Source organism: Halocatena pleomorpha (genome assembly GCF_003862495.1).
In the GTDB taxonomy this organism is placed as follows: domain Archaea; phylum Halobacteriota; class Halobacteria; order Halobacteriales; family Haloarculaceae; genus Halocatena; species Halocatena pleomorpha.
In genome coordinates, this window is record NZ_RRCH01000038.1 from 1 (window position 1) to 42949 (window position 42949).

General features: G+C 58.3%; 36 protein-coding genes, 2 tRNA genes and 2 pseudogenes. 25 read left to right on the forward strand and 15 right to left on the reverse strand.

All coding sequences use genetic code 11. The features are described 5' to 3' along the window. From EIK79_RS15860 to pstB, 3 genes and pseudogenes are all read left to right on the forward strand, one after another. Nucleotides 1-531, forward strand: a 531-nt coding sequence (locus EIK79_RS15860) for a PstC family ABC transporter permease (RefSeq protein WP_124956440.1), incomplete at its 5' end; no start/stop codon positions are given. Then, nucleotides 531-2276, forward strand: coding sequence for a phosphate ABC transporter permease PstA (gene pstA / locus EIK79_RS15865; protein WP_124956443.1), 1746 nt, complete (start codon nt 531-533; stop codon nt 2274-2276). The genes EIK79_RS15860 and pstA, both read left to right, overlap by 1 nt. A gap of 191 nt (nt 2277-2467) precedes the next feature. Continuing rightward, nucleotides 2468-3211 (forward strand): annotated as a pseudogene (gene pstB / locus EIK79_RS15870) (phosphate ABC transporter ATP-binding protein PstB); the annotation flags it as partial. Between the two features lie 14 nt (nt 3212-3225). Here the strand turns inward: pstB and EIK79_RS15875 are convergent. Together EIK79_RS15875 and EIK79_RS15880 are read right to left on the reverse strand one after the other, a co-directional pair. Beyond that, a complete protein-coding gene (locus EIK79_RS15875; RefSeq protein WP_124956447.1) occupies nt 3226-3546 on the reverse strand; it encodes a cupin domain-containing protein in 321 nt (106 codons plus the stop codon). Nucleotides 3547-3845: 299 nt separating this feature from the next. Further along, complete coding sequence (locus tag EIK79_RS15880) at nt 3846-4415, reverse strand: IMP cyclohydrolase (RefSeq protein WP_124956449.1); 570 nt, start codon at nt 4413-4415, stop codon at nt 3846-3848. A gap of 110 nt (nt 4416-4525) precedes the next feature. On the opposite strand from EIK79_RS15880, the gene EIK79_RS15885 reads away from it, so the two are divergent. From EIK79_RS15885 to thsB, 6 genes are all read left to right on the forward strand, one after another. Beyond that, a tRNA-Gln gene (locus EIK79_RS15885) sits at nt 4526-4598 on the forward strand. Between the two features lie 109 nt (nt 4599-4707). Beyond that, on the forward strand, nt 4708-6216 hold the full coding sequence (locus tag EIK79_RS15890; RefSeq protein ID WP_124956451.1) for a hypothetical protein: 1509 nt from the start codon (nt 4708-4710) through the stop codon (nt 6214-6216). 156 nt (nt 6217-6372) lie between these two features. Continuing rightward, on the forward strand, nt 6373-6975 hold the full coding sequence (locus EIK79_RS15895; protein ID WP_124956453.1) for a hypothetical protein: 603 nt from the start codon (nt 6373-6375) through the stop codon (nt 6973-6975). A gap of 133 nt (nt 6976-7108) precedes the next feature. Then, the gene (locus tag EIK79_RS15900; RefSeq protein ID WP_449405148.1) at nt 7109-7921 is read left to right on the forward strand and encodes a helix-turn-helix transcriptional regulator; all 813 of its coding nucleotides are present in this window, start codon (nt 7109-7111) and stop codon (nt 7919-7921) included. 62 nt (nt 7922-7983) lie between these two features. After that, nucleotides 7984-8064: transfer RNA gene (locus EIK79_RS15905), tRNA-Ser, on the forward strand. A 237-nt stretch (nt 8065-8301) separates the two neighbouring features. Beyond that, nucleotides 8302-9972 carry a thermosome subunit beta gene (gene thsB / locus EIK79_RS15910; protein ID WP_368276935.1) on the forward strand — a complete coding sequence of 557 codons (1671 nt, stop codon included), beginning with the start codon at nt 8302-8304 and terminating at the stop codon, nt 9970-9972. A gap of 25 nt (nt 9973-9997) precedes the next feature. Here the strand turns inward: thsB and EIK79_RS15915 are convergent, their stop codons facing one another. Continuing rightward, nucleotides 9998-10825, reverse strand: a complete 828-nt coding sequence (locus EIK79_RS15915) for a hypothetical protein (RefSeq protein ID WP_124956457.1) — start codon at nt 10823-10825, stop codon at nt 9998-10000. A gap of 99 nt (nt 10826-10924) precedes the next feature. On the opposite strand from EIK79_RS15915, the gene EIK79_RS15920 reads away from it, so the two are divergent. Beyond that, nucleotides 10925-11920: an ornithine cyclodeaminase family protein gene (locus EIK79_RS15920; RefSeq protein WP_124956459.1), complete on the forward strand. Its 996-nt coding sequence runs from the start codon at nt 10925-10927 to the stop codon at nt 11918-11920. Between the two features lie 15 nt (nt 11921-11935). Here the strand turns inward: EIK79_RS15920 and EIK79_RS15925 are convergent, their stop codons facing one another. The 4 genes from EIK79_RS15925 to pheA form a co-directional block, all read right to left on the reverse strand. Beyond that, nucleotides 11936-12139: a DUF7535 family protein gene (locus EIK79_RS15925; RefSeq protein WP_124956461.1), complete on the reverse strand. Its 204-nt coding sequence runs from the start codon at nt 12137-12139 to the stop codon at nt 11936-11938. An 88-nt stretch (nt 12140-12227) separates the two neighbouring features. Further along, nucleotides 12228-15068 carry a leucine--tRNA ligase gene (gene leuS / locus EIK79_RS15930; protein ID WP_124956463.1) on the reverse strand — a complete coding sequence of 947 codons (2841 nt, stop codon included), beginning with the start codon at nt 15066-15068 and terminating at the stop codon, nt 12228-12230. A gap of 78 nt (nt 15069-15146) precedes the next feature. After that, on the reverse strand, nt 15147-15557 hold the full coding sequence (locus EIK79_RS15935; RefSeq protein WP_124956465.1) for an Hsp20/alpha crystallin family protein: 411 nt from the start codon (nt 15555-15557) through the stop codon (nt 15147-15149). A gap of 74 nt (nt 15558-15631) precedes the next feature. After that, nucleotides 15632-16438 carry a prephenate dehydratase gene (gene pheA / locus EIK79_RS15940; RefSeq protein WP_124956467.1) on the reverse strand — a complete coding sequence of 269 codons (807 nt, stop codon included), beginning with the start codon at nt 16436-16438 and terminating at the stop codon, nt 15632-15634. A 128-nt stretch (nt 16439-16566) separates the two neighbouring features. On the opposite strand from pheA, the gene EIK79_RS15945 reads away from it, so the two are divergent. Both EIK79_RS15945 and EIK79_RS15950 read left to right on the forward strand, forming a co-directional pair. Further along, a complete protein-coding gene (locus EIK79_RS15945) occupies nt 16567-16803 on the forward strand; it encodes an antitoxin VapB family protein (protein ID WP_124956470.1) in 237 nt (78 codons plus the stop codon). Further along, on the forward strand, nt 16800-17192 hold the full coding sequence (locus tag EIK79_RS15950) for a PIN domain-containing protein (protein ID WP_124956472.1): 393 nt from the start codon (nt 16800-16802) through the stop codon (nt 17190-17192). The genes EIK79_RS15945 and EIK79_RS15950 overlap by 4 nt, the downstream gene beginning before the upstream one ends. Nucleotides 17193-17223: 31 nt before the next feature. Here the strand turns inward: EIK79_RS15950 and lpdA are convergent. The 4 genes and pseudogenes from lpdA to pdhA form a co-directional block, all read right to left on the reverse strand. Beyond that, nucleotides 17224-18646 (reverse strand): annotated as a pseudogene (lpdA, locus tag EIK79_RS15955) (dihydrolipoyl dehydrogenase). A gap of 4 nt (nt 18647-18650) precedes the next feature. Next, on the reverse strand, nt 18651-20096 hold the full coding sequence (locus tag EIK79_RS15960; RefSeq protein ID WP_124956474.1) for a dihydrolipoamide acetyltransferase family protein: 1446 nt from the start codon (nt 20094-20096) through the stop codon (nt 18651-18653). 16 nt (nt 20097-20112) lie between these two features. Beyond that, the gene (locus EIK79_RS15965) at nt 20113-21114 is read right to left on the reverse strand and encodes an alpha-ketoacid dehydrogenase subunit beta (protein ID WP_124956476.1); all 1002 of its coding nucleotides are present in this window, start codon (nt 21112-21114) and stop codon (nt 20113-20115) included. After that, a complete protein-coding gene (pdhA, locus tag EIK79_RS15970; RefSeq protein WP_124956478.1) occupies nt 21111-22214 on the reverse strand; it encodes a pyruvate dehydrogenase (acetyl-transferring) E1 component subunit alpha in 1104 nt (367 codons plus the stop codon). Before pdhA ends, EIK79_RS15965 begins: the two co-directional genes overlap by 4 nt. Before the next feature lie 190 nt (nt 22215-22404). Here pdhA and EIK79_RS15975 point away from each other — a divergent pair, with 190 nt between their 5' ends. After that, nucleotides 22405-24006, forward strand: a complete 1602-nt coding sequence (locus tag EIK79_RS15975; RefSeq protein WP_124956480.1) for an O-antigen ligase family protein — start codon at nt 22405-22407, stop codon at nt 24004-24006. An 83-nt stretch (nt 24007-24089) separates the two neighbouring features. Next, the gene (locus tag EIK79_RS15980; protein WP_124956482.1) at nt 24090-25199 is read left to right on the forward strand and encodes a glycosyltransferase family 4 protein; all 1110 of its coding nucleotides are present in this window, start codon (nt 24090-24092) and stop codon (nt 25197-25199) included. Nucleotides 25200-25250: 51 nt separating this feature from the next. Here EIK79_RS15980 and EIK79_RS15985 read toward each other — a convergent pair whose 3' ends face one another. Further along, nucleotides 25251-26447 carry a CDP-glycerol glycerophosphotransferase family protein gene (locus EIK79_RS15985; protein ID WP_124956484.1) on the reverse strand — a complete coding sequence of 399 codons (1197 nt, stop codon included), beginning with the start codon at nt 26445-26447 and terminating at the stop codon, nt 25251-25253. A 12-nt stretch (nt 26448-26459) separates the two neighbouring features. Beyond that, the gene (locus EIK79_RS15990) at nt 26460-27212 is read right to left on the reverse strand and encodes a phosphocholine cytidylyltransferase family protein (RefSeq protein WP_185715677.1); all 753 of its coding nucleotides are present in this window, start codon (nt 27210-27212) and stop codon (nt 26460-26462) included. A gap of 227 nt (nt 27213-27439) precedes the next feature. On the opposite strand from EIK79_RS15990, the gene EIK79_RS15995 reads away from it, so the two are divergent. After that, a complete protein-coding gene (locus EIK79_RS15995) occupies nt 27440-28390 on the forward strand; it encodes an alkaline phosphatase family protein (protein WP_233738227.1) in 951 nt (316 codons plus the stop codon). A gap of 126 nt (nt 28391-28516) precedes the next feature. Beyond that, nucleotides 28517-29983: a flippase gene (locus tag EIK79_RS16000; protein WP_233738229.1), complete on the forward strand. Its 1467-nt coding sequence runs from the start codon at nt 28517-28519 to the stop codon at nt 29981-29983. 3 nt (nt 29984-29986) lie between these two features. On the opposite strand, the gene lipA is transcribed toward EIK79_RS16000, so the two are convergent. Next, a complete protein-coding gene (lipA, locus tag EIK79_RS16005) occupies nt 29987-30919 on the reverse strand; it encodes a lipoyl synthase (RefSeq protein ID WP_124956488.1) in 933 nt (310 codons plus the stop codon). A gap of 101 nt (nt 30920-31020) precedes the next feature. Here lipA and EIK79_RS16010 point away from each other — a divergent pair, with 101 nt between their 5' ends. The 3 genes from EIK79_RS16010 to EIK79_RS16020 all read left to right on the forward strand — a co-directional run bounded on the left by EIK79_RS16010 (nt 31021) and on the right by EIK79_RS16020 (nt 35773). Continuing rightward, nucleotides 31021-32496, forward strand: a complete 1476-nt coding sequence (locus tag EIK79_RS16010) for an MATE family efflux transporter (protein WP_124956490.1) — start codon at nt 31021-31023, stop codon at nt 32494-32496. 130 nt (nt 32497-32626) lie between these two features. Next, nucleotides 32627-33379 carry a hypothetical protein gene (locus EIK79_RS16015; RefSeq protein WP_124956492.1) on the forward strand — a complete coding sequence of 251 codons (753 nt, stop codon included), beginning with the start codon at nt 32627-32629 and terminating at the stop codon, nt 33377-33379. Nucleotides 33380-33439: 60 nt separating this feature from the next. Beyond that, nucleotides 33440-35773 (forward strand): DEAD/DEAH box helicase, encoded by a 2334-nt coding sequence (locus tag EIK79_RS16020; protein ID WP_124956494.1) that lies wholly within the window; start codon nt 33440-33442, stop codon nt 35771-35773. Between the two features lie 23 nt (nt 35774-35796). Here EIK79_RS16020 and EIK79_RS16025 read toward each other — a convergent pair whose 3' ends face one another. Next, complete coding sequence (locus EIK79_RS16025; RefSeq protein WP_185715678.1) at nt 35797-37374, reverse strand: right-handed parallel beta-helix repeat-containing protein; 1578 nt, start codon at nt 37372-37374, stop codon at nt 35797-35799. 114 nt (nt 37375-37488) lie between these two features. Here EIK79_RS16025 and EIK79_RS16030 point away from each other — a divergent pair, with 114 nt between their 5' ends. The 6 genes from EIK79_RS16030 to EIK79_RS16055 all read left to right on the forward strand — a co-directional run bounded on the left by EIK79_RS16030 (nt 37489) and on the right by EIK79_RS16055 (nt 42782). Then, nucleotides 37489-37998 carry an endonuclease NucS domain-containing protein gene (locus EIK79_RS16030; RefSeq protein WP_124956498.1) on the forward strand — a complete coding sequence of 170 codons (510 nt, stop codon included), beginning with the start codon at nt 37489-37491 and terminating at the stop codon, nt 37996-37998. Nucleotides 37999-38049: 51 nt separating this feature from the next. Continuing rightward, entirely contained in the window at nt 38050-39078 is a 1029-nt protein-coding gene (endA, locus tag EIK79_RS16035; protein WP_124956500.1) for a tRNA-intron lyase, read from the forward strand. After that, the gene (locus tag EIK79_RS16040) at nt 39075-40610 is read left to right on the forward strand and encodes a tryptophan--tRNA ligase (protein WP_124956502.1); all 1536 of its coding nucleotides are present in this window, start codon (nt 39075-39077) and stop codon (nt 40608-40610) included. The genes endA and EIK79_RS16040 overlap by 4 nt, the downstream gene beginning before the upstream one ends. A 70-nt stretch (nt 40611-40680) precedes the next feature. Then, nucleotides 40681-41046 carry a hypothetical protein gene (locus EIK79_RS16045; protein WP_124956504.1) on the forward strand — a complete coding sequence of 122 codons (366 nt, stop codon included), beginning with the start codon at nt 40681-40683 and terminating at the stop codon, nt 41044-41046. A gap of 281 nt (nt 41047-41327) precedes the next feature. Continuing rightward, the gene (locus EIK79_RS16050; protein ID WP_124956514.1) at nt 41328-42107 is read left to right on the forward strand and encodes a DUF7089 family protein; all 780 of its coding nucleotides are present in this window, start codon (nt 41328-41330) and stop codon (nt 42105-42107) included. Between the two features lie 96 nt (nt 42108-42203). Further along, nucleotides 42204-42782 (forward strand): DUF7090 family protein, encoded by a 579-nt coding sequence (locus EIK79_RS16055; protein WP_124956506.1) that lies wholly within the window; start codon nt 42204-42206, stop codon nt 42780-42782. The last annotated feature ends 167 nt before the right edge of the window (nt 42783-42949 follow it).

Here is a 42949-nt window from a genome sequence, read left to right on the forward strand (position 1 = left end):
TGCGCACTGGTGTACATCACGCCCGCGATCAACGCCGTCGTCCCGTTTGATCTCGCGACGTTCAACCTGTTGTCCGCGTGCATCGTCGTCGGGATCATGATCATCCCAATGGTGTCTTCGATCAGCGAGGACGCGATGAGTGCGGTGCCCGACTCGCTCCGGCAAGCAGGCTACGGTCTCGGTGCGACGAAGTTCGATGTCTCGACGAGCGTTGTCGTTCCGTCGGCTGTTTCTGGCATCGTCTCAGCGTTCATTCTCGCGCTGTCACGGGCAATCGGTGAGACGATGGCTGTCGCGATTGCCTCCGGGAGTCGGTCCGTGCTCCGAAATCCGTTGGATCCGTCGGCGTATCTCGGTCCGAACTCACCGATCACGGCCCAGATGATCAACCTCGCGCTCGGTGACATCTCCGCTCGCGGACCGGCGTACCACGCCATGTTCGCGCTCGGACTGACGCTGTTCGTCGTCACACTGCTCATGAATCTCATCAGCGATCGGATCGCCCAACGGTACAGGGAGGTGTATCAGTGATGGCAACCGACACTAACACCAACACCAACACCGAGACCGCGTCCGGCTTCGGAGAGGTGAGTCGAATCCGTGGTGTGGTGTTCAGATACGTGTTGTTGGTCGCCACGCTTTCCGGACTCGTATCTCTGGGGATGCTTCTCACCAACGTGGCGGTCGACGCGATCCGTCCGTTCAGCGCTGATCCTGGCTGGTATGCCACGTACCTCGTAGCGTTTCTGTGCCCAAGCGTGCTTGTTGGGCTGTTTCTCTACTCCAACAACCGTGACGCGTTAGCTGTCGGAGTCGAAGGGCTGTTCGTTCCGATCGCTGGGTTGTTCGGTGCCGGAACCCTGCTTTTGTTATTCGAAGCGATCGCGTTTTACGTCTGGTTCGCATGGATCGCCGCGATCGCAGTGCCGGCTCTCGTGTACGCCGGCTGTCGAGCGTTGGATCTGTCTACTCGGACGCGAACGATCGCGGTGCTTGTCATCGGCTGGATCGCGCTGCTCGGCGTTCCTGTCTCTCGGTTCGTTGCTGTGCCCGACACCCTCCCGCTGACGATCGAGTCGATCCCGTCTCACGTCTTGACCCTGTTAGTGCTCGGGATCCCGGAATACATCCAGTTCCACGTGCTGACCATCCCGAATCGGTATCTCACGTATCTGTTCACGCTCGCACTTCCGGCTGCCCTCTACATGGGTCATCGCGTGCGCCATAAAGAGAGCTGGCGTTTCGGACTGCTCACCAGCGCTCTCGTCATAATCGCCGCGCTGTCGGTCGTCTTTCAGATAGTCCTCCCCCCCGGAACGGTGCTCATTCTCGTGCTCGCGGCCGCCGTTCCGACCGCCTACTACGTGGTGATGACGATCAGACACCGGCCCGATGTCCGCATCGGATTGCTCTTTCCGGCGGTCATCGTCGTCGGTGCGCTCCTCGGTCGCGCGCTCGTCTGGCTGCTTGGAATGGACGGTCCGACGGCGTGGATCGACATGGCGTTTCTCACGAGCACCCCCTCAGGGATGCCCAAAACGACGGGAATCAACCCCGCACTCGTCGGATCGTTGTTGTTGATGGTCGTCGTGATCGCGTCGTCGTTCCCGCTGGGCGTCGGTGCGGCGGTGTATCTGGAAGAGTATGCGCCCGACACCTGGTACACGCGGTTCATCCAGCTCAACATCTCGAACCTTGCTGGCGTTCCGTCGGTCGTGTACGGCCTGCTCGGACTCGGACTGTTCATTAACCTCGGTGGCTTTAGCGGACAGACGGTGTCGATCGCTGGGACGACCGTCACGCTGTCTGGGCTGCCAGCGGGGTCCTTGCTCGCAGGTGGTCTTGCGATTTCCTTGCTCATCCTTCCCATCGTCATTATCTCCTCTCAGGAGGCGATCCGATCGGTGCCCGACTCGCTCAGACAGGCCTCATTCGGAATGGGCGCGACACAGTGGCAGACAATCAAAAACGTAGTGTTGCCGCGCTCGATCCCCGGTATTCTGACCGGGACGATCCTCGCGATCGGCCGCGCAGTCGGTGAGACTGCACCGCTGATCATGGTGCTGGCGGCGGACTTCAAGGTGACTCCGCCGACAAGCCTCTTCGATAAGACGAGCGCGCTACCGCTACAGGTGTACAACTGGGCGTTTCTGCCCGACGAGGCGTTCCGTCACGGCGTGCTCGCGGCGGGCGTCGTGACCATGATCGTGGTATTGCTGTCAATCAACTCGATCGCGATCGTCGTTCGTAACAAGTACGAAACTGAACAACAATGACCGACGAGACCGTAACAACTGACGAATCGGTATCGACTGAGAGCGAAATCACGCCCGAAATCGATCCAGATCCGGCGTCGGCATCGGATTTAGAGTCCGATCAGCCGTCGGCCGCTACGACATCCACCGATCGTAACGGAACGACCGAGTCTGCTGGATTCAACACAACGGAGTCGTCTGTCGGGGAGGCGATCATCGAAGCGCGCGACATCAACGTCTGGTATGACGACGTGCAAGCGCTCACCGACATCACCATGGACATTCCCGAACAGGGGGTGACGGCGATGATCGGTCCGTCTGGATGTGGGAAGTCGACGTTCCTGCGGTGTATTAACCGGATGAACGATCTCATCGACGCTGCGCGAGTCGACGGAGATCTCAGCCTTGCCGGAAAGAACGTGTACGATTCCGATGTCGATCCGGTTGCGCTGCGACGCCGGGTCGGGATGGTGTTCCAGAAACCCAACCCGTTCCCAAAGAGCATCTACGACAACGTCGCCTACGGACTGAAGATTCAGGATGTCGACGGCGATCACGACGAGATCGTCGAGAACGCGCTCCGGAAGGCGGCGTTGTGGGACGAAGTATCCGGGCGATTGGATGAGAGTGGACTCGAACTTTCCGGCGGTCAACAACAGCGGCTCTGCATCGCGCGGGCGATCGCGCCCGATCCGGAGGTGCTTCTCATGGACGAACCGGCGAGCGCGCTTGATCCCGTCGCAACGTCCCAGATCGAGGATCTCATCGACTCGTTAGCCGAAGAGTACACCGTCGTCATCGTCACCCACAACATGCAACAGGCCGCGCGAATCTCCGATAAGACGGCCGTGTTTCTCACGGGTGGCGAACTCGTGGAATTCGACGACACGCAGAAGATCTTCGAAAACCCGGACAACCAGCGCGTTGAGGACTACATCACCGGCAAGTTCGGGTGATCGGTCGGTCAGGTTCAGGGCGCACCCGCGAGGACGAACGTGCTTTCGGTGTCGCCGTTTTGAATCTGTCGCGTCGTATCAGGTGAGAGACGAAGCGCGTCCCCCGATTCTAGCGCGATTTCCTCACCGTCGGCCACGATGGTCGCGTTGCCGTCGAGAAGTAGATACACTTCTTCCTCGCCCTGTTCGCCGTGATCGTGTTCCTTTCCGGTCCAGCCCGGCTCACACTCGACGACAGTCAGACCGAGCTGTTCACAGCCCAACGGCTCCCTGAGAAAGTGCATCGCGTCGCCAACCGGCTCCACGTCGTGATAGTTGACTTTGTCTACAGACATGTAGAGCAATTACGTCCACACAGCCAAAAACACTCCTGATGAACCCGCTTCGACGACCAATCTCTCCAGAGTCAACAATAGTCCTCTATACTGCTCTTAGCGAGAGTTACATGGCGCGCACGCCAATGGTCAGTTGGCGCGTGCCACCAGCCGATTCGACCACCGAAGATCCGTGTTCAGTCACCTCCGGATTGTCGTGTTACCACGCTCTGTGGTTCATTCGGTACACTCCCCTGTATGACGTGTCTACACGAACGTGGATCCACGCTTGGGATCGGAGACTGGTCACCACGCGCCAGTTAGTCGTTTACGACAGCTGTTTCGATAGCCCCATCGACGGTGACGCCGGCGGCACAGACGGGATGCTCGAATTCGTGGGAGTACACGCCGCGGGCTGCTTCCGTGGCTGTTTCGGCGTCGAACGCGAATGGCTCAGGGCTGTCTCGTTCGTACGTTGCGACGATCGTTGGAGTGTCAACCTCCTGTACGAGGAGTGCGTCAGCCCGGACTGTCCCGACGTACGCTGCTTTTGCTCCGACGACGCCAGCGATACGTGGCGTGTTGTAGTCATCTTTCTCGTAATCAAGCGCCAGCAGCGCCGCAGCCAACCCATCGCGGGCTGGATACCCCCGCTCTAGCTTCTCAGCAATCGGATCGACGTGCGAACCATTCCCGAGAACAACCCTGTTTCCGACCTGCTGCAGACAGTTGTACGCGATGTAGGGGTTGTCCGTCTCCGGTGCCGACGCTGTGGGACCGACGGTCAGCGTTCCGTCCCGATCGGTTATCTTCCGATGGGGGAACGAACGAGAGGAGACACGGTACGCACCGATACCGGGCGCGACGACGATGAAGCGTCCGACGTACATGCTCGCCCGTCGCTTGCTAACGGGCATATAGCTGGCGATACCCCGCCGGTAACTCGATTCGCCTTCGCAACACTCATTAGGATGTATCGAATACCACTGCATGACGAGACAGTCCCATGGGGTAGTGGCCAATCCTTCCGCCTTCTGGGGGCCGAGACCCAGGTTCGAATCCTGGTGGGACTATCCATCTTTTCCATTCGATCAGTTTGATACTGTCAATAGATAGACTGGTAGCCCTGCCACAAATCCGTGCTACCGCACAGTTGAAAACCCCAGATGACATGGTGAGAGTATGTCCACACCGGATCTCGCGGATCGTGTTGCCGAGTTGCTGTCGGTGGATCACGACGAGTTCATAGCTCGTGTTGAACGGGAAACCGAGTGGTTGAAAGGAGAGATACGGGATGGGACCTTCGACAACCCACAGGGAATTGTCGGTCTCGAATACGAGTTTTACGGTGTCGATGACGAGACCGACGCGTTGAAACGAGTTCCGCGTCGGCTACTCGACTACATCGGATTCGAAAAGGAACTCGGATTGCATAATGCGGAGATGCAAACCACGCCACAGCCGCTGTCGACGTACGGACTGGCCGCTCAGGAGGCGGAAGTGCAAGCTCGACTCGACGCGGCGTTGCGCGAGACGAAATCGTCTGGGATCCGCCTTGTAAGCGATGGGATGTGGACGATCCCCCCAGTCGGAGAGAGCGCTACGGGGTATCTCACGGGAAGCGTCGTCGACAACGACATTCGCATTGCGACGAACATGAGCGGTTCCGAACGTTACCACGCGATGGCGAATGTGGAATTCGGTGCGGAGTTGTCCTTGGACGCTCCCCACGTCACGGTGTCGGCCGACACCGTGATGTCTGAGAGTCTCATCACTTCGGTGCAACCCCACTACCAGGTCTCTCACGCGCCCGATCTTCCGACGTACTTTCAGTACGCGCTCCGGATCGCCGGGCCGTTGCTCGCGCTCGGTGTGAACTCGCCGTTTTTCCCGCCGGAACTGTACGACGACGATGTCGATATCCAAACCATCCTCGACGACGGCTGGATGGAAAACCGGATTCCGGTTTTCGAGTCGATTCTCAATCCCCCACAACAGCCCAAAGTCTGCTTTCCCGAGGACATCGATTCCGTCGAGACGGCGATCGACCGGATCGTGGACGACCGTACCGTCGTTCCGATGCTGTTCGACGGATCGGATCGCTTTGGCGATCAGTTCGCCCACTTCCGACACAAACACGGTACGTACTGGCGGTGGGTTCGCCCCGTCTTCGACGGTCCGACGAAATCACACGCCAACGCCCGCATCGAGTTCCGTCCGCTTCCCGGACAGCCGACGGTTCGAGACGTGATCTGTCTTCAGGCGATGTACGCAGGCCTCCTCGAAAGCCTCGCAAAGCGTGAACACCCCGTGAAACAGCTCTCGTGGGATGCGAGCGAAGAGAACTTCTATACAGCCGCTCAGGACGGACTCTCGGGATCGTTCCAGTGGCTCACTGCCGATGGTGTCGAGACAACCGATAAAGCGATCATCTACGAGGAACTGTTCGACTACGCCCGGGATGGGCTGTCGTTGCGAGGACTGACGCGCCGAGAGATTGATCGATACATCGCGCCACTGGAAGAACGGTATCAAAAGGGCGTCACGCCCGCTCGGTGGAAACACGACCGGGTCAGAAACGCAGTCGATTCGGGAACGCCGTTCGTCGAGGCCGTTTGGGAGATGCAGACCGAGTACATCGAACGACAGGAGCAGACGCTCATCGAGGGCCGCTTTGTGGATTGGCTGTAGCGCGCGTACGCTGCTCACTCCTTGAGCGATCTACTCACTACATGAGAAATTCACTCAATCCCTAGCTATTTCTGTACCACAGTACATGAATCGGTAACGGTTGCAGGACGTTTTCGACCAGCGAGATAATAAGATTCTGACGAATACCGGTTGACAATGACACCGCCTCCCGGTCCGACTGATGGACAGACCGACGAACGAATCAGTACACTCGATGATGACCGATCACACGTCCTCATTGAAAGCGGCTGTCTCCGTGAATTCGCCGCTCATATCCTCAATCGGTCGGAAGACGCGGTATCGAACGCTGAGATCGACGTTCGTCAAACGGCGTTCGAACCCTTAGAAACCGCTGAAATCGTCCAACAACTCCCCAACTACGACCAACTTGCCGCAGTCGTTGAGGCACGCAACGGCTGCCGGCTGACCGTCCCTCGGTGTACGTTGACTGCCGTCGTCGATGTCGCTGAACGAACGTGGGAACTCCTCGCGTTCGAGATCGCGTATCCCCAAACGAGCACCGTGTACTCGATTCTTGGCCGCAGGATCGATCGAGCGGTTGACTCCGTGGCAACCATTATCGATCCGACACCGAACGCGACACGAGCCGACACGGCGGTTCTTTACGATATCACGACCGATCAACTCGATCCGATTCCGATTTCCCTTGAAGCTCCCCTTCTCCCGTCCGATCGGTGTTCTGAACAACACACTACCGACGTGGGCTATCACGTCGCTATCGACTGGTTCCTTTCATAATCAAGCAGTCACACTGGGGAGCAAATGTTACTAGAATAGTAATTATATGGTCCTATAGATCATTTATCAATTTGTCGATTGGATGTGGTTATGTATCAATAAATTTTTTGTTGCTTGCTCAAAGATCCTTCGTATGCCATCCACCTCAGACATTGCCGAAATACTACGAAAAAGATATGACTGGCTTCCGCACTTAAGCGAATCTACTCTCACGAAGCCGGAGTTGTGTAATCGAATAGATGTTTCTCGCTCGACCGTCGATAGGGGCATGTCTGGGTTGGAATCGGCTAACATCGTCGACCGAACTACTGATGGCTATCGTCTGACAGCGTTCGGTGAACTCTTGTCTCAGCTCCGGAAATCGTACCTGCGTTCGCTGGAGACGATCCATCGCGCCCAAGCGATGCAGACACCCTTGCCGATCGACCAGTACGGTGAGAAGATCCTCTTCGACGGCGGCAATGTCGTTCTTCCGGAGCCGCACCTCCCGGAGAAACCCACACGACGGATCCTTTCGTTGATCACTGACTCCTGTGCAGTGTACGGGTTCACCCCAGTTATTCACGATCAGTACATCTCTACCAGCTACGAACAGGTGATGATGCACGATTTGGAGTTCGAGTTTCTCATCACGTCCCAGATCTTTGATGGACTCGTTTCATTGTATTCTGAATGGCTCATCAACGCGTTCCAGCGGGACGCGTTCGTGATCTATGAATGCCAACAGCTCCCTCCCTTCGGGCTCGCCATTTTCGAACGGAAATCGGACGGCTCCCACACGGTCGTATTGGCCCTGTACGCCGACAACGGGCTGAGTGGGATCATCGAAAACGACACCAGACGAGCCGTTGGGTGGGCAAAGCAACTGTATCGTGATTATCGGGCGGCAGCCACCCACATCGACACCGATCACGTCAGGAAAACGCTCGACAGTGAGCAACCGTGACACCCCGGCGCGTCCGTGGATAACGAAAAAGATTAACGGGCGGTCAAACTACAGTCACACGGGCCGGGATGGCCGAGTGGTAAGGCGCACGCCTGGAAAGCGTGTTCCCTCTGGGATCCAGGGTTCAAATCCCTGTCCCGGCGCTTTCATTCGTCTCGTTTTCTCGCGTTGTGATCCGCCATCGATGGGTTACTCGCATATAAATCTGCTAGCGCAGCGGACTCTCTGTTGGTGTGATTGCTGTTCGTACGACACACTTGAGCGTTGTGTGCTCGCTGTTTCCTGTGGTTTGAACGGAGACGCCCCTGTGCCGTGTGTTACCCTATTGCTTCCTGAACCACATACATTTATATAGAATCGCAAACAACGACTGACTGATCATGAGTCAGCAAATGGGTCAGCCGATGGTTATCCTCGGTGACGATGCTCAACGGGTCAAGGACCGCGATGCACAGTCACACAACATCGCTGCCGCGCGAGCGGTGTCTGAAGCCGTTCGATCGACACTCGGACCGAAAGGAATGGACAAGATGCTCGTCTCCTCGATGGGTGATGTGACCGTCACGAACGACGGCGTCACGATCCTTCAGGAGATGGACATCGACAATCCGACGGCGGAGATGATCATCGAGGTGGCCGAAACCCAAGAGGACGAGGCGGGCGACGGCACGACAACGGCGGTAGCGATCGCTGGTGAACTGTTGAAAAAGGCCGAGGATCTGATCGAACAGGACATCCATCCGACGGCTGTGATCCGCGGGTTCAACATGGCGAGCGAACAGGCTCGGGCGGAGATCGACGAGATTTCCACGGGCGTCGACACCACTGACGAGGAGCTACTGCGAAAGGTAGCCGAGACGTCGATGACCGGCAAGGGTGCGGAACTCAATAAGGAACTACTCAGTCAGCTCATCGTCGACGCCGTCGGTGCCGTAACGGTCGAAAGCGACGACGGTGAGAACATCGTCGATCTCGATTACGTGAACATCGAGACACAGACCGGCAGCTCCGCGGGCGCGTCCGAGTTGCTCGATGGGGCCGTTATCAGCAAGGATCCGGTTCATCCGGACATGCCGAGCGATGTCGAGGACGCGGATATCCTACTCATCGACGAGCCAGTTGAGGTCGACGAGGCCGATGTCGACACTCAACTCAGCGTCGACAGCCCCGACCAACTCCAGCAGTTCCTCGACAAGGAGGAAGCGCAGCTCAAAGAGAAGGTCGAGCAGATCGTCGATTCGGGCGCGAACGTCGTCTTCTGTCAGAAGGGCATCGACGACATGGCCCAGCACTACCTTGCCAAAGAAGGTATCCTCGCGGCGCGCCGCGTGAAGAAGTCCGACATCGGCTTCCTCAAGGAACTCACGGGCGCGCGAATCGTGAGCAACCTCGATACCGCCAACGAAGCGGATCTCGGCTCGGCATCGATCCGTCGTGACGATGATGACGAGCTGTTCTACGTTGAGGGCGACAACGAAGCGTCACACGGCGTGACGCTGTTGCTCCGCGGCTCGACCGAGCACGTCGCTGACGAACTCGAACGCGGACTCACCGACGCGCTGGATGTCGTCTCACAGACCGTCGCTGACGGGCGGGTGCTCGCCGGCGGCGGCGCGATCGAAGTCGAACTCGCAAGCCGACTCCGTGACTACGCTGACAGCGTCAGTGGGCGCGAACAGCTCGCTGTCGAGGCGTTCGCGGATTCGATCGAACTCATCCCACGAGTGCTCGCTGAGAACGCCGGTATCGATCCCATCGACACGCTGGTCGATCTCCGCTCGGCTCACGAGGATGGCGACGCTAACGCCGGGCTGAACGTCTTCGGTGGCGACATCGAGGACACGTTCGAGGGTGGCGTTGTCGAACCGGCCCACGCCAAAGAACAGGCCCTAGCGAGCGCTTCCGAGGCCGCTAACCTCGTGCTCAAGATCGACGACATCATCTCCGCTGGTGATCTCTCCACCGAGGGCGAAGAGGACGGCGGTCCCGGTGGTGCCCCCGGCGGCATGGGCGGCATGGGCGGCATGGGTGGCATGGGCGGCGCGATGTAACACCGCACCCTCACTGTCTGCTCTCTCACTGTCGATATCGTTCCGTCGTTTCGTTTTCCGTGGCACGCGCTGCTTCATCTATCCACGCCGGCCGCTTCGGTGGAGTGGTGTCTCTGTGGAACCGAACGGTCGTAACGATCTTGGCAGTCGTGGTCTCGTTTCGCTGTCGCCGTTCGTATTCGTACCCGCGGATGAATCCGTGCTCATCGATCACTGCGGACAGATTACTTTCCTGTATTGTCATATAGGCACTGGAGAATCCCGATTGCTCATCATTCTGTCGTGTTCCTTGAAGCAGATACCGATCCGGAGATCCGTCGTCCAATATCGGCTCGACCGACACGTTCGACGCCTTCTGCAGCAGCGATTTAATGCCCATTGTCAGCCGTCTGTTGGATCGCTCTTGGGGCAAACTCTCCCGTGTCCCGTTGTAGTGACGGTACGTATTCGTCCCGTTCTGCGTGCTGTTCGAGTAAAACCCCGTTTCGTTCGTCCACATCTCGCGTGTCCCATTAGATGGAGTGTGCTTCGAGACGGTGGAGACAGCCATTCGATCCGAAGCGATGCGAATGGTGGTGTTCGACCGTCCGACTGTCCGATTGTTCACCACGATCCGATACGTCGAGTTGATCGCGACCGATCGGTTCGCAAGCGCCTCCCGATGGGCGTCGATCAACGTTTGCACGCTGCTGATCCCGCTTTCCGTCACACCCGGCGGCAGCCCTTCACCCTCGTCGGTCGGCACCTGGGCGGGCGTGACGGTCACGGGATCCGAGTCCGATCCGATCGCTGGAAGCCCGCTACAACCCGCCAGAACGACCGTGACAAGCACGACCGGTACGAGTGTTCTCATACTTCTCATTCATACAATGTTATAATAAGTCTTATGTGACATCAGTCGCGCTTCTTTCGATTCAGATGGGTTTAGTATGCCCGCGCAAAACTTGCCGTCATGGAGACGCTACTCTTGGACCACGAGGCTGTCGAGGCGAACGCTCCGATGGCGGACGTGACCAGCGCGGTATCGGACGCATTCGCCGCCTACGAGCGGGGCAACGCCCAGATGCCAGCGAAGTCCTACATCGAGTTGGACCGGTACAACGGTGATTTTCGATCGATGCCCGCGTATCTGGACGCCGGAGAGTGGGACGCAGCCGGTATCAAATGGGTGAACGTCCATCCTGAAAACGCCCAGAAGTACGACCTGCCGACCGTGTTAGGGACGATGATCTACTCTGATCCGACAAACGCGTTTCCGTTAGCGATCATGGACGGCACGGCGCTGACGCGACTCCGGACAGGTGCAGCGGCCGCGGTCGCCACCGACCACCTCGCTGTCGAGGACGCCACCAGTCTCGGTATCGTCGGCGCAGGGGTGCAATCGTACACCCAGTTGGAGGCCATCGCCGCGGTGCGGCCGATCAAGGAAGTCGTGATCAGCGATCTCGATGAGGAGCGCGTCGAGCGCTTCATCGACCGATACAGCGATGAGTTCGAGGTGACAGCCGGCTCTGTGGCCGACGCTGCTGCCTGTGACGTGCTCTCGACAGTTACCCCTGTCACTGAGCCGATCATCGATCGATCGATGGTGAGCGACCACACCCACATTAACGCGATCGGCGCGGACGCGCCCGGGAAACACGAACTCGGGGATCAACTGCTCGCGGAGTCGACACTCGTCATCGACGACTTCGAACAGACGACCCACTCCGGCGAGATCAACGTTCCTTGGAGTGCAGGCGTGTTGACTGACGACGATATTCACGCGGCGCTCGGTGAGATCGTCGTTGGCGACGCCACCGGGCGGACAGCAGACACTGGTTTCACCGTCTTCGACAGCACAGGGTTGGCCATTCAGGATGTCGCCGCCGCGCACGTGGTTTATGGGCGCGCACAGGCGGAGGAGAACGGGACGCCCGTCTCTCTCGTTGACACGACGGTTCGGTGAGATCTCGCTTACGGGTCATTCGCGGCGTCGGCTGGTTGCGCGGTTCGTGAGCCGGCCGACAACCCAGATGAGGATCAAAAACGGTGACAAGGGAATGAGTAACACGACCAGTCCGAGAAAGATCACCCAGCCGATCACGTCCATCTCTCGATCCGGACGGCCGAAATACTCCGGCGTCACGGTAGGGGCGCCTGTTTCGCTTTCTTCGTCGGTGCTCATAGTTGTAACTAGTACGCCAACAGATAAAACGTTCCCTCAAACGCGGTACGCGGACTGGGTGGCTTCGACCCAGTGACCGTGAACGCTCTCAGTCCAAGTGGACGGCTGGGCGGAACGGCACCGCGTCGTCAGCCTGCTCCTGTTCGTCGTCTTCGGCGTCGGCTTCGTTTTTGACGACGATTTCGGCGTCGAATTCCTGAGCGAAGAACTCCTCTGCCTGCTCATACACTGTCTGCTCTTCGATCTCCGTCATCGTCGAGAGCGTTTCGTCGTCGCGGCCACGGACGTCCTCGACGAGATCTCCCACGAGCTGGTTCACCTCGTCACCGCGCTCGCGGAGTTCGGGCTGTTCCATCACTTCGCTCATCACGGCCCCGACATCGGGACCGGTTTCGGTGACCTGCTCAAACACGTCGCGTTTCCAGTCGGCAGCCGTGTAGACGGCGATCCGATCCGGATCCGTGCCAGTGACATCGACAATGTCGTTGATGTCCTCGGTGAGCTGTTCGACCAGCGATTCCTCGATCTCGACGGTTTGGTCGATGAACGCCGGATCGACGCTCGGCCATCCAGTCGCCGGCTCGCCAATCAACTGTTCGTGGAGTTCGTTCGTCAGGAACGGGACGAACGGCGCGAGCAGCTCCAATCGGGTTCGAAGCACTTCCTGAAGCGTCCAGCGCGCACCAGCGCGGTCTCGGTCGGTTCGGCGTCGATACCACCGAAGGTGTTCCTCGAAGCCGTAGAAGGCGGCCTGACTGGCCTTCCGGGTTTCGAACGCTTCGAGCGCGTCAGTGGTCGCCTCAATCGTCGCTTGCAACTTGACGAGCAGCCAGCGGTCGATCGGTTCGAGGGACGGCTGCTCGTCGGGCACGTCTCGCTCAATGAGTTCAGTCGCCCGGCTGTAGAACCGTTCGAGTTGATCACGGGTGTCTTCGACCCGATCGGCGCGCCAGTCGAAATCCTGCCACGGCTCGGCGCTGTTGAGCAGGAAAAACCGCACCGTGTCCGCGCCGTACTCCTCGATCGCCTCGCTTGGGAGCACGACGTGGCCTTTCGAGGACGACATTTTCTTGCCTTCGAGCAGCCCCATTCCCATGCTGGTGATTCCTTGGGGCCACTGTGGCTCTTCGAACAGCTCCGCGTGGTGATAGAGGTAAAACGTCAGATGATTCGAGATGAGATCGTTCCCCGAACAACGGAAGTCGACCGGATACCAGTACTCCCACTCCTCGTGGAGTTCAAGCGCCGTTTCGTCGGGTTCCTCGACGGCGTCTGCTCCATAAAAGAGTGTGTCGAAGAACGCGGGGGTGAGCTGCTCAACCGGGATATCCTGAAGCCGGTGAGCGATGGTGTAATACGACATGTAGATCGTCGAGTCCGACAGCGGCTCGATGATGAAGTCCTCATCCATCGGCAGCGGCGTCCCCAGCCCGTAGTTGCGGATACACGGCCACTCTTCGAGCCAGTCGATCGTGTGGGTGTACTGTTCCCTCGTCGTTTCGGGAATCGCCGTCATCGATTCGACCGCCTCGTGGGCCTTCTCTGTCCAGTCGGTGTCGTTGTACCGAAGGAACCACGTTTCCTGTTCCGCGACGATTACCTTCCCCCCTGCCCGGGAAATGACCGTCTCCGCGAAGTCGTACATCGCATCGAACGCCCCCCGTTGTTGGTACTCCTGTTTGATCTCATCACGCACGTCGCTGATGATCTCTCCGGCGTATTCGCCGTACATCTCTTTCAGCCGACCGCCGTGGAACTCGTTGTTGTACAGTTCCTGCCGGACGGTTTCGAGTTCCGGATCGGTCGTTGACTCGACTTCAGCGAATTCGACAGCGTCGCGCGCAGGGATTTCGCCGTACCCCTCGACATTCGCGATGGGACGCGCATCGATTGCCTGCACCGTTTGCGGGTCGATGCCGTGTTCACGAAGGCGTTCCGCATCCGCTTTCGCCGCTTGAAGAGCGATCCAATCGTCGGGGCTGTGGGCAGGTACGCTCATCACTACGCCCGTCGCGTTGTCTGGGTCTACGAATCCAGCGGGCAACACGGGCACCGACTCCTCAGTGACCGGATTCGTGACCTGCTCGCCCACGAGGCTGTCCCCCGTGAACGAATCGAGAATCTCGACATCGCGGGCTTGGTGGTCGAGCTTCTCAGCCCCGTCGGCCGAGACGATCCACTCCTCGTCGTCGACCGCTGCCCGGACGTACTCGGCGTCAGGATCGATATAGGTGTTGGTCACGCCGTGGATCGTTTCGGGACGCAGCGTCGCCATCGGAACGGTTGTTCCATCCCACTCGAATTTTACGAGCGTGTACTCCTGAAATTCCGCCTCTTCACCCTCTAAGATGTCGTGAGTCGTGACGGCGTTTTCCTGTTCGAGATCGTATTTGACGGGATGCAGTCCCTTTTCTAACAGTTCCCGATCGTTCAGCCGTTCGTACTGCCACGTGATGAATCGCTTGTAGCGTTCGTCGTTGGTGGTGAACTCACGACGCCAATCGACGGACAACCCCAGCGCCTTCATGTTCGTTTTGTAGTGCTCTTCGATGAAATATCGAGCAAATCCCATCGGCGTTTCCAGCTCCGAGAGGGTGTCACTGGGAACGTTGTAGGTGTTTTGGAGCACGTCGAGTTGCTCCTCTTCGCCTTTTTTCAGCCGCTCGACGGCACCGATGATCGGCGTTCCGGTGACGTGCCACCCGATCGGGAACAGCACGGCGTCGCCTTGCAACCGCCGGTAACGGGCGTACACATCAGGAACGGTGTACGTTCGGGCGTGACCGATGTGCATCCCCCCACTGGGATACGGATACGGCACCGTGATGAACGTCGATTCGTCATCGGTAGGATCCGCTTGGTAACGTTCCGTCTCGGTCCATCGGTCGTGCCACCTCGATTCGATACTGTTGGGATCGTAGTCGGTCATGAGGCTACGAATGGGAGGGCTGCCTAAAGAAGTATACATCTCGTCCCGTCGGTTTCCTGGTCAGTCGCTGCGGAGTCGTTATTCAATCGAGATGGATTTTCCGTCGTCGCCGTGTGATTCCTTCGACAGCGTGATTGTGAGCACCCCGTTTTGGTAGCTCGCGTCCGTTTCGTCTTCGACGACCGCTTCCGGCAGTCGGACGGAACGGCTGACGGATTCCCGACTGCGCTCGCGCCGGACGAATTCTCCATCGCTCGATTCGGTTTCCACGTCCCGTTCGGCGCTGATTTGCAGCGTCGATCGTGAGAGCCGCACCTCGATGTCGTCTTTCTCGTAGCCGGGGAGATCTGCCGTGATGTGGTAGGTGTCGCCCTCGTCGACCAGATCGAGTGGAATACCCTGTGTGAGGTTCGCGTCGAACGAGCGAAGCCCCTTGTCCATCTGTTCGAACATGCGTTCGATCTCTTCGAACGGGTTACGCGACGTCATATCACTAGATACGATCTCACATCGAATAAATCTAGCACACGAACGGCTCCAATCCACGGCCACAGATCTCACTCTCACTCTAAGACGTGTTTGGTGTCGTACGAGCCGAGCCGTCGGACCCATCCCGACTGGACGACGCTTTCGACTTCCGCAAGTGCCTGCTGGGTGCGCTCCTCGTACAGTCCGGCGTTGATATCGAGGTGAAACAGATAGTCACCGAGTCGGTCGCCGCTCGGTCGTGATTCGATCCGCGAGAGATTGATATCCCGGTCTGCGAACGGTTCGAGTAGTTCGAGTAGGAGTCCGGGGTGATCGGCGTCGGGATAGATGATCACCGATGTCTTCCCGCCCGCGATCGATCGCTCATCGGGTGGTGCGACCACGACGAACCGCGTGGCGTTCGAACTGCGATCCTGAATGTCTTCAGCGACCACGTCGAGTTGCTCGCCGCTGTTGTCGGGCCGGGCGATCGCCGCCACCGTTGGATCGTTCCGTGCTTGTTCGACCCCGCGCGCCGTGCTTGAAACAGGTTCCAGCACAGCGTCGGGGTAGTTCGATTCGAGATATGTCCGACACTGTGCGAGCGCTTGGGCGTGGCTGGCGACGACTTCGAACTCCGGTTCTTGGGCGAGCAGCGCGTGCCGGATCGGCGTGACAACCTCTGCGACGACCGTGACCTCGTACTCGGCCAGCGCGTCGATCGATTCCGTCACTGATCCCTCGATGCTGTTTTCGATCGGGATCACGCCGCGCTCGATCTCCTCATTTGCGACGTGCTCGACGATGCCCGTCACCGATTCAGCGAATTCGATCTCTTCAGCGACCGCCCGCGCCGCGCGGTGAGAGTACGTCCCCGACGGTCCCAGTGTGATAGCTCTCATTACACGGCGTTTCCCCGGTCGCGTGAAAAACACGTCGGACTGTGCGGTGTGTTCGGATCGTTGGCGGACTGCCTGCTGACTTTCGCCGACAAACTATTTAAGCATACACAGACTACTATGTAGTACGAATGGGGACGAAAACCATTTCGCTTGACGAGGAAGCTTATGAGCTCCTCAGCGGGCGCAAACAGGAGGGAGAAAGCTTCAGTGATGTGGTCAAACGTCTCTCCGGGGAGCGTTCTTGGAAAGAGGTCGCCGGAATTTGGGCGAGTGATACTACCGATCTAGCGGCCGCTATCGAGGAGGGTCGGGAACGATCTCGGCGGCGTCGTGACCGGATTGATGAGAGACTGGACCGCGAATGATCGAGGATACGTCGTTCATTATCGACGTTCTCGATGGAGATGAGGCTGCTCTCGACGTACTCGAGTTGATCGAGCGCGAACGCCGTCCCGAGAAGGTCGCCGCGATTACCGTCCTCGAACTCTATGAAGGTATTCAGCGCGTATCAAATCCCGACGCCGAACGTCAACGGGTGTTGTCGGTTCTCGACTCGAAACCGATCGTGACAGCTGACCATGACATCATGAAACGTGCTGGTGAACTGAGTGGTCAACTGATCACTGACGGGCAACGAATCGACCGCGAAGACTGTGTCATCGCCGCAACAGCCCTTTCTGAGGATGAACCGCTCGTGACAGCCAATACGGCGCACTTCGATCGGGTTCCCGACCTCGACATCCGTAGTTACTGATCATCCCCTCCGATCGAGTCGGTTGCGTCGGTCACCGATTCAGCGTGTGGATCGCTTTGCCGGTCGCGTTCTCAGCGGCTTCCATGACGGCTTCCGAGAGAGTGGGGTGGGTGTGGATTGTCGCGCCCACGTCTTCGAGGGTTGCGCCCATCTCGATGGCAAGCCCCAACTCACCGATCAACTCGGAGGCTTCAGGAGCGACGACTTGGGCACCGAGGAGAAACCCACTAGGTTCGTCAGCGACGACGCGCACGAACCCGTCCGTCTCTTCGAGGGTGAGCGCGCGTCCGCTCGCGCGCATCGGCATCTGGCCGACGACCGGCTCGAATCCCTCTTCTTCGGCTTCGGCTTCGGTCAGCCCGACGGTTCCGATCTCGGGATCGGTGAACACCGCCGCCGGGACGGCTTGGTAGTCAAGCGCCGCTGGCTCGCCAGCGATCACTTCGGCCGCGACTTCTCCCTCTTTCATCCCCTTGTGGGCGAGCATCGGCTCCCCAGCCACGTCGCCAACAGCGTACACGTGATCAAGACTCGTCGCGCGCGGCTATCGGTCGGATGCATCCCGTGTCATCAGTGTCGAGATCGATCGCGTCGAGGTTCAGCGTGTCTGTGATAGGTTCACGACCGACGGCCACAAGCGCTTTTTCTGCGCTGTATTCGTCGATCTCTCCATCATCAGTCTCGGTGTGGACGGTGATTCCTCCGTCCGTCTCTTCGTAATCCTGTGCGGACTCACCGAACTGGAAATCAATGCCGAGCTGCTCGGCGCGCTTTTTCACGACGCTCGATACGTCGGATTCGTACGTCGGTAACACGTCATCGAGCATCTCGACAACCGTTACATCCGTTCCGAGTTTGGCGAACACGGTCGACAGCTCCATCCCGATGTAGCCCGCGCCGACCACGAGAAGGCTCTCCGGGATCGATTCCAGTGCAAGCGCGTGGCGCGACGTGAGGATCCGATCGCCATCGAACGTGAACCCGGGAATTTCGATGGGGCGGCTTCCGGTTGCGATGATGGCGTCTTCGAACTCGACCGATTCGCTGCCTTGGCCCTCCCCGTCGTGGATAACACGGACCGTGTTCTCGTCAGCGAATTCGGCCCGACCCTCCAAGAGATTCACGCCGTTTGCCTTACAGAGCTTCTCGACGCCGCCCGTGAGCTGGTCAACAACATCGTCTTTCCACGCCACCATCTCACCGAGATCGACGCTGGGATCGGCGTGGATCCCCAACTCCTCGGCAGTGGCGGCTTCGTGTGCGGTGTCTGCACCAGTTACCAAGGCCTTCGATGGGATACAGCCGTGATTGAGGCAGGTCCCACCGAGGGCGTTCGCTTCAGCAAGCGTCACATCGAGATCGAACTGTGCAGCCCGGATGGCTGCGGTGTAGCCGGCCGGACCGCCGCCGATGACCACGACGTCGGTTCCGGTTGCGATGTCTCCAACGACCATATTCTTATAGTAATAACCGTGTTGGGTTGTTCAAATACTGCTTCACTGTGTTCGTGAACGCTCCGGCGACCGCCCCGTCGATGACGCGGTGATCGATCGACAGGGAGAGCGTCATTACTTTCCGTGGAACGATCTCGCCGTCTATCACGCGGGGTTTCTCTTTGATCTCACCCAGCCCGAGAATCGCGGATTCGGGATGGTTGATGATCGGCGTGGCGTACTCACCGCCGACGGCACCGAAGTTGGTGATCGTGAACGTCCCGCCTTGCATCTCCTCGCGGGTGATTTCACGGTCTCGGGCTTTCGTTACAAGCTCGTTCATCTCGGAGCTGAGTTGGAGCAGCCCTTTCCGGTCAACGTCGTCGATCACTGGCACCATCAGCCCCGCATCGGTTGCGACGGCAACCCCGACGTTGTAGTAGTGTTTGAGTACGATCTCCTCGGCAGATTCGTCCAGTGAGGCGTTGAGATACGGATGGTCTTGCAGCGCGGCAACGACGGCTTTCATCACGAACGGCATGTACGTGAGCGAGACGCCCCGCTCTTCTGCGTCCTGTTTGAGATCGTCGCGCGTTTCGACCAGTTCGGTCACGTCCACCTCATCGTGGTGAGTGACATGGGGCGCAGTGAACTTCGAACGCTCCATCTGCTGGCCGATCGTGCGTCGGATCCCTTGGTAGGGAACGCGTTTTTCCTGCCCTCCGGGCTGTAGCGCCCGAGCGTCAGCCGCCTGAGCAGCCTGCTGGCGCTCCGTGTACGCTTCGATCTGCTCGGCCGCAACGAACGGTTCGCCGTCGCGCTGTTCGTCAGTCGGCACGGCGTCGATGTCTACCCCCTCCTCGGCGGCGAGCTTCCGAGTTGCGGGTACGGCGAGCGTTCTCTCGCGGTCGGCGCGTTCGCTCGTCGAAGCGGCTGTCGTGGCTGTGACCGCTTCGCTTTCGTCAACTGGCTGAACAGCCGATTCGACGCTGTCGCTGGTTTCCGCTTGGGTTTCCTCGGTGTGGGCGCGTACATCCGCTGCGGTGATGCGGCCACTCGGATCTGCCCCTTCGACGGCACTGATATCCACCCCGCGCTCGCGTGCGAGACGGCGCGCGCTGGGAGCAGCGAAAACACGGTCCGTGCCTTCCGCATCGGTGTCAGTCACCGACTCCGGCTCGGCTTCGGTTTCTGGTTCGGTCTCGGCCGCTGTTCCATCTCCATCTCCATCGCCGTCGGTGTCGAAGACGATGAAGACATCACCGACGGGCACCATCTCGCCTGCCTCGGCCCGTCGCTCGGCAACCGTCCCATCCACTGGTGAGGGAACGTCAACAACGGCTTTGTCCGTCTCGACTTCGGCCACCGGCTGGTCTTCTTCGACCGTGTCGCCGGGTTCGACGAGCCAGTTGACGATTTCACCTTCCGCGACACCTTCCCCGACATCCGGAAGTTCGAATTCGTGTGTCATGGTTTGCTCTCCGTACTCAGTAGTTCACGACATCTCGAATCCCATCAGCGATCCGTGTCGCTTCCGGGAGATAGTAATCTTCGAGCGCGTACAGCGGGAACGGCGTGTCGAACCCGGTGATGCGCTTGATCGGTGCCTCTTGATAGAGCAGTGCCTCCTCTTGGATGGTGGCAGTGATCTCGCCCGCAAGCCCACCGGTCTTGGGCGCTTCGTGAACAACGGCTCCCCGCCCTGTCTTCTTGAACGACTCCACGATGGTATCGGTGTCTAGCGGCGAGAGCGTCCGGAGATCGACGACTTCCACGTCGATTTCGCCAGCGAGTTCCTCGGCGGCTTCGAGCGTCCGGTAGGCCATCGCGCCCCACGTGAACACCGATACGTCCGATCCCTCCCGACGGACCGCTGCCTCACCGAGTGGCGTGGTGTAGGTGTCGTCTGCCACCTCCTCGCGGAACGCCCGGTAGATGAGCTTCGGTTCGAGAAACACGACTGGATCCGGGTCGCGGATCGCTGACGCGAGCAGCCCTTTCGCGTCGGTCGGAGTGCTCGGTACAACGACTTTCAAGCCGGGCTCGTGGACGAAAAACGCCTCCTTGGATTCAGAGTGGTGTTCGGGCGCGCGGATCCCACCACCGTAGGGTGCGCGCACCACCATCGGACAGGAGAATCGTCCTCGTGATCGGGTGCGAAGACGCGCCGCGTGTGAGACGATCTGATCGAATGCGGGGTAGATGAACCCCATGAACTGGATTTCGGGGACCGGACGCAACCCGTACGCTGCCATCCCGATCGCGGTGCCGACGATCCCCGATTCGGCCAGCGGCGTGTCGATAACGCGATCTCCCCCGAACTCCTCGTACAGTCCTTCAGTTGCGCGGAAGACGCCACCGTTTTTTCCGACATCTTCACCCATAACGATGACGTCTTCACTCCGCTCCATCTCGCCGTACAGCCCGTCTCGGACCGCCTGTACGAGCGTGAGATCTTCTGTAGCTGATTGTTGGTTTTGTGTACTCATTCCAGTAGCTCCTCATCGCCGTGTCTGTCACGAAGTCGTTCGAACGCCTCGCGCTGATCGGCCACCCGATCCGGTGTCTCAGAATGAACGTGCTCGAACATCTCCGAGGGATCGGGTCGGTCGGTGGATTCGGCTGCAGTGATCGCGTCATCAACCTCAGACTCGATCTCGGCCGTAATCGCGTCGATGCGTTCCGCGTCGAGAAGTCCCTCGCTCCGGAGATACGCCTCGAACCGCGGGATCGGATCACGGCGCTTCCACTGTTCGACTTCGTCGTCGTCGCGGTAGACGCTCGGATCGTCCGCCGTCGTGTGCGCACCGAACCGGTACTGAACGGCTTCGATCAGCGTTGGCCGTCTGTCTTCCCCAGTTGGCTCTCGTGCTTTTTCAACGGCCGCCTCGGTCACCTGGTACACCGCGAGCGGATCCATCCCATCGACCTGAACGCCTTCAAACCCGTACGCGGTGGCTTTCTGTGCGATTGTCTGGGCCGCCGTCTGACGCTCCCGCGGGACAGAGATCGCCCACTGGTTATTGTTGCAGAAAAAGACGGACGGCGTGTCGAACACGCCTGCGAAGTTCAACCCCTCGTGGAAGTCACCTTCGCTCGTCGCACCGTCTCCGAAATAACACATGAACACGCGGTCTTCTCCCTTGAGTTTCGACGCCCACGCCATGCCCGTCGCGTGGGGAATCTGCGTTGCGATCGGAACGGTCGACGGGAAAACGGGCTGTCCGTCCATCTGGTTGCCCCGCTCGTCTCCCATCCAGTACCGAAGCGTCTCCGACAGCTCGACGCCAGAGCTATAGACACCCGCGTGTTCGCGGTAGGAGGGTATCAGCCAGTCGTCCTCCGCCAACGCGTGCACGCTCCCGACCTGTGCCCCTTCCTGTCCTGACATCGGTGGGAACGTGCCCATCCGTCCCTGTCGCTGGAGACTCACCGCTCGCTGGTCGAAGTGACGCCCGATCTTCATCTCTCGATACATCTCGATGAGTTCGTCCTCCTCAAGTTCCGGTACCGTGGCCCCATCGCGGACACGTCCCTCTTCGTCGAGCACTTGGACGCGCTTGTCGGGGTCGCGTTGTAGCGTACTCATACTTCCCTCTGCAGCATATACGAAACTTTCTCGCTGTCCGTATAGTGTTTTCGTAAATATCTTTCTCTCGTTGCTAATCTTGCCATACAGACACAGCGTGAGGCATTTCCGATCATTGTCTCGATGAGAGACGTTATCAAGTTGATTCTAAGACAAAATAATTATCTACGCTGAAAGTCACTGAGCAGTCATGAGTTATACAGTAGTGCGAAACTCACTACTCTCTTTTCTCTCCGAACCGCCCGGTACTGCTTCCAAACGCGGTGTACTTCTCTCTGCGCTTTCGCTTACGGCTCTTCTCGTGGTTGTCGTTCCTGTCGTAACGCTCACAACTGGTTTCCCACTCCTCGCAGTGGTAGCCATCGCTGGCGTTGTTTATGCTAGTGGGATAGTTCTCACGGATAACCTCCTTGAAGGAATGTGTAGCGGGATCATCGTCCTCTGTACGTTTCAGGCCGAGATTCCGATCGCTGGGATCAGCCGCGGTGGTCGACTCGGGGCGTACACTGTTGAGATCATGCTGGCTGACGTCGCGGCAGTGCCGCTTGTCGTTTTGTTGGCGATGTGGTCCTCAACCCGGTTCAGACTGCCAACCGACCGTCATGGGCGGATCGCCGTGTATGCTCTTGCCGGACTTGTCGTTTGGTCGGTAATTGCTGCTGTCGTAGGGGATGGCCCATCGACGATGATGGGACTTTTCTTCTCGGTAGCGCAACTTCGACATCTGCTGTTGTTCGGCACCGCAATGGTTATTGGACGGTACGTTGGACTCCGAACTATCGCGTATTCGCTGCTTATCGCGGTGAGCGGACACACGTTGTTTGCGATCGCTGAGGTGTTCAATCGAGGCTCGTTCGGTCTCAGCTATCTCGGAGAGGCAAGCGGTTACGGCTTTGAGATCTTCCATATCGGACCCATGGCGGTCACGGCCTCGACATACGCTGGTGGGTTCACCGGCATTTCACGGATTTTGATCACGCTGTTGTTTCTCGTGATGCCGGTCGCGATAGAGCGCGTTATCCGAGGATCGAACTGGCAACAGATGCTTTCTCTCGGATTTATCACTGGCGGTGTCTTTCTCCTTCGTGTCAACGCAAGTGATTCTGGATGGGCTGCGTTTTTGCTTACTGTCCTGTTGTTGTTCGGTTCGATAGTGTACATTCATCTTCGCACCAATGAGACACGGAGCGGACCGTACGACTACGCGCGCGGTTACGCTACTACTGTCGGTGCAGGTCTGCTGAGCTGTCTTCTGTTTCTCTCGAGAACATCGAGTGAGAAAGCCCCAGAGCCGAAACCAACCCCGGAACCAAAGGGCGACTCCGGGATGTTGTCTCAGGTCGATTCTGAAATGGTCGTGTCGGTTGTTGACGCTGTTCCGTTGATAAACACGGGAAATCTCTCGATCCGTGTCCAACAGTACATTGCGGCCCTTGAGATCGGCATCACCAACCCCCTGTTCGGGATCGGTGGGATGAACTTTTCACTCGTTGCGCAGAATTACGGCGTTCCTCGCGCGATCTCGATGCACAACGTGTATCTATCCTTTCTGGTCGGAACCGGGATACCGGGAGTGATCCTGTTCGTCACCAGCCTTCTGGCAGTGCTCTTTGTGGCGGTCAAAAACGCCATGACAGTCGATGACGAGGATCGACTGCTCTGGGCGATGATCGCCTGTGGGATGCTTGGCTTTCACGCCATCAACTTCTGGATCGCTGCGGGCGAAATCGGGAAAGTCGCGTACATGACGTTCTGGATGCTCGCTGGCGCGGTCGTCGGATCCCGGACGTAGCCGGCCTGCAGAAACGGCTGCTTCGATCCCCAACGAAGTGTGGTCACGTGCTGTATTTGTATCTGGATGTCTGAATCCATCGTATGGCCGACATCGGAATCTATGCCCCTCGCCTCCGAACGGGAACCGATAGCGCTCCTCAGCAATGCCTCTCACATTTAATAGAACAATTCATACCTCGTGACAAGATCACAGTTACTGTCATTGGTCATGAGGATCCTGTATCCAGGCCAAAACCACTCGGTGACGTCCAGTGGTTATCTGTTCCCCGAACGCCGTGGCAGTGTGAGCGCGCGATTGATAACGCCGATTTTGATAGCGTTCTTTGGTATCGATTGACCGATAGAGTACAACCGGGATTTCTCTCGACGCCGTCTGTTCTCTGGTATCACGGCGACGAGCACTGGGAAATTCCTCACGTCGATGGCCGGGCGAAAAGTTACGCTCTGCGTGTCCTTGAAGGGTGGCGGATGATGCAGTTCGACCATGTCGTCTGTGTCTCAGACGATCTTCGACGGCGGGTTGCGGATCGGTATCCGTGGACCCCATCGACGAGTACCGTCCCAAATGGAATCGATCACGACGTGTTCACCCCCGTTGAAACGACACCACATCTCAACGGTCTTGACAGTGATACTCCGTACGTTTTCCATGTCAGCTCTTTTGATCCAAAGAAAAATCCACAGGGGGTGTTACGATCATTCGCGCGTTTAGAGCAGGACGTACAACTCGTCGTTTGTGGCCCGGGTTGGGAATCAAACACACAGGTTCGAGAGGAGATCGATCGTCTGGGGATTGAGTCAGAGATCCTATTTACCGGCTGGATCGAACAGCAGACGCTCGTCCAGTTGCTTTCCAATGCCGTGGCAACTGTCTTTCCATCCCTTCATGAAACGTTCGGACTGCCAGTTCTTGAGTCGATGGCTTGTGGGACTCCTGTTGTTGCATCAGATCGGTACGCGATCCCTGAAATCGCGGGCGATGGTGCGATCCTCGTTGATCCCGAAGCTCCAGAGGAGATCGCTGCTGCTCTCGATCGGCTGATCACTGACGCAACGCGCCGTGCTGAATTAGCACGTCAAGGGCGCAAACGGGCGACCACCTTCTCGTGGCAGCACACTGCGGATCAGATGGTTAATGTCTTCGAACAAGTTATTACCACGTCCGCCACTCACGACTCCATTCTCGGCTAACGATTGCTTCTCTCGCCGCTCTCACCAGTAACTCGATCGATAACAGGCCGTTCACTCCCGAGTGGGATCGAACTGATCACAGACGGCTTCACACCGATTCGTTCCTAGCGGCTGGAGAAACTCCTCTCGAACCGCATCTCGCTCGTTAGCGAACTCGTCAGTTTCGACTACTGATTCGATGCTGGCTAGCAATTCCTCGAACTCGGTCGCAACCGGGCCGGGCGTCACCGCGTCGTAGTTCAGATTGAACCCTCGTGTCTCACCGTACCGCTTTCGATCGAACGGATAGAAGATGACGGGTCTATCAAGCAACAAGTAATCGAAGTATAACGATGAGTAATCTGTGATCAACGCATCAACCGATGGCAACAGCGGATACACGTCTAGTGGAGAGGGCATTGAGATGATTCGCGAGTATTCTGCTCGATCGACGTCTATCTGGTCCCGTGGGTGGGGTTTGACGATGAGGTACGCGTCGATCTCGGTGAGTTTCGCGTCGAGTTCCGACAGATCGAGATGCTCCCCGACGTGCTCGCCCGTTTCCTCGTGGAACGTGGGAGCATACAGGAACACGTTGCTCTCCTTATGACGTTCAGCCGCCATTTCGTAGATGTCCGCTTTGGCTTCGATTCGTTCGTCCGGAAACGTCCCGTCGAGAAGATCGTTTCTCGGATACCCTGTGACGACGACCCGCGATGGATCCATGTTCCGACCGGACGCAAACGGTTCGACCATCGCTTCACTCGTGACGGTCAACCGGTCGAATTGCTTGAAGAGGGCGTATTTGCCCCGCTCAATTGGTCCAACAATGGGGTGATCGATCTGTCGATGAGCATCCCATTCGACCTGCTTCAGCATGATTCCGTGCCACAACCCAACAATTGTTGTGCCACCAGCACACCACACGTTCACATCCCGTGTACCGTGACTCACGTATGCGACGCTCGCTCGGAGGCTCGCGTACGTTCCACGGAACGAGTCGGCATGGTACGCCTCGTGTCCTTGTGATTGTAGTGTCTCGACCACTGACTCGTTTCTCGACAGCCACACCGCCCGAACGTTCGGGCGTTCTTCGACTGTGTGAAGATACAGATACTTCGAATTGTCAACGAACGCCGACCCCTCTTTGGCACCAAACACCCACAGTGTTTCGTCTTTTGGCCAAACGAACGAAAGTACGTACAGTAACCCGAACCAAAGGTACGTCAGACCAGCACTCACCCGAGACACTACTCCGGTAGAATCCATATCGTTTCCCCGTTACTCGACTGTGAGCCGTCCGCAGATATTCTTTGCTTTTGATAGGTCTTCTTCGGTGTCGATCTCGATCCATGGGCCATCCGTTTCCACGAATCCAACGCTTACATCGTTGAACAGGAGATCGAATGCCCCTTCGTACCACCCGTTGACTTTGTCCTGCTCGATGAAGTCTCCGATGTGCTTGAACAGCACGCTCGCGTCTTCGGCGGTGAACTTCGAGAGACCGATGTACTCGGCGTCTCCCTCGTCGAGATCCTTGCCAATGGTTTCGATGTTATCACCGTCGAACGCTACCACCATCTCCTCGCCCGTTTGTTCGGTTTCCGGATCAACAAGGAGAGCGCTCCCGTCGTGTTGCTGTAATTTCGAAAGGCTCTTTGTCGGAAATAAGGTATCGGAATTTATCAGCGTAAATCCATTTTGGGCGTCGTCCCGCGCCAACCACAACGAATAGATGTTGTTGGTTGAGTCGAACCGCTCGCTGTGAACGAATTCGATCTCCAGTGATTCTCGGGATCGACAGTGGTCTCTAATCTGCTCGCTTTCGAACCCCGTCACGACGACGACTCGCTCGTATCCGTTCGCTTCGAGTGCTTGGAGGATGTGTTCGAGGATCGCCTGCCCACCGACGTCCAGTAGCGTCTTGGGTGTATTGTCGGTTAGTGGTTGGAGTCGTCGCCCCTGACCGGCAGCGAGAATGATCGCCTGTGTACTCGGATCCCCACCGAGACCATCTGCACGATGGCTATTCATGGATGGATTTGTATCAACGGTACATATTAACGCTTGGATTCTATTACAGGAAGATTCTATATATTCAGAATTAACGTATCACTGGGAATTTAGGTGACAATCAAAAACGCCCTCTCTGTCGTCTTTCGTTCCGTGATAGCGCTCAAGATGCTATATTTTAAGGCTTGCTCACACACCAACAATGGAATAACGAAACGGTATTGTACTTCAATCATCAGCATTACCACGTGTCTCCCTCACCAACTCGCTGGTTCCGAAAACGGATCCGATACGGCTATGAAGAGTGGCAAAAGAACGGACTTGCGGGTGCTCGAGAGGGGGCAGTGACTACGTGGAGGGCGGCGTTCCACGAACTGAATGAACAGTACATTCGTCGAATCGGGAACCCTGGTCACTCAATTTACGAACGCGAGTGGGATGTTCTCGTCGTGTTAGACGCGTGCCGAGTCGATCTCCTCCGGGAGGTTGCCGACGAATACGACTTTCTCGGTGAGATAGAGACGTTCTATTCGATCGCAAGCAAATCGTCCACGTGGATGGAGCGCAATTTCAAGGGCGAATACACGGAGAAGACGGCCAGTACCGCCTACGTGACTGGTAATCCGTTTTCGAGGATGTTTTCAGGATCGGAATTCGCGTATTTCGATGAGGTCTGGCGGTATGCATGGGATGATGAGCTCCATACGATCCCAGCACGGCCGTTAACCGATTCGGCGATCGACGTCTGGCGCAACGAATCCGTAGACCAAATGATCGTCCACTACATGCAACCTCACGTCCCGTTCGTGACCGAACCGGAGCTAGGATCATACAAGGGTCCTGAGGACTTCGGTGATGGGTTCAATGATCTCTGGGATCAAGCCGGATACACGCTCTCAGCGGATCGTGTGTGGAACGCCTATCGGGACAACCTCCAATACGTGCTTGATGACGTCGAGTTGCTCCTAGAGAACCTCGATGCAAACCGAGTCGTGATCTCTGCTGATCACGCCAACGCCTTCGGTGAGTTTGGATTTTGGGGTCATCCATCTTACATGCTGCTTCCCTCTATTAGGCAAGTGCCATGGAGCGTAACGACTGGGGTGGACAATGGCGAATACGAGCCGACGATCGATCGCGTCGAAGAGATTGACGACGACGCGGTGACCGACCGACTTCGGGATCTGGGATACGTATAAGTCACACACGACCCAGTTGTTGCACCGTCAAGATCGAAACGAAAAAGATAATCAACAGGTCTCACTCACGTTCACGTACAGATGCCGTCTCGCTCTGATTCTGGCCTTTATTCCTCGCTTCGATCGGTGACGCGTGGTGCATCAGTGTTCGCGGTCGGGTCTGGGCTCAGCAAGGCGCTCGGATTCGTGTTTCAGCTGTTGTTGACCCGAGGATTGGGTGCTGAACTGTACGGTATCTACACGTATGGGTTCACGATCGCCATGTTCATTGTCAATTTCGCCGATCTCGGGACGAGCAAGGCGATTTTGAAGTTCGTCCCTCTGTATGAGGACGATCCCCGCAAGCAGAATCGACTGCTTGGTCTCGCGTCTCTGACCTCTCTTGGGGGAAGCGTCCTGTTAGGTGGAGGGGTGTACGTCTCTGCTCCCACGATAACTGAGCTGACGCTGAACAATCCGCTGCTCACCGACGTTTTGCGGCTCTTTGCTGTCTTCATCGTGTTCTATACACTCATTAGAATCGTCAGCAGCGTGTTCCAGAGTGTTGAACGCCAAGCGTACAAGATGCTTTTAGAGAATGTCACTACACAGACGATCCGGATTCTCTTCGCCGGCATCGCGCTTGTCGTCGGGGCGTCCGTCGTCGGCGTTACGGCTGCCATCATCGTCGGGACCGTCCTGACATTCGGGATTGCAGCCGTGGTGTTTCTCTCTCGTACCTCATTCCATCCGACGCTTGGCGGCTCACGCGGAGACATTCGGGAGTTTTACGATGTCTCACTTCCACTGACGTTTTCGGATGTCGGACGGTTACTGTACCGACGGATCGACGTGTTGATGGTCGGATTTTTGCTTTCTGCGGGCAGTCGTGTTGGCGTCTACAACATCGCAACCGTACTCGCAAGCCTGCTCCGACTCCCACTCACCGGTTTTAATCAGCTGTTTCCTCCAATCGCCTCGCGGCTGTATTCGAACGGAGAGATCGAGGAACTCCAATCAGTGTACACGATGGTGACCAGATGGACGTTCACGGTCTCGTTGCTTCCTGCGGCCGCCACGATCGTCTACGCGGAGGAACTGCTCGGGGTATTCGGGAACGCGTTCACTGCTGGTGTCACCGTGCTTCTATTGTTCGTCCTCGGTGAGCTGATGAACGCCCTCGCCGGTCCGAGCAATTACATGCTGATAATGACTGACCACCAGTACGTATCGATGGTCAACGAGTGGGCGCTCGGCGTGTTCAACGTCGTTCTCAACTACCTGTTCATCAGCCGGTTCGGTCTCGTCGGTGCTGCGCTTGCGACGGTGAGTGTCCTGTCGGTGATCAACCTTGTCCGTGTCGTGGAGGTGTGGTATCTCGAAGGATTGATGCCGTATTCGCTGAAATTCTTCAAGCCGATTCTTGCCGGCCTCGGTGCCGGCGCTGTGATGTATGGCCTGAAAACGTTCCTTTCTGGATATCCCCTGCTCGTCATCGGTGGGGTTGTCGGCGGAATCGTCTTCGCGCTTGGATTGTTCGCACTCGGAATCGAACAAGAGGATAAGGAGTTTTTCGTCGAATCGATCCCTGCACTCGAATCCGTGTTGCCCTGAGCGTTACTCCGCGTCGACGCCAGCAGTCCGTCTGGCCGCTTCAACGGATTTCCCTTCGCGGAGAACGGCTTCAACGAACAGCTCACCAGCACGATAGGACGACCGCACAAGCGGGCCGCTCGCACAGTAGAGAAATCCGAACTCCTCGTGTGCTATCTGTTGCCATGTCGAAAACTTGTCTGGATGAACATGCTCGCTCACTTCGAGGTGGCTTCGAGACGGTTGGAGATACTGACCGAACGTCACGATATCGACACCGATCTCGCGGAGATCGCCCATCGTCTGGTAGATCTCGTGGTCGTACTCTCCGATACCGAGCATGAGCGATGTCTTGGTATGGATATCGGATGTCTCACTCACCTGTTCAAGCACAGACAACGACTGTTCATAGCCAGCCCGCCGATCCCGAACCGGCCACTGGAGCCGTTCGACCGTCTCGATGTTGTGGGCGATCACATCCGGCTCGGCGTCGATGATCTTCTCGACGCAGTCGGATTCTCCGCGGAAGTCGGGAACGAGTACTTCGACCACCGTCTCGGGGTGGTGAGTTTTGATCTCCTCGATCGTTCGAGCGAAATGTCCAGCTCCCTGATCAGGGAGATCATCCCGGTCGACGGAGGTGAGAACGACGTACTCCAATCCGATCTCCGCGATCGCGCTGGCGACGTTCGCCGGCTCATCTGGATCGAGCGGCTCCATTCCTCCGGTCTTCACGTCACAGAAGTTACATCCCCGTGAGCACCGATCACCCATGAGCATGATCGTCGCGGTCCCTGGTCCCTCGCGGCCGCTCCAACACTCACCCAGATTCGGACAGTTTGCCTCCTCACACACCGTGTGGAGATCGTGATCTCGGAGCACCTGTTTGATCTCAGTGAAGCGCCGACCCGACGGCGGACGCATCTTCAACCAATCGGGCTTGCGCGCGCGACTCATAACCGAAGGGACGACCGTCCGTGATTAAAATCTGTGGTTCACAATTTTCATAACAATTAGATTACATAAATATTATCAATGTATTATGTGAATACTGGTTAATGTTCAACATCAATAACGAAGATATAACACAAGGATCGTTGGCACGGGGGTTGTTGGTGTTATCAGGCCCGTTGTTGGTCCAGAATATAGTGCAAGTAATCCAGCAAGTGGTCGATCTGTTTTGGGTCGGGCGGTTGAGTAGCGACGCGGTCGCGGCGATCGGCTTTACGATGCCGCTCATCTCGGTCGTTTCTTCCGTGGTGTTGGTCATGCCGTTCGTCGGAACACAGGTGTTGGTTTCACAACGCGTCGGTAGCGAACACTGGTCCGGTGCTCGCCGGGGATTGTTCACAGGGCTAGTCGTTTCGGTCGGTACTGGACTCGTCCTCGGCGTGGTTGCATTCGTCGGGGCGCGTCCATTCTTCGAACTGCTCATGAGTGTCCGTCCTGGCTCTGTGTCATCCCAGGTCGTCGATCTCGCAGTGGCGTATTTCGGTGTCTTCGCCGCCGGTGTGTGGATCGCGGGCGTCTCCGATACGACAGAAGCCGCGTTCATCGGATGGGGTGATTCTCGGGCAGCGCTGTACATGAACGTCATCGCCCTCTCGGTGAACATGATCCTCGATCCGATCTTGATCTTCGGCTTTTACGATAATCCGTTGTTCGTGGGGCTCGGATTGACGGGGCTCCAGTCGGCAGCAGCGTCGATGACGCAGTTCAGTGGCGTCGGCATCGCTGGCGCTGCGCTGTCGACGCTCGTCGGATACGGTGTCGGCGGGGCAACCGGACTGGCGTTGATCGCACGCGGTCGCAACGACGGTATGCTTTCGCGGGCCGCCGTTGGGATCGACATGGGCACAGTTCGTGAACTTGTGGACATCGGTGTCCCGGCCGGTGGTCAGTCCATCTTGAAACAAGGTGTAGAGCTGGCATTGATTCTGGTCGTTTTCCGTGCGGCTGGAAGTGCCGGTCTTGCAGCCTACATCGTCGGTTACCGGGTTGCGAGCATCGCCGTCATTCCATCGAGAAGCCTCCAACAGGCCGCCCAGAGCATCATCGGGCAGAATCTCGGCGCGGGAGCGACTGACCGCGCGCGTCGAACCACGTGGATCGGCGTCGGGATTGCCGGCGGCACACTCGCTTTCATCGGACTCGCACAGTTGGCCATCCCAGAAACGATCGCCACCCTGTTCGTCCCCTCGCTGTCGTCGACCGCGACGCATCTCGCCGTCGAGTATCTCGCCATTCTCGCGTACGGCTACCCGGCGATCGGTGCTGTGTATCTCTTTCAAGCCGGGTTCAACGGCGCACGCCGTACCCAAACGAGTTTCGCGGCGAGCCTCCTCCAGTATTGGGGTGTGCGGCTTCCGATCGCAGTCGTCGGTGGGATCGTCCTCTCGTTGCAAGCATCGGGGGTGTTCTGGGCCGTCACGATCTCGAACATCGTCGCCGCTCTCGGGCTGGCTGGCTACTACCGCTACGCAACCGCAGAAGGGATGCTCGACCGAGCGGCCTACGCCGCAGCCGCTGACTAACCGCGCGGACGCTCTCACGGCGTTTCTACTCACCGTGGGTAGCCACAATGCTTATTCGTCGACGGCACAACCATCGAATGGCTCACAGGAAACGCAGCCGAATATCCTCTCCGTAGAACAGAGAACGCCTGTGTCAAACGGTTCGTTCACCGAAACTGATCGATCGCGACCGATCGAAGCGGACGCTTTCGTTAGCATGTACGAAGAGATCTTGGCGTCGAACGGTCTCCGGATCCAGTGGTCGTTCGATGTCCGTGGCGAAACGATCGCAGTGTTGTATTCGGCTGATAACTCCAATCACAAGCAGCGGAGGACGGCGTTTGTCGACGCATTTATCGAGTTAACACGACGGACTGGTGGGTCCGGTTGGGATCTCCACTTCGTCGTGGCACTGTCTGAGGGGGCGTCCTACGAGTGGACCCTGACTGACGATCACGCCCGCGAGTATCTCCACGGAGAACTGTCTCGTGAGGAGTTGCTCGAAACGATCGACGAAACAGTCGAACGGGACGATAACAGGGGAGCCGGAGAGCCAGATGACGATCGGGATACCGATACCGATACTGATACTGATACTGATACCGATTCAGGGGCGGTCGCGGCCGATTTTTCGGTTCGGGTTCGCTATGAACGGGAATGGAGTGGTGTCGTCGGTAGTGGTGAGCGATCCCGGTCCGTAGATGGAACCGGGTCGGAAACGATCGCTATCGAGGACGACCATCCGGTCATGATCATCGCGACCGTACAGAAACTTGACGACAGCCCTGAGACACTCACGGTTCAAATTTTGGCGGATGGCGAGGTTCGAAAGGGCACCGCAACCGACGCGAAGTACGGCGTTGCGTCGGTTAGCTACACTCCGCAGTCGGCCCGATTGGAGTGAAGACTCCCCCCGCCAGACAGAGAAAGAAATCCATTTGGTCCGTCGGATCCGTCCTTCGCTGTGAACGTCGCAGAGCGGATCCCGGAGTTCGCCGGTGCCTTCCCCTTCGATTCGTTCAATCGGATGCAAACAGAGGCGCTGCCGGCGATTTTAGAACGCGAGGAGAACGTCGTCGTCAGTGCCCCGACGGCGTCGGGAAAGACCGCGTTAGCCGAACTCGCCATCTGCAAGACGCTCAAAGCGGCTGGCACGGCGTTGTTTCTCGCTCCGCTTCGTGCGCTCACGAACGAGAAAGAACGCGAATGGGAACGGTTTGAGGAACTCGGCTACTCGGTGTACGTCGTCACGGGCGAGCGTGATTTTAATTCTCGAAAAGCAGAACGCGCGGACATCCTCGTGATGACGCCGGAAAAGGCCGATTCCGCAACCCGGAAACACGATTCATCCAGATACCAGTTCATCCGGAACGTCGACTGTTGTGTTATTGACGAGGTGCATCTGCTTGATTCGGATCGGCGGGGCAGCGTCCTTGAGGTGACAGTTGCGCGCCTTCGCCGGCTCTGTGACCCGCGTATCGTCGCCCTCTCGGCCACGATGCCGAACGTCGACGACGTGGCTGGCTGGCTCGACGCCGTTCCGGAAACAACGTTCCAGTTTGGAGAGGACTACCGGCCGATCCCCCTCTCTGCGGAGGTTCGGACGTACACTCACGGCGACAATCCGTTTGCTGACAAGTACCGCCGGCTGTACCGCGCGCTCGATCTGGCCGAGCCACACATCCGTGACGGTGGGCAGGCGCTCATGTTCGTCGCCTCCCGGCAGGACACGCGCCAAGCCGCGGAGAAAGCCCGAGACGAACTGGCATCCCGAGATGTTCCGATCGGCGCACGCGGCGAATACGACTTTCACACTGAAACCCAAACGCTCACGAACGATACTCTTCGAAAGTCCGTGCTTGACGGCGTCGCGTTTCACCACGCCGGGCTGTCCCGAGAGGACAAAACTCACGTCGAGCAGTGGTTTCGTCGGGGTGATATACAGCTGTTGTTCTCGACTTCGACGCTCGCGTGGGGCGTGAATCTCCCCGCCCGTTGTGTCGTCATTCGGGACACGAAGCTTCACGATCCACTCGAAGGGGAAGTCGACATGAGTCCGCTCGACGTGCTCCAAATGCTCGGACGAGCGGGCAGACCGGGCTACGACGACGCCGGCTACGCCTACGTGGTTTGCGATCGAGCGGACGCTGAGAGCTATCGCACGCTGTTACAGGACGGAACGCCGATCGAATCCAGACTCGCGGACGATCTCGCTACCCATCTCAACGCCGAGATCGCGCTCGGCACGATCGGTGATCTCAACGACGTGATGGAGTGGCTCGAAACCACGTTTTACTTCGTGCGCGCTCGACGCGCATCGACGTACGATTCAGGGGAGCAACTCCGGGACACCGCACGCGAGACACTCTCTTCGCTCGTCACCGATGGGTTCGTGAAGACCGACGAACGCCACATCGAACCCACGCCGCTGGGGCAGCTCACCTCCCGCTACTACCTCCGGCTCGACACCGCCGCCCGGTTCGACACGCTCTGTAAGCGCGACGCGGTGACTGAAGCCGACGTGTTGGAGACGGTTGCCGGCGCGACAGAATTCGACAGCGTCAGTGCTCGGCAGAGCGAGCGAGAGGCCATCTCTGCCGTCGTATCGGGGCGTACGTCGCTTTCGGAACCCAGCCACCGTAAGGTGTTGGCGATCCTTAAATCGAGTACGACTGGCTCGACGCCGTCAGAACTGCAGAGCGACGCGTGGGTGATCCGGCACAACGCGCTCCGGCTATTGGGAGCACTCCGGACGTTTCTCGATCGATTTGCTGATCCGCCCGCGGCGAACGTGGCGCGTCGTGTCGAGGCACGCGTCGAGAACGCAATCAGCACCGAAGCCGTCGGGTTGACCGCGATCGACGGCGTCGGATCCGGCCGAGCCAAAACCCTCGCGAGGGCAGGGTTGTCGACACCAGCAGATGTCATTGAAACGGGTGTCGACGGACTCATCGACGCCGGACTCTCAAAAGGAGTTGCGAAACGAGTCCTCGATAGCGCCCGTGAGCTTCCTGCTGTCGCCATCAAGTGGGGTGCGTTTCCCGACGCTATTCCGGCCGGAGAGAACGACGTTCGTGAGGTCACCGTCACGACAACCGCCGGAACCGCCCGAGCGACCGTCGCGGTCACCGTCAACGGCGTGTCGATGATGGATACGAGCACGTATCTCGGGGAAACCACCGTTCCTGTCGGGGTGTTCGGTGGCGACGCGGACGAACTGGAGTACACCATCACCGTGGCGTTTCCCGAGTTGCCCCTCGTTCCGATCACGGAATCGAAAACCGTGCGTGTCGTGTGAGCGCGCTCGTCGTGGTTGAGCGACTACACCGTTTGAACCCAGTTTCCAGCACCGTCGGCTCGAAACGCGGTCCACGGCGTCGTGTTCGTGTTCCACACCGTGGCACCCATCGCGCTGGCGTATCCGCCGTGCCCGTTCCATTCGCCCGTCGATCGCGGGTCTCCGGCGTTCGTCCCTTGTCGGTTGAGTAGCGTTCGCGTTCCCTTATCTTTGAGAGTGCCGAACGTCACTCCCCGAACGGAATCGAGCACCGTTTCGACCGCGTTGTCCACGATCAGCTGCCACGGTTTGGTGCCCTGACAAACGATGTTCGACAGCGTGGTGTGCGACCCCGAGATCCGAGCCGCGACGGTCGTTCCGTCCCTGCTTGGCTGGGCGAGCGAGACGCCCGTGAGACGACAGTTGCTGCCAGAACAGTCGATCGCTGGTACGTTCGACGCGCTTGCGAACCCAGAAACGGTTAGCCCGGTCACTGATACACCCGTTCCGTTCAGCCGAACCGCCTCCCGTTTCGCGTTGAAAACGCCGACGTTCGTGTACTGCGATCGGGTTCCGTCGGTAGCGATGCCAACCGCCGACGCTTTGATCGTCGTGTTGCTGACAACGTTTCCGGTCACGTCGCCTTCTCGGATCGCAGGTCCCTCCTCTGCGTCCGTGACGTACACGTTCGTGACGGTATTGTTGGCCCCAGCGAGTTCGAGACCGGGTGAGCAGTTGACGATCGAAACGCCTGACACCTGACTGTAGCTCGGTCTGAGATAGATCCCGCCGCTCTTCCCGGTAACGATGTGTAAATTCGAGAGCTTTAGCCTCGTTCCCCCACCGAGATACACGTTCCACCCGAAATTATTCTCGATCCAACTGTTGCGGAGTCGCGTTCCCGAAGTGGAGGCTTCGAGACGGAGTCCGTCGCCCCACGAATACCGGACGATGAGGTTCTCATACAGCGTATCGATGATCTTCCCGGTTCCGTGGATGAGGTGCCCTTTCGAGCGTTTGTCTTTGTCGGGGAACTGTCCCAACACACTCATGTCGCTGACGCCACCGAAGTTACCCGACGAATCGCTCTGAAACGTGATGAGCGATCCATCGGTGGCGTCGTCGGTCAACGTGGTAGTCCGAACGCCGGCACCCCTGAGATACATCGCCGTCTGCTCATAATCAGCAGCCGGAGGCGTTGCCAACGCCGAAGCGGCGTAGTTTCCCGGCTGGAAATACACCGTCCCGCCGTCCGGTACCACGTCGGCTTCGAGCGTCCACGGATCGTCCGGTGTTCCACTCCCGCCAGTTGCGGACTGAGCGGCGAATCGATCCCTGCTCTCGGCGTGTTCGTCTATCCGGTGCCATTTATCCTCTCGCCAGATGTACAGCGTCCCTTGCTGTGGTCCCCGATCGACGAGATACTCATGGCCGGCCTGCTCGCCGCTCTCTGGACGTGCCTCCTGCGGTCCGACCCATCGAGGAGCGTCCCGTAGCGGTTCTGCTGATTGAGCGGGTTGAGTCTCCTCTGAAAACATCGAACAGCCAGCGAGCGATCCCGCACCGAGGGCCGCCGTTCCACGTAACACCGTTCGCCTATCGTATCTTTGTCCTTTTGTCATGACAAAATACTCGTCGTTGGTGACAAGGGTTTTGTGGCCCGACATCTCGGGTGTGCGTTCGTGATTTGTGAATACTGTGAAGGTTTATATACAAAACCGAAGCCACCTTCGCCAATGACCGAGTGGATTCGGGTGTACGCTGGCGACTGTACGGCAGAGTATCAGGGACCGGTAGCCCGGACGGCTCGCGGACACGTCGTGGTGTTGGTGAAACCCGACGGTACGGTGCTCGTCCACGATCGCAGTGGCTACTCCCCGGCGGTGTGGCTGACCCGCGCCGCGTCGCTCGCCATCGATCACGACGAGCACCCGCGGATTACTGCTGTCGACGGCGAGCAACGTCTCACTGTTCGGTTTCACCACCTTGCGGGCTGTAGCGAGTATCCTGTGAGCGTCGCCGGTGTCCCCGTCGGGCCATCGGATACGGCAGACGGGACGGGTCCATACGTTCGAAGTCGTGGTCCGGTCGTAGACATCGCGAGTGGTGATCAGTACGCGCTCAAGAGGGAGTCCACTGTGATCGATCAGTCGTGTGCGTGTGGGTTGCCGTTGATTCGGATCGGTCGGGCAGAGACAGGTGATCAGCTGCGGTGTCTCGATCCCGGCTGTGGACAGTCAAACTGACCCCCGCCAGCCAACCACAGTCGCTTTGTCCGTCGCTCCGCGAATAGGCGTATGCACGGTTCGATGGAGGGCGATACGGTACACGTTCCGTCCCCCGCCCGCGAGCGGTTTTACGATAATCGGGGCTACGGCCATCCGCGCGGCGACGCACTCGCGCTCTCACCCGTCGAGGCGGCTCATCTCCTCTTTCGCGGCGATCTGGAAGCGGTCGATGGGATGGGTTTTCGATCCTTTCTTGCCACGACTGACACGCTCGTTCGGTTTCTGGTGTACAAGGATCTCAGGGAACGGGGGTTCTATTTGTCGCCAGCGCGTGATGGATGGGTCGGATCGGACGCAACCGACAACATCGATTTTGTCGTTTATCCGCGAGGAAACGGGCCGTGGGACGGCGTCACCGAGTACCGCGTTCGAGTGGTCGGTGAGCGTGCGGCGGTTTCGGCATCCTCACTCACAGAGACGCTTGCAGTCGTCGATGAAGAGAGCGAAATCACCTACTTCTCGGTCGACACCCCCGATGTGACCGGCTCGACCGACCACAGTCTTCCCGAAAACGTTCCCGGAATGTTGCTCGCTGATCGTGTCGTGTTGTGGGATGCCCCGTCTGTGCTCTACGAACGCGCGTTTTACGGCCAACCGCTGAGTGCACGCGATGCGTCTTCCACTGGGTCGATGTCGATCCAATGTTCGCTCGTTGAGGCGGCTCATCTCGCCGAGCGCGGTATCATTCGGGTCGATGCTGGGATAGAGGGCATCATTGAGCGGGGTCGCGTCGTCGAGGGCGATCGGTTCGATCGCCGGCGGGCCGTCTACAGCACGCTTCGGGATCAGGGTGTGGTTCCCAAAACCGGATACAAGTTCGGTGCCGACTTCCGAACGTACGCACGCATCGAACACGTCGATGAGCTTGATCACTCCGAACAGCTTATCAGAGTGGTCTCTCAGGATCACACCTTTTCGCCGCGTGATCTCGCACTCGATGGCCGGTTGGCCCATGGGGTCCGCAAACGAATGGTTTTTGCGCTGACCGACGCGACAGGTGCAATAGACTGGCGGTCGATCAGTCGACTCACACCATGAGCGAGCACGATCACGATTCCGAACGGGACACCGACGAACGAACGGCCGAGACGGACTCCGGAACGGCAGGAGCTGACGATCTCACACTCGATCCGTGGGGTTCGGCAACCGTCGAGGACTACCAGAAGCTCTTTTCGGAGTTCGGTATCGAATCGTTCGAGTCGGTGCTGCCCAACGTTCCGAACCCCCATTATCTAATGCGACGGGGCGTCATCTTCGGCCACCGGGAGTATGATCGGGTGCTCGATGGGCTAGAGACGGGAGAGGCGGCCGTCCTCTCGGGGTTCATGCCAACCGGTGAGCCACACATTGGGCACAAACTCGTCTTCGATGAGATCATCTGGCACCAGCGGCAGGGGGCCGACGCCTATGGATTGATCGCGGATCTCGAAGCCCATTCCGCTCGGGGACTCGACTGGGATGAGATCGACGAACACGCCCGCGATTACCTACTGTCACTGCTCGCGCTCGGGTTCGATCCCGACGAGGGGACGCTGTACCGCCAATCGGAAAACCGTGCTGTGCAGGATCTCGCCTTTGAATTGGGGATCGAAACGAACGCCTCGGAGCTACAGGCAATTTATGGCTTTGATGGGGAGACCGACATCTCTCACATGCAGAGCGTCGTCACCCAGATGGCGGACATCCTCTACCCCCAACTCGACGAACCGAAACCGACCGTGATCCCTGTGGGTCCTGATCAGGATCCACACGTACGGCTCGCGCGCGATCTCGCGGCACGAATGCGATCGTTCAAAGTCACCGAAGCGTACGCGAGCTTCGAGGCAGATTCCGAGGAGCGTGCACTCATCGAAGCGGCCTACGAGGCGCTCGGCGGTGCGGACGCAGAAGAACCGATCCGGTGTGTGGCGGCTGCCGACTGGATTGCCGACCACCGTGACGCGCCCGATCTCGAAGAAAGTCTTCGGGCAGCGGGGAAGGAACCGATTCGGCCCCGCGTTCGATTTCTCGATCGGAACGCCAGTGACGAGGCGTTCACGGCGCTCATCAACGCGATCGACGGCGAAAAGCGCGTGTATGAAGGTCACATCGACGCGTTCGAGTACTCCCGCGAGGCGGCCACAGCGTTGGCGCGCGAGATCGAGATCGAGCACGACGGCTACGGCTTTTATCCGCCCTCCTCGATCTACCACCGCTTTATGACCGGCCTGACCGGCGGCAAGATGTCCTCGTCTGTTCCTGCGAGCCACATCAGCCTGCTTGATGATCCCGACGACGGATACGATAAGGTCAACGCAGCAACCACCGCAGGACGGGAAACCGCCGAACTCCAGCGGAAACTCGGCGGCGAGGCCGATGAGTGCCCCGTCTATGAGCTGTACGCCTACCTGCTCGCCGGGGACGACGACGACTTAGCTAAAACGGTGTACGATGAGTGCGTCAACGGCGAGCGCCTCTGTGGCGACTGTAAAGAACAAGCCGCACAGCTGATGAAGGCGTTTCTCGAAGATCACCAAGAGAAACGCGAGGAAGCCGAGGAGCTACTCGAATCACTGGACGTAGCGGTGTGAGGTTCACCTGACCGGGCGAGTAGGGGAATTTAACATAATAGTTATTATGTTGGAAATTTAATATATGGTAATGGAAACGAATCTTTATCGTCCGTTTACCGTCGGTATGTATCCTGTTGTCGGCGTTCTCGCGTTCTTGTTGATCTTCGATCCAGTGCTGATGGTCGGCGTATCGGTCCAAACAGCCATCGGGACGACGATGACAGTAGGTATGGGGTGGTGTGGCGTCATTGCGCTCGCATACGGTGCGCCGTGGACCGCGGCTGGATTTTCCGTGATGACAGTCACGTTTGGGTACCAAACCCTCTCCGGATGGGCTATCCAGAGCCAGTTTGCTGCTTATGCACTCGTCAGCGGCGCAGCCCTGCTGTGGTTCATTGGTTCTATCCGAGATACCCCATCAGCCCCGGGTATAGTGCCTGCCGGCTGGGAGTGATTGAGTGACGTTCTGCCGGACCTGAAATCGTGTTTCCAGTGATGAGTGTCTCGTGACAATGGAGAAACCAGCTCAGCCACTCGGAAATAGTCGATACGTTCGGAGTGGAACGTCGGACTGTCGACTATCATCTTTGTGGGGCAACACAACAAGATTAAACGTTCGTCGGTGAGATAGTCGTATACACGTATGAGCACTGCAACAGAGATTGTCGTTGGTACCCTAGGTGGCTCCGCTGTGGCCGCGCTCGCAATCATTGCGGTCGTTGCCGTGTGAGTGGGATGTTCACTCCGCGTGATCTCTCCGAATCGCTCGCGGCCGTCCGGGATGAGCACGCGCCGGAGGCGATCGTCGTCGACGCCTCTGATTTCCAGACGCTGCCCTCCGCACAGGCAGAGGACCTCGGCCTGCTCGTCAACGCACTCGATCCGGTCACTCATCCTGACGACTGGCTACCTTCGGACTGTCCCGAGCAACTCCGTGCGTACGTCGGCTCTGACTTCACGATCGGTCTTCCCGGCGATGGCGGCGTGACGTGGACAACACAGACCACGCCGCCCACGGTGTTCGTCAAAGACCGGACGGCGGGATCGCCCGACTCGTTCGTGGAGTTTCTCATTGCGGAGGCGCTGGTGCAAGCGGGGTTGGGTGTTCCCGAACAGTTCATCGGCTTTTTCCGCTCAGAGTATTCCACGTTGGACGCCGCGACGCCGCTTTCACCGGCCGACACCTACCAGCTGGCGACCGCTCTGTACGCGGCCTACCTCGGACTCCACACCCGACCGATCTTTGAGTCGTGGGCGGAGACCGTCCCGGAACTGCACGCCGCGTGGCGCGATGCTGGCGAGCGACTCACCCCTCGGCTGTCCGGATTGACATCGGAAGTCGCAACGGGCGAAACGAGTTTCGCTGCGGCCGCAGAGCTCGCTTGCAACGCGTTGAAACACGGATGTGATCTCCCGACGCCGTTTGAGGCGCTCGATACGGCGGCCTATCGGGAGAGCGGTCCCGAATACGCCATCGTGTGGGCCAGAAAGACGTTCGAGGAGCTTCCGGACTGATCCACATCAATTCACCATCGTTTCTCCTTCGTTCCTCGTTGGTGAGTGCTGCACGCTTCCTGAAAAGTTAATAGTGCCCCGGATGGGTACGATATTATGGATTATCGCCTCGCCATCGAGAACGCACCCGAAACCATTTCAGCCGGAACGTGTCTCATGCTTCTCCACACCAGCACCGGGGAGACCGACCGACTCGACACCGATTTCTTCAAAACCGACACGGATCACCTGTTCATCCTTTCAACGCGAACCACAGCGCGCGAGGTTAAACAGAAACTCGATCATTACGATGTTGACGCGTCGAAAGCCGTCATCCTCGATACGCTGTCGATCGAACGGGGGTACTCCCGCCGGTCGAGTAGTAACGTTCGGTACGTTCCCTCTCCAGAGGATCTCGACGGCATGATCGACGCCATTCGAACGTTTCTCGAAACCCATGATGGGAAACTGCGCATCAGCATCGACTCCGTCACCGAGATGGCCTACTACGCCGACGAGGAGCGCACCCGCGATGCAGTCGAGCAGATCGTCGATCTCATCGACGCACATGACGCTGTCGGTCTGTTCCACGTCGCCCGCTCGGTCCACTCCCAAGACGTACTTGATGGATACCGCGAGCTGTTCGATGGTATCATCGATCTCCACGGCGACGGCACCGTGAGCTGCGAGTTCTAGAATCCCCACTTTTTTGCACCCACTTTTTTCCGCTCGGGTGTGCTACAAAAGGCGCTACGCGCCTTTTGGCATGACGAAACGGCTACGCCGTTTCGAACCACGCTTCGCGCACCGCTCGCCTAGCGAGCCGGTCGCTCACTTCGTTCGCGCTGCGACTCGCTGGTTCC

What these genes read in the sequence shown, in the direction of transcription:
- pstA (WP_124956443.1), top strand. Translation starts at nt 531, where the DNA reads ATGGCAACCGACACTAACACCAACACCAACACCGAGACCGCGTCCGGC.
- EIK79_RS15875 (WP_124956447.1), bottom strand. Translation starts at nt 3,546, where the DNA reads ATGTCTGTAGACAAAGTCAACTATCACGACGTGGAGCCGGTTGGCGAC.
- EIK79_RS15880 (WP_124956449.1), bottom strand. Translation starts at nt 4,415, where the DNA reads ATGTACGTCGGACGCTTCATCGTCGTCGCGCCCGGTATCGGTGCGTAC.
- EIK79_RS15890 (WP_124956451.1), top strand. Translation starts at nt 4,708, where the DNA reads ATGTCCACACCGGATCTCGCGGATCGTGTTGCCGAGTTGCTGTCGGTG.
- EIK79_RS15895 (WP_124956453.1), top strand. Translation starts at nt 6,373, where the DNA reads ATGACACCGCCTCCCGGTCCGACTGATGGACAGACCGACGAACGAATC.
- EIK79_RS15900 (WP_449405148.1), top strand. Translation starts at nt 7,109, where the DNA reads ATGCCATCCACCTCAGACATTGCCGAAATACTACGAAAAAGATATGAC.
- thsB (WP_368276935.1), top strand. Translation starts at nt 8,302, where the DNA reads ATGAGTCAGCAAATGGGTCAGCCGATGGTTATCCTCGGTGACGATGCT.
- EIK79_RS15915 (WP_124956457.1), bottom strand. Translation starts at nt 10,825, where the DNA reads ATGAGAACACTCGTACCGGTCGTGCTTGTCACGGTCGTTCTGGCGGGT.
- EIK79_RS15920 (WP_124956459.1), top strand. Translation starts at nt 10,925, where the DNA reads ATGGAGACGCTACTCTTGGACCACGAGGCTGTCGAGGCGAACGCTCCG.
- EIK79_RS15925 (WP_124956461.1), bottom strand. Translation starts at nt 12,139, where the DNA reads ATGAGCACCGACGAAGAAAGCGAAACAGGCGCCCCTACCGTGACGCCG.
- leuS (WP_124956463.1), bottom strand. Translation starts at nt 15,068, where the DNA reads ATGACCGACTACGATCCCAACAGTATCGAATCGAGGTGGCACGACCGA.
- EIK79_RS15935 (WP_124956465.1), bottom strand. Translation starts at nt 15,557, where the DNA reads ATGACGTCGCGTAACCCGTTCGAAGAGATCGAACGCATGTTCGAACAG.
- pheA (WP_124956467.1), bottom strand. Translation starts at nt 16,438, where the DNA reads ATGAGAGCTATCACACTGGGACCGTCGGGGACGTACTCTCACCGCGCG.
- EIK79_RS15945 (WP_124956470.1), top strand. Translation starts at nt 16,567, where the DNA reads ATGGGGACGAAAACCATTTCGCTTGACGAGGAAGCTTATGAGCTCCTC.
- EIK79_RS15950 (WP_124956472.1), top strand. Translation starts at nt 16,800, where the DNA reads ATGATCGAGGATACGTCGTTCATTATCGACGTTCTCGATGGAGATGAG.
- EIK79_RS15960 (WP_124956474.1), bottom strand. Translation starts at nt 20,096, where the DNA reads ATGACACACGAATTCGAACTTCCGGATGTCGGGGAAGGTGTCGCGGAA.
- EIK79_RS15965 (WP_124956476.1), bottom strand. Translation starts at nt 21,114, where the DNA reads ATGAGTACACAAAACCAACAATCAGCTACAGAAGATCTCACGCTCGTA.
- pdhA (WP_124956478.1), bottom strand. Translation starts at nt 22,214, where the DNA reads ATGAGTACGCTACAACGCGACCCCGACAAGCGCGTCCAAGTGCTCGAC.
- EIK79_RS15975 (WP_124956480.1), top strand. Translation starts at nt 22,405, where the DNA reads ATGAGTTATACAGTAGTGCGAAACTCACTACTCTCTTTTCTCTCCGAA.
- EIK79_RS15980 (WP_124956482.1), top strand. Translation starts at nt 24,090, where the DNA reads ATGGCCGACATCGGAATCTATGCCCCTCGCCTCCGAACGGGAACCGAT.
- EIK79_RS15985 (WP_124956484.1), bottom strand. Translation starts at nt 26,447, where the DNA reads ATGGATTCTACCGGAGTAGTGTCTCGGGTGAGTGCTGGTCTGACGTAC.
- EIK79_RS15990 (WP_185715677.1), bottom strand. Translation starts at nt 27,212, where the DNA reads ATGAATAGCCATCGTGCAGATGGTCTCGGTGGGGATCCGAGTACACAG.
- lipA (WP_124956488.1), bottom strand. Translation starts at nt 30,919, where the DNA reads ATGAGTCGCGCGCGCAAGCCCGATTGGTTGAAGATGCGTCCGCCGTCG.
- EIK79_RS16010 (WP_124956490.1), top strand. Translation starts at nt 31,021, where the DNA reads ATGTTCAACATCAATAACGAAGATATAACACAAGGATCGTTGGCACGG.
- EIK79_RS16025 (WP_185715678.1), bottom strand. Translation starts at nt 37,374, where the DNA reads ATGACAAAAGGACAAAGATACGATAGGCGAACGGTGTTACGTGGAACG.
- EIK79_RS16030 (WP_124956498.1), top strand. Translation starts at nt 37,489, where the DNA reads ATGACCGAGTGGATTCGGGTGTACGCTGGCGACTGTACGGCAGAGTAT.
- endA (WP_124956500.1), top strand. Translation starts at nt 38,050, where the DNA reads ATGCACGGTTCGATGGAGGGCGATACGGTACACGTTCCGTCCCCCGCC.
- EIK79_RS16040 (WP_124956502.1), top strand. Translation starts at nt 39,075, where the DNA reads ATGAGCGAGCACGATCACGATTCCGAACGGGACACCGACGAACGAACG.
- EIK79_RS16045 (WP_124956504.1), top strand. Translation starts at nt 40,681, where the DNA reads ATGGAAACGAATCTTTATCGTCCGTTTACCGTCGGTATGTATCCTGTT.
- EIK79_RS16050 (WP_124956514.1), top strand. Translation starts at nt 41,328, where the DNA reads ATGTTCACTCCGCGTGATCTCTCCGAATCGCTCGCGGCCGTCCGGGAT.
- EIK79_RS16055 (WP_124956506.1), top strand. Translation starts at nt 42,204, where the DNA reads ATGGATTATCGCCTCGCCATCGAGAACGCACCCGAAACCATTTCAGCC.